Origin of the sequence: Klebsiella sp. WP8-S18-ESBL-06, assembly GCF_014169755.1 — a bacterium.
Lineage (GTDB): Bacteria > Pseudomonadota > Gammaproteobacteria > Enterobacterales > Enterobacteriaceae > Kluyvera > Kluyvera ascorbata_B.
This window is the reverse complement of sequence record NZ_AP022256.1, coordinates 2,073,314-2,130,984: the sequence shown is the minus strand read 5'-3', so window position 1 is coordinate 2,130,984 and position 57,671 is coordinate 2,073,314. Positions and strand designations below refer to the sequence as shown.

At 55.5% G+C, this 57,671-nt stretch carries 50 protein-coding genes and 1 pseudogene; 20 read left to right on the top strand and 31 right to left on the bottom strand.

Features of this window, described 5'->3' with window-relative positions:
• The first annotated feature begins 89 nt into the window (after window positions 1–89).
• The 8 genes from pth to tnpC all read left to right on the top strand — a co-directional run bounded on the left by pth (window position 90) and on the right by tnpC (window position 8,312).
• On the top strand, window positions 90–674 hold the full coding sequence (pth, locus tag H7R76_RS10025; RefSeq protein WP_106926653.1) for an aminoacyl-tRNA hydrolase: 585 nt from the start codon (window positions 90–92) through the stop codon (window positions 672–674).
• Between the two features lie 115 nt (window positions 675–789).
• Window positions 790–1,884: a redox-regulated ATPase YchF gene (gene ychF / locus H7R76_RS10020; protein WP_106926651.1), complete on the top strand. Its 1,095-nt coding sequence runs from the start codon at window positions 790–792 to the stop codon at window positions 1,882–1,884.
• A gap of 270 nt (window positions 1,885–2,154) precedes the next feature.
• Window positions 2,155–3,177, top strand: coding sequence for an IS110 family RNA-guided transposase (locus H7R76_RS10015; protein WP_001567660.1), 1,023 nt, complete (start codon window positions 2,155–2,157; stop codon window positions 3,175–3,177).
• 662 nt (window positions 3,178–3,839) lie between these two features.
• Window positions 3,840–4,097, top strand: a complete 258-nt coding sequence (locus H7R76_RS10010; protein ID WP_106926649.1) for a YjhX family toxin — start codon at window positions 3,840–3,842, stop codon at window positions 4,095–4,097.
• Between the two features lie 7 nt (window positions 4,098–4,104).
• Window positions 4,105–5,745 (top strand): class I SAM-dependent methyltransferase, encoded by a 1,641-nt coding sequence (locus tag H7R76_RS10005; RefSeq protein ID WP_227673973.1) that lies wholly within the window; start codon window positions 4,105–4,107, stop codon window positions 5,743–5,745.
• A 193-nt stretch (window positions 5,746–5,938) separates the two neighbouring features.
• Window positions 5,939–6,346 (top strand): IS66-like element accessory protein TnpA, encoded by a 408-nt coding sequence (tnpA, locus tag H7R76_RS10000; RefSeq protein WP_015632445.1) that lies wholly within the window; start codon window positions 5,939–5,941, stop codon window positions 6,344–6,346.
• The gene (gene tnpB / locus H7R76_RS09995; protein WP_032414478.1) at window positions 6,343–6,693 is read left to right on the top strand and encodes an IS66 family insertion sequence element accessory protein TnpB; all 351 of its coding nucleotides are present in this window, start codon (window positions 6,343–6,345) and stop codon (window positions 6,691–6,693) included. The genes tnpA and tnpB overlap by 4 nt, the downstream gene beginning before the upstream one ends.
• Before the next feature lie 29 nt (window positions 6,694–6,722).
• On the top strand, window positions 6,723–8,312 hold the full coding sequence (gene tnpC / locus H7R76_RS09990; RefSeq protein WP_064146682.1) for an IS66 family transposase: 1,590 nt from the start codon (window positions 6,723–6,725) through the stop codon (window positions 8,310–8,312).
• A gap of 6 nt (window positions 8,313–8,318) precedes the next feature.
• On the opposite strand, the gene H7R76_RS09985 is transcribed toward tnpC, so the two are convergent.
• Window positions 8,319–9,713: a recombinase family protein gene (locus H7R76_RS09985; RefSeq protein ID WP_182967659.1), complete on the bottom strand. Its 1,395-nt coding sequence runs from the start codon at window positions 9,711–9,713 to the stop codon at window positions 8,319–8,321.
• A gap of 51 nt (window positions 9,714–9,764) precedes the next feature.
• Between H7R76_RS09985 and H7R76_RS09980 the strand changes: the two are divergent.
• The 4 genes and pseudogenes from H7R76_RS09980 to cmoB all read left to right on the top strand — a co-directional run.
• Window positions 9,765–10,112: pseudogene (locus H7R76_RS09980) on the top strand (DUF72 domain-containing protein); the annotation flags it as partial.
• A gap of 51 nt (window positions 10,113–10,163) precedes the next feature.
• Window positions 10,164–10,559, top strand: coding sequence for an MAPEG family protein (locus H7R76_RS09975; RefSeq protein WP_182930417.1), 396 nt, complete (start codon window positions 10,164–10,166; stop codon window positions 10,557–10,559).
• A 39-nt stretch (window positions 10,560–10,598) separates the two neighbouring features.
• Window positions 10,599–11,342 (top strand): carboxy-S-adenosyl-L-methionine synthase CmoA, encoded by a 744-nt coding sequence (cmoA, locus tag H7R76_RS09970; RefSeq protein ID WP_106927793.1) that lies wholly within the window; start codon window positions 10,599–10,601, stop codon window positions 11,340–11,342.
• The gene (gene cmoB, locus H7R76_RS09965; RefSeq protein ID WP_182967657.1) at window positions 11,339–12,307 is read left to right on the top strand and encodes a tRNA 5-methoxyuridine(34)/uridine 5-oxyacetic acid(34) synthase CmoB; all 969 of its coding nucleotides are present in this window, start codon (window positions 11,339–11,341) and stop codon (window positions 12,305–12,307) included. Before cmoA ends, cmoB begins: the two co-directional genes overlap by 4 nt.
• Before the next feature lie 181 nt (window positions 12,308–12,488).
• Here cmoB and cutC read toward each other — a convergent pair whose 3' ends face one another.
• Together cutC and H7R76_RS09955 are read right to left on the bottom strand one after the other, a co-directional pair.
• Entirely contained in the window at window positions 12,489–13,229 is a 741-nt protein-coding gene (gene cutC, locus H7R76_RS09960; protein WP_182967655.1) for a copper homeostasis protein CutC, read from the bottom strand.
• Window positions 13,230–13,303: 74 nt separating this feature from the next.
• Window positions 13,304–13,870, bottom strand: a complete 567-nt coding sequence (locus H7R76_RS09955; RefSeq protein WP_106927799.1) for a VOC family protein — start codon at window positions 13,868–13,870, stop codon at window positions 13,304–13,306.
• A gap of 211 nt (window positions 13,871–14,081) precedes the next feature.
• Here H7R76_RS09955 and argS point away from each other — a divergent pair, with 211 nt between their 5' ends.
• A complete protein-coding gene (gene argS / locus H7R76_RS09950; protein ID WP_106927801.1) occupies window positions 14,082–15,815 on the top strand; it encodes an arginine--tRNA ligase in 1,734 nt (577 codons plus the stop codon).
• Between the two features lie 177 nt (window positions 15,816–15,992).
• Window positions 15,993–17,864 (top strand): peptidoglycan DD-transpeptidase MrdA2, encoded by a 1,872-nt coding sequence (gene mrdA2, locus H7R76_RS09945; RefSeq protein ID WP_106927803.1) that lies wholly within the window; start codon window positions 15,993–15,995, stop codon window positions 17,862–17,864.
• Window positions 17,865–17,885: 21 nt separating this feature from the next.
• Here mrdA2 and H7R76_RS09940 read toward each other — a convergent pair whose 3' ends face one another.
• The 15 genes from H7R76_RS09940 to tar all read right to left on the bottom strand — a co-directional run bounded on the left by H7R76_RS09940 (window position 17,886) and on the right by tar (window position 37,999).
• Window positions 17,886–19,454, bottom strand: a complete 1,569-nt coding sequence (locus tag H7R76_RS09940) for an MFS transporter (RefSeq protein WP_106927805.1) — start codon at window positions 19,452–19,454, stop codon at window positions 17,886–17,888.
• Between the two features lie 233 nt (window positions 19,455–19,687).
• Complete coding sequence (gene bglB / locus H7R76_RS09935; RefSeq protein ID WP_106927807.1) at window positions 19,688–20,827, bottom strand: beta-galactosidase BglB; 1,140 nt, start codon at window positions 20,825–20,827, stop codon at window positions 19,688–19,690.
• Between the two features lie 4 nt (window positions 20,828–20,831).
• Window positions 20,832–22,418, bottom strand: coding sequence for an MFS transporter (locus H7R76_RS09930; protein ID WP_106927809.1), 1,587 nt, complete (start codon window positions 22,416–22,418; stop codon window positions 20,832–20,834).
• Window positions 22,419–22,686: 268 nt separating this feature from the next.
• Window positions 22,687–23,082, bottom strand: a complete 396-nt coding sequence (gene flhE, locus H7R76_RS09925) for a flagellar protein FlhE (protein ID WP_182967653.1) — start codon at window positions 23,080–23,082, stop codon at window positions 22,687–22,689.
• Complete coding sequence (gene flhA / locus H7R76_RS09920) at window positions 23,082–25,163, bottom strand: flagellar biosynthesis protein FlhA (protein WP_106927813.1); 2,082 nt, start codon at window positions 25,161–25,163, stop codon at window positions 23,082–23,084. The genes flhE and flhA overlap by 1 nt, the downstream gene beginning before the upstream one ends.
• Entirely contained in the window at window positions 25,156–26,310 is a 1,155-nt protein-coding gene (gene flhB, locus H7R76_RS09915) for a flagellar biosynthesis protein FlhB (RefSeq protein WP_106927815.1), read from the bottom strand. The genes flhA and flhB overlap by 8 nt, the downstream gene beginning before the upstream one ends.
• A gap of 215 nt (window positions 26,311–26,525) precedes the next feature.
• Window positions 26,526–29,177 carry a family 78 glycoside hydrolase catalytic domain gene (locus H7R76_RS09910; protein WP_182967651.1) on the bottom strand — a complete coding sequence of 884 codons (2,652 nt, stop codon included), beginning with the start codon at window positions 29,175–29,177 and terminating at the stop codon, window positions 26,526–26,528.
• A gap of 25 nt (window positions 29,178–29,202) precedes the next feature.
• Complete coding sequence (locus H7R76_RS09905) at window positions 29,203–30,504, bottom strand: MFS transporter (protein WP_182967650.1); 1,302 nt, start codon at window positions 30,502–30,504, stop codon at window positions 29,203–29,205.
• A gap of 102 nt (window positions 30,505–30,606) precedes the next feature.
• A complete protein-coding gene (locus H7R76_RS09900; protein WP_227673959.1) occupies window positions 30,607–31,380 on the bottom strand; it encodes a helix-turn-helix domain-containing protein in 774 nt (257 codons plus the stop codon).
• A 325-nt stretch (window positions 31,381–31,705) separates the two neighbouring features.
• On the bottom strand, window positions 31,706–32,350 hold the full coding sequence (gene cheZ, locus H7R76_RS09895) for a protein phosphatase CheZ (protein WP_182967646.1): 645 nt from the start codon (window positions 32,348–32,350) through the stop codon (window positions 31,706–31,708).
• A gap of 10 nt (window positions 32,351–32,360) precedes the next feature.
• Window positions 32,361–32,750 carry a chemotaxis response regulator CheY gene (gene cheY, locus H7R76_RS09890; protein ID WP_064544650.1) on the bottom strand — a complete coding sequence of 130 codons (390 nt, stop codon included), beginning with the start codon at window positions 32,748–32,750 and terminating at the stop codon, window positions 32,361–32,363.
• Window positions 32,751–32,767: 17 nt separating this feature from the next.
• Complete coding sequence (locus tag H7R76_RS09885) at window positions 32,768–33,817, bottom strand: protein-glutamate methylesterase/protein-glutamine glutaminase (protein WP_106927819.1); 1,050 nt, start codon at window positions 33,815–33,817, stop codon at window positions 32,768–32,770.
• Window positions 33,814–34,680, bottom strand: coding sequence for a protein-glutamate O-methyltransferase CheR (gene cheR / locus H7R76_RS09880; RefSeq protein ID WP_182930409.1), 867 nt, complete (start codon window positions 34,678–34,680; stop codon window positions 33,814–33,816). Before cheR ends, H7R76_RS09885 begins: the two co-directional genes overlap by 4 nt.
• 23 nt (window positions 34,681–34,703) lie before the next feature.
• The gene (locus H7R76_RS09875; RefSeq protein WP_182967644.1) at window positions 34,704–36,308 is read right to left on the bottom strand and encodes a methyl-accepting chemotaxis protein; all 1,605 of its coding nucleotides are present in this window, start codon (window positions 36,306–36,308) and stop codon (window positions 34,704–34,706) included.
• A 38-nt stretch (window positions 36,309–36,346) separates the two neighbouring features.
• Window positions 36,347–37,999, bottom strand: coding sequence for a methyl-accepting chemotaxis protein II (tar, locus tag H7R76_RS09870; protein ID WP_182930407.1), 1,653 nt, complete (start codon window positions 37,997–37,999; stop codon window positions 36,347–36,349).
• A 273-nt stretch (window positions 38,000–38,272) separates the two neighbouring features.
• Here tar and H7R76_RS09865 point away from each other — a divergent pair, with 273 nt between their 5' ends.
• Window positions 38,273–39,535: a dicarboxylate/amino acid:cation symporter gene (locus tag H7R76_RS09865; protein WP_182967642.1), complete on the top strand. Its 1,263-nt coding sequence runs from the start codon at window positions 38,273–38,275 to the stop codon at window positions 39,533–39,535.
• A gap of 88 nt (window positions 39,536–39,623) precedes the next feature.
• Here H7R76_RS09865 and cheW read toward each other — a convergent pair whose 3' ends face one another.
• The 6 genes from cheW to flhD all read right to left on the bottom strand — a co-directional run bounded on the left by cheW (window position 39,624) and on the right by flhD (window position 45,053).
• Window positions 39,624–40,127 (bottom strand): chemotaxis protein CheW, encoded by a 504-nt coding sequence (gene cheW / locus H7R76_RS09860; protein ID WP_182967640.1) that lies wholly within the window; start codon window positions 40,125–40,127, stop codon window positions 39,624–39,626.
• 23 nt (window positions 40,128–40,150) lie between these two features.
• On the bottom strand, window positions 40,151–42,178 hold the full coding sequence (gene cheA / locus H7R76_RS09855; protein WP_106927831.1) for a chemotaxis protein CheA: 2,028 nt from the start codon (window positions 42,176–42,178) through the stop codon (window positions 40,151–40,153).
• A gap of 4 nt (window positions 42,179–42,182) precedes the next feature.
• Window positions 42,183–43,109 (bottom strand): flagellar motor protein MotB, encoded by a 927-nt coding sequence (gene motB, locus H7R76_RS09850; RefSeq protein WP_106927833.1) that lies wholly within the window; start codon window positions 43,107–43,109, stop codon window positions 42,183–42,185.
• A complete protein-coding gene (gene motA, locus H7R76_RS09845; protein ID WP_064544632.1) occupies window positions 43,106–43,999 on the bottom strand; it encodes a flagellar motor stator protein MotA in 894 nt (297 codons plus the stop codon). The genes motB and motA overlap by 4 nt, the downstream gene beginning before the upstream one ends.
• Window positions 44,000–44,121: 122 nt before the next feature.
• Window positions 44,122–44,706 (bottom strand): flagellar transcriptional regulator FlhC, encoded by a 585-nt coding sequence (gene flhC / locus H7R76_RS09840; RefSeq protein ID WP_182967944.1) that lies wholly within the window; start codon window positions 44,704–44,706, stop codon window positions 44,122–44,124.
• A complete protein-coding gene (gene flhD / locus H7R76_RS09835) occupies window positions 44,703–45,053 on the bottom strand; it encodes a flagellar transcriptional regulator FlhD (protein ID WP_197974856.1) in 351 nt (116 codons plus the stop codon). Before flhD ends, flhC begins: the two co-directional genes overlap by 4 nt.
• A gap of 790 nt (window positions 45,054–45,843) precedes the next feature.
• Between flhD and uspC the strand changes: the two genes are divergently transcribed.
• Window positions 45,844–46,263, top strand: a complete 420-nt coding sequence (uspC, locus tag H7R76_RS09830) for a universal stress protein UspC (protein WP_182967638.1) — start codon at window positions 45,844–45,846, stop codon at window positions 46,261–46,263.
• A 94-nt stretch (window positions 46,264–46,357) separates the two neighbouring features.
• Here the strand turns inward: uspC and araH are convergent, their stop codons facing one another.
• The 4 genes from araH to H7R76_RS09810 all read right to left on the bottom strand — a co-directional run bounded on the left by araH (window position 46,358) and on the right by H7R76_RS09810 (window position 50,772).
• Complete coding sequence (gene araH / locus H7R76_RS09825) at window positions 46,358–47,338, bottom strand: L-arabinose ABC transporter permease AraH (RefSeq protein WP_182930406.1); 981 nt, start codon at window positions 47,336–47,338, stop codon at window positions 46,358–46,360.
• Window positions 47,339–47,352: 14 nt separating this feature from the next.
• Window positions 47,353–48,867, bottom strand: a complete 1,515-nt coding sequence (gene araG, locus H7R76_RS09820; RefSeq protein WP_182967636.1) for an L-arabinose ABC transporter ATP-binding protein AraG — start codon at window positions 48,865–48,867, stop codon at window positions 47,353–47,355.
• A 63-nt stretch (window positions 48,868–48,930) separates the two neighbouring features.
• Window positions 48,931–49,911, bottom strand: a complete 981-nt coding sequence (locus H7R76_RS09815) for an arabinose ABC transporter substrate-binding protein (protein WP_106927845.1) — start codon at window positions 49,909–49,911, stop codon at window positions 48,931–48,933.
• A 303-nt stretch (window positions 49,912–50,214) separates the two neighbouring features.
• Window positions 50,215–50,772, bottom strand: a complete 558-nt coding sequence (locus H7R76_RS09810; protein ID WP_106927847.1) for a DJ-1/PfpI family protein — start codon at window positions 50,770–50,772, stop codon at window positions 50,215–50,217.
• Between the two features lie 632 nt (window positions 50,773–51,404).
• Between H7R76_RS09810 and H7R76_RS09805 the strand changes: the two genes are divergently transcribed.
• Entirely contained in the window at window positions 51,405–51,911 is a 507-nt protein-coding gene (locus tag H7R76_RS09805) for a non-heme ferritin-like protein (protein WP_106927849.1), read from the top strand.
• A gap of 74 nt (window positions 51,912–51,985) precedes the next feature.
• On the opposite strand, the gene H7R76_RS09800 is transcribed toward H7R76_RS09805, so the two are convergent.
• Both H7R76_RS09800 and azuC read right to left on the bottom strand, forming a co-directional pair.
• Window positions 51,986–52,237 carry a DUF2766 family protein gene (locus H7R76_RS09800; protein WP_064544613.1) on the bottom strand — a complete coding sequence of 84 codons (252 nt, stop codon included), beginning with the start codon at window positions 52,235–52,237 and terminating at the stop codon, window positions 51,986–51,988.
• 80 nt (window positions 52,238–52,317) lie between these two features.
• Window positions 52,318–52,407, bottom strand: coding sequence for a stress response protein AzuC (gene azuC, locus H7R76_RS09795; RefSeq protein ID WP_015963980.1), 90 nt, complete (start codon window positions 52,405–52,407; stop codon window positions 52,318–52,320).
• A 210-nt stretch (window positions 52,408–52,617) separates the two neighbouring features.
• On the opposite strand from azuC, the gene H7R76_RS09790 reads away from it, so the two are divergent.
• Entirely contained in the window at window positions 52,618–54,045 is a 1,428-nt protein-coding gene (locus H7R76_RS09790; RefSeq protein WP_106927851.1) for an MFS transporter, read from the top strand.
• A 54-nt stretch (window positions 54,046–54,099) separates the two neighbouring features.
• Here H7R76_RS09790 and H7R76_RS09785 read toward each other — a convergent pair whose 3' ends face one another.
• Window positions 54,100–54,738, bottom strand: coding sequence for an RpiB/LacA/LacB family sugar-phosphate isomerase (locus tag H7R76_RS09785; protein ID WP_106927853.1), 639 nt, complete (start codon window positions 54,736–54,738; stop codon window positions 54,100–54,102).
• Between the two features lie 289 nt (window positions 54,739–55,027).
• On the opposite strand from H7R76_RS09785, the gene H7R76_RS09780 reads away from it, so the two are divergent.
• Both H7R76_RS09780 and yecR read left to right on the top strand, forming a co-directional pair.
• Window positions 55,028–57,217 carry an HD domain-containing phosphohydrolase gene (locus H7R76_RS09780; protein ID WP_182967634.1) on the top strand — a complete coding sequence of 730 codons (2,190 nt, stop codon included), beginning with the start codon at window positions 55,028–55,030 and terminating at the stop codon, window positions 57,215–57,217.
• Window positions 57,218–57,302: 85 nt separating this feature from the next.
• Window positions 57,303–57,638: a YecR family lipoprotein gene (gene yecR, locus H7R76_RS09775; RefSeq protein ID WP_106927915.1), complete on the top strand. Its 336-nt coding sequence runs from the start codon at window positions 57,303–57,305 to the stop codon at window positions 57,636–57,638.
• The last annotated feature ends 33 nt before the right edge of the window (window positions 57,639–57,671 follow it).

Here is a 57,671-nt window from a genome sequence, read left to right as displayed (position 1 = left end):
TTTTTACGCTTTCAGCGCTTATTTTTGTCAAGCAGCCCGTCACGACGTAAACTAGCCGCCGGAAAGATTGCCCACTCAGGAACAATAACGTGACGATTAAACTGATTGTCGGCCTCGCAAACCCCGGCGCAGAGTACGCGGGGACGCGCCATAACGCTGGCGCCTGGTACGTCGATTTACTGGCTGAACGCTTTCGTGCCCCGCTGCGCGAAGAGAGTAAATTTTTTGGCTACACCTCGCGCATTAACCTGGCGGGGGAAGATGTCCGCCTGCTGGTGCCCACCACTTTTATGAACCTTAGCGGCAAAGCCGTGGCGGCGCTGGCAACCTTCTATCGCATTAATCCAGATGAAATTCTGGTGGCCCACGACGAACTGGATCTCCCGCCTGGCGTCGCGAAGTTTAAGCTGGGCGGCGGCCACGGCGGTCATAATGGGTTAAAAGATATCATCAGCAAATTAGGCAATAACCCTAATTTTCATCGCTTACGTATCGGGATCGGCCATCCGGGCGATAAAAGTAAAGTTGTCGGTTTTGTCCTCGGCAAACCGCAGGCAGCAGAACAGAAGCTGATCGACGATGCGGTAGACGAAGCGGCGCGCTGCACCGAAATCTGGCTGAAAGACGGGCTGACTAAAGCCACGAACCGATTACACGCTTTTAAGGCGCAATAGACCGACGACTGCGGTATTTTTTCCGTATGACGTGTATAATGCGCAAAGTTATTTACTTTTCTACAATCTGTTCAAGCTAACAGGTTGAATATCAAAAGATTAAGGTGATTTAAACATGGGATTCAAATGCGGTATCGTCGGTTTGCCAAACGTAGGCAAATCCACCCTGTTCAACGCGCTCACGAAAGCCGGTATTGAAGCGGCGAACTTCCCGTTCTGTACTATCGAGCCGAACACAGGCGTCGTACCGATGCCCGATCCGCGTCTGGACCAGCTGGCGGAAATCGTTAAACCGCAGCGTATCCTGCCGACCACCATGGAATTCGTTGATATCGCGGGCCTGGTAAAAGGCGCGTCCAAAGGTGAAGGCCTGGGTAACCAGTTCCTGACCAACATCCGCGAAACCGAAGCGATCGGCCACGTTGTACGCTGCTTCGAAAACGACAACATCATCCACGTTAATAACAAAGTGGACCCGGCTGACGATATCGACGTTATCAACACCGAGCTGGCGCTGTCTGACCTTGATACCTGCGAGCGCGCCCTGCACCGCGTTCAGAAGAAAGCCAAAGGCGGCGATAAAGACGCAAAAGCCGAACAGGCCGCGCTGGAAAAATGCCTGCCGCAGCTGGAAAACGCCGGTATGCTGCGCGCGCTGAAAACCCTGACGGACGAAGATAAAGCGGCCATCAAATACCTGAGCTTCCTGACCCTGAAGCCAACCATGTATATCGCTAACGTCAACGAAGATGGTTTCGAGAACAACCCGTACCTCGACAAAGTGCGTGAAATCGCCGCTGCCGAAGGTTCCGTTGTGGTTGCCGTATGCGCCGCCGTTGAAGCCGACATCGCAGAACTCGACGATGCTGACCGTGAAGAATTCATGGCCGAAATGGGCCTGGAAGAGCCGGGCCTGAACCGCGTGATCCGCGCCGGTTACGAACTGCTTAACCTGCAAACCTACTTCACCGCAGGCGTAAAAGAAGTGCGCGCATGGACCATCCCGGTCGGCGCTACCGCGCCGCAGGCAGCCGGTAAAATCCACACCGACTTCGAAAAAGGCTTTATCCGCGCACAGACCATCGCGTTTGAAGACTTTATCACCTACAAAGGTGAACAAGGCGCGAAAGAAGCCGGCAAGATGCGTGCTGAAGGGAAAGATTACATCGTCAAAGATGGCGACGTGATGAACTTCCTGTTCAACGTCTAAATAAAATGTGTTGTCTTATGAGGTTTCGCTGAATCTCATAGAATCGCAAATAACCACAAAATCCACGCAGTTGCGTGGATTTTTTTATTTCATAGCGTCTCAACTCATCCCGTACCAACGCGGTCAAAAATGCGTACATGGATGGGGACAACATTCTTCCATCTTCATTTTAACTGAGTACAATAACGAATGGAAGGGACTTCCCCTGATTATGCGCCTGATTAACTCTTGTGCAATCATGGGGTAAACACAACCCCGGAGGGATTCGTTATGACCATTACTACTGTCGGTATCGATCTTGCTAAAAATGTGTTCGCTGTTCATTGCGTTGACCAGAATGGCAAAACCGTTCTGGTTAAATCCAGAGTAACCCGCGCAGCTCTTCCCGGGCTGATTGCTGGTTTGCCGCCCTGTGTTATCGGGATGGAGGCGTGCTCCGGGGCTCATTACTGGGCAAGACTGTTTCGGCAGTATGGTCATGAGCCGCGTCTGATGGCCGCTAAATTTGTATCGCCTTACCGCATGGCTGGTAAATCAGGGAAAAATGATGCAGCTGATGCTCAGGCTATCTGCGAGGCGGTTCGTCGCCCACATATGCGGTTTGTGCCGGTTAAGGATGAGAGCCAGCAGGCAATGCAGTGTCTGCATCGTACCCGACAGGGTTTTATCGAAGAGAAAACAGCAACATATAATCGTCTCCGGGGGTTGATATCTGAATTCGGCGTTATCGCCCCACAAAGTACAGATGCCCTGCGCCACATAGTTTTTGAGCAGAAGAATTCTTTACCACTTCAGGTTCAGCAATGTGTTGATGATTTGCTGGAGCACGTTGCTCGCATTGAAGATAACATCGCTGAATATGACCGAATTTTGTCCCGCATGGCCAAAACAGATCATCGCAGTCAGCGGCTGATGGAATTGAAGGGCGTTGGCCCCACAACGGCCTGTGCGCTGGTCGCCAGTATCGGTAATGCACATGATTTTAAGAATGGGCGCCAGCTGGCAGCCTGGCTGGGACTGACACCATCGCAGTACAGCAGCGGCGGAAAGTCGAAGCTTGGCAGGATAACGAAAGCTGGCGATTCGTATCTGAGAACACTTCTGGTTCAGGGTGCCCGCTCGGTACTGATCGGGGCGGAGAAAAGGACTGATTTATTCAGTCGTTGGGTCTGCTCACTGGTCGAACGCAGAGGATACTGGCGCGCTGTTGTTGCCATCGCTGCCAAAAATGCAAGACTGTGCTGGGCATCATTGCATTACGGTGATGATTTCAGGTTGTACTCAGCCAGCTAAAGTACAAAGCTGTATGACCATCTGTTCTGCAACTCGTTGATGATAAAGGGTTAGACCCCGTGAGGTATATCTGCTTATTGTACAGGGCAAGTGTACCCGACTAACGAACTAGAGCCTCACGAGCGTCTTTCATCAGGGTCCGAATCGATGACGATTCATCATGACCGTTTATAGTACCGCAGTCTCTCCCCTTTATTTTTTTACTATAGTGCAGACAGAAACCGTAAACACCGGCGTTGACATGCCGGGGAAGCCCTTATAGGTATAATAAATATACAAGATCCCATTATGCTCGCTGATACGCAATGCCGAGCTGCCAAGCCGAAAGAAAAACGCTAAAGCGGTGACCATTTTAGTTGACCACTACACAGACCCTTTACAGCGAAGAATCTCCGTCGATTTAATAAGGGAGCCCTCACTGGCCCCTGTCAGGATCACACTTTTCAGCTCAGGATATTCACTTATAAAAACCAGGTGTTATTATCCATCCTGTAAATATCTTTCAACTCAACCCGAGGCTTTGATGCTGGAGAATGTAATCATCCGATAATCAGTTACTCGACCTTTTCAGGCCGAACTGATTATCAATGCGCCGAAATCGAATGCGGGCACCGCTGTGTGTTTGCACGTTTTGCACATGATGATTAAACAGGTTTTCCAGTATGAATTTATCCCGTCAGGAACAACGTACCTTACACGTTCTCGCCAAAGGTGGTCGCATTGCGCACGTCCGCGATGCATCTGGCCGCGTCACCGCCGTTGAATGCTACACCCGCGAAGGGCTGTTGCTGACCGACTGCACCCTTGCCACCTTCAAAAAACTCAAAACCAAAAAACTGATCAAGTCCGTCAACGGTCAGCCCTACCGCATCAACACCAGCGGGCTGAATAACGTTCGCGCACAGCTTGATAACCGCTAAGGAGAGCATGATGGATATCAGCACCCTTATTTCCTCATCCCGACACATCCAGCTGTCAGCGGAGGAAAGTAAAATCCCCTGGGACGAACCGGCCTTCAGCCAGCGCATGCTGGCGAACCATTTGTCGCAGGACCACGACTGGGCCAGCCGCAGGCAGGAGGTCATTAAGCAGCAGGTCGAGTGGATCGCCAGCCAGTTACCCCCTGGCGCACATATCCTCGATCTCGGCTGCGGTCCCGGCTTTTATACCCACCGCTTAGCGGAGCGCGGATTTCACTGCACCGGCGTGGATTTCTCGCCGGCATCCGTGAGCTGGGCCCGTCAGCAGGCGCAGAACGCCGGATTGCATATCGACTATGTTCAGCAGGATGTCCGCGCATACTGGCCGGATAAATCGTTCGATTTCATCATGATGACATTCGGGGAACTGAATGTGTTTAGCACGGCGGATGCGCGCTCACTCGTCAGCCGCTGCGCGCTGTGGCTGGAGACGGGTGGCAGGCTGCTCACTGAAGTCCATACTTTCGACGAAGTTAAGCGTCAGGGAATGGCTGAAGCGAACTGGCAACGCTGTCAGGACGGGCTGTTTCTGGGCGTCCCTCATCTGCTTCTGACGGAACATGGCTGGGATGAAGCCGCGCAGACCAGCTCAACGCTGTTCTGGGCCATAGAGGAAAACGGTCGAACCACCCGTTTCGGCAGCCAGATGACGGCCTGGCGCGATGACGAATACATCAGCCTGCTCGACAATGCCGGGTTTACCCTGCTTCCTCCTCCTGAAAGCTACGACTGGCCAGTCAGCGAGACATTTGAAGGGAAGCTGTTTGTTGTGCTGGCTGAAAAAGCAAATATCTCAGAGAAACACTCTCTTAATGCTCAACGCAATAAAAGGAATTCCAGATTGGATATCCCACGTATTTTTACCATCAGTGAAAGCGAACACCGCATCCACAACCCGTTCACCGAAGAGAAGTACGCCACGCTGGGCCGTGTGCTGCGCATGAAACCGGAGACCCGCATTCTTGACCTCGGCAGCGGCTCGGGCGAGATGCTCTGTACCTGGGCCCGGGACCACGCCATTACCGGTGTCGGTATCGATATGAGCCAGTTGTTCAGCGAGCAAGCCAGACGCCGCGCCGAAGAGCTCGGCGTCAGCGACCGGGTTCAGTTCATCCATAACGACGCCGCCGGATACGTTACAGAAGAGAAATGCGATGTGGCGGCCTGTGTCGGTGCGACATGGATAGCCGGTGGATTTGCCGGGACCGTCGGGCTGCTAGCTCAAAGCCTGAAACCGGGTGGGCTCATGCTTATCGGTGAACCCTACTGGCGTCAGCAACCTGCGACGGAAGAGATTGCCCAGGCCTGTGGCGTCAGCTCGAAGACCGATTTCCTGACGCTACCAGGGCTTGTCAGCGCGTTCGACGACCTCGGCTATGACGTGGTGGAAATGGTACTGGCAGATCAGGAAGGCTGGGACCGCTATGAGGCCGCGAAATGGCTGACCATGCGCCGCTGGCTGGAGGCCAATCCTGATGACGACTTCGCAGCGGAAGTCAGGGCCGAGCTAACACTCTCGCCGAAACGCCACGTAACGTACGCGCGGGAATACTTTGGCTGGGGCGTGTTCGCGCTCATTGCCAGGTAACAACAAGCCCCGGTATTTCTGACTGGAGATGCCGGGGCTTAGCCTTTGTTTTGATCTGATGCATCACCTGCACAATACATATTCTGTATTTTTATTAATCAGGATGTGTAAGCGTCATCTCAGTACCGTCTGTTGAAATTTCCGGTGATTGACGATGATAGAGTCCTCTTATAAACGTTAATGGACTCTATCAATGTCAGATTCTCTTCGTCCCCGCAGGGTTCGTGCGTCTTACTCCATGGACTTTAAACTGGAACTTGTCGAAAAATCTTATCAGCCTGGAGCCTGCGTGGCCCAACTGGCCAGAGAACACGGGATTAATGACAATCTGTTGTTTACATGGCGCCAGCGCTACAGCCACCTTTTGCCCGATGAAATACAACGTTCAGTCAGTAAACCTGATGCTGTCATCCCTGTTGTGGTATCTGACATGTCCCTGTCACATCATGCAGAACCACACTATGAACCATCCGGTTCCGCTTACGGTGAGGTGATGACCTGCGAAGTGGCTGTCGGGAGCGCCAGTCTGCGCCTGACAGGGAACTTATCTCCCGCTATCCTGAAAACACTGCTTCGCGAACTGACCGGGAGGGGACGATGATCTCCCTCCCGTCTGGCACCCGTATCTGGCTGGTCGCCGGCGCCACCGACATGCGTAAATCCTTCAACGGTCTGGGCGAGCAGATACAGCACGTACTGGATGAGAACCCCTTCTCCGGCCACCTGTTCATCTTCCGTGGCCGCCGGGGTGATACCGTCAAAATTCTCTGGGCAGATGCGGATGGACTGTGCCTCTTCACCAAACGCCTTGAGGAAGGGCAGTTCATCTGGCCCGCCGTGCGCGACGGCAAGGTGGCCATTAGTCGCTCGCAACTGGCCATGCTCCTCGATAAGCTGGACTGGCGTCAGCCCAAAACACCCCGTCTTAACTCACTGACAATGTTGTAAAAAAAGCATGGCCGCATTATAAATGGGTCATGAGTCAGGACTATCTCGCCCGTATCACCGCGCTGGAAGAAGAACTTCGCCGGAAAGACAGCCAGCTCAGTCTCGTTGCCGAGACTGAGGCCTTCCTGCGCTCTGCGCTGACCCGCGCTGAAGAAAAGATCGAGGAAGACGAACGGGAGATAGAACACCTGAGGTCTCAGATAGAAAAACTGCGCCGTATGATGTTCGGCACCCGTTCTGAAAAACTGCGCCGCGAGGTGGCACAGGCCGAAGCGCTGCTGAAACAGCGCGAACAGGCGAGCGATCGTTACAGTGGGCGGGAAGACGACCCGCAGGTTCCCCGCCAGCTCCGTCAGTCCCGGCACCGTCGTCCGCTTCCGGAACATCTTCCCCGTGAGATACTCCGGCTGGAGCCGGAAGAAACCTGCTGCCCGGCATGTGGCGGTGAAATGGCGTACCTCAGCGAAGTCAGCGCGGAGCAGCTGGAGCTGGTTGCCAGCGCCCTGAAAGTGATCCGCACAGTGCGGGTAAAAAAAGCCTGCACAAAATGTGACGGTATCGTGGAAGCTCCCGCGCCGTCACGTCCTGTCGAGCGGGGTATCGCCGGACCGGGTCTGCTGGCCCGTGTGTTAACAGCCAAATACTGTGAACATCTGCCGCTGTACCGCCAGACGGAAATCCTTGCCCGCCAGGGGGTGGAGCTGAGCCGCGCACTGCTCTCCAACTGGGTGGATACGTGCTGCCGTTTAATGGCGCCGCTGGACGAAGCCCTTTATCACTACGTGATGAACTGCCGCAAACTGCATACAGATGATACTCCAGTGCCGGTGCTGGCGCCGGGCAGGAAAAAGACGAAAACCGGGCGTATCTGGACGTATGTCCGGGATGACCGGAATGCCGGTTCGTCAGATCCTCCGGCAGCGTGGTTCGCGTACTCACCGGACCGGCAGGGAAAACACCCGGAGCTGCACCTTCGCTCCTTCCGTGGCGTCCTGCAGGCAGATGCCTTCGCGGGGTATGACCGGCTGTTCAGTACATCGCGAGAAGGCGGCGTGCTGACAGAGGCGGCATGCTGGGCGCATGCCCGCCGAAAAATCCACGACGTGTACATCAGCAGCCAGAGCGCCACGGCGGAGGAAGCGCTGAAACGCATCGGCGAACTGTACGCCATCGAAGCGGAAATACGCGGCATGCCGGAGACAGAGCGTCTGGCGGCCAGACAGTCGCGGAGTGCGCCGCTGCTGGCGTCACTGCATGAGTGGATGGTGGAGAAAAGTGCGACACTGTCGAAAAAATCCCGGCTGGGAGAGGCGTTCACGTATGCCCTGAACCAGTGGGATGCCCTGTGTTACTACTGCCGTGACGGTCTGGCGGAACCCGACAATAACGCCGCGGAGCGGGCGCTTCGCGCCGTCTGCCTGGGAAAGAAAAACTACATCTTCTTCGGGAGCGATCATGGTGGCGAACGTGGTGCACTGCTGTACGGACTGATCGGAACGTGCCGTCTGAACGGTATCGATCCAGAAGCGTATCTGCGCCACATCCTGAGCGTTCTGCCTGAGTGGCCTTCCAACAGGGTTGGTGAACTTCTGCCGTGGAACGTGGCTATACCTGCCTGACCAGTGTCAATACGGCGTCCGGTTAACGCTTACGATTTGAGCTTCTGTACGGTCTTTCTTCGTTGTCAGGTCAAGGTGATTAATCGTCGCTAACTGGCTGGATGCTTCCCGCTGGTGGACATCAGATATAGAGCGCTCTGCTTCTTTGATTTGTTCGTTCAGTTCTCGTAAACGCTTGGCTGAGGACTCAATATCACCAGAAAGTTCTGCCAGCCTCAGAAGGTTGTCTCTGCGTGTGGTTAGCTCATCCAGTTCAGCCTGTAACGCACCTACAGCCGAATCTTTGCCAGTGGTTAGAGAAAGCCTGTTCGTGTTGTACAGAAGCCCCTGCACCAGTGCCCGGTCAGTCTGTAGACGACTAAACCCTTTTGCATCACATCGACCTTCGGCTTTCATCGAGCATCTGTAGTTACCGCTACGTTTATCCGTGACACCAGAAACTATCATGATAAAACCGCATTTCGAGCAGCGCATAACGCCTTTGAAGAGGTTTGTAAGCAGAGGCTTATCAGATGATGGCTTACGTCCTGAACCCTGCTTGAGTTGTTGTACAGCGTAGAATTGCTCATCTGTGATTATGGCGGGATAGTAGTTCGGTATCTCTGCGACACCTTTCACAACCATAGATTTTGACGGTACTTTGTAGCCAATCACAGCCCGGTTGCTCAGTAGTTCAGTGATTGATGTTTGAGACCAACCACCCTGTACGGGTTTGTACTGGTTGAGCGTGAAGAATCCCTCTTCGTTCATCTTTGCTGCAATCTTGGCGTGTGCCATACCTTCAAGACGTAGCTGGAAGACACGCTGTACAGCTTTAACATTCTCTGGGATATGTTCAAAATGTGACAGGTCATCAGACGCTCTCAGCCACGCTACACAGCGTTTTGACATGATTTGACCAGTCTGTACGGCATGGTCACGTTTAGCAGCCCACACAGAGCGTAGACGCGTTGATTTCATGGCTGATTCTTCATGAGCACGTTGCATCACCAGAATTGCCTTTATCATACTCAGTGGGTCTTTCAGGCTCTCTTTCGTATACCAAGAGCTATCTACGAGGGTCACCACATCTACGCCAGCCCTGAGTATCTTCCTTAGTTGCTCCCCTGCTGCGTCAATATCTTGACGGCTTACCCTGTCCAGTGATTCCACTAGCAGAACAGAACCCGGTTCGATATAGCCCTTTTCTACAGCAGCAAGAAATTCAGCAAAGTCTCCCGACTTAGCATTTGCCCCAGAGAACCCACTGATACCTAAATCTTGGAATTTTAGTGAATCGTCCAGATAGTAATCGGGGTTACGGCTCAACCAATCGTTGATATACTTGGTTTGCCGCTTGGTTGAGTCGCCAACGGATTGATTCTTAGTAGAAAATCTTATGTACGAGATAGCTTTCTTCATCTGGCTAAGTCTGCATCATCAGGAATATTGGAAGTGTATCATAAGACAGGTGTAATTCTCGATAGCCGCCCGGTGCATGCCGCAGTGGCACATAACGCAGCCGTGATAGAAGCTCAGCGCAAAAAGCCCAAAGTGCCGGTACACGCCGTCGTCACCGCCAGCCAGCCGATGGTGCGCTTTATCGGCAGCGATAACATGGCGCAAAATCTGGCGATGTTTACGCCATGGCTGGAAAAGTTGCCGCAGTGGCAGCAGACCACCACGCCCTACCTGTTCCTGCACACGCCGGATATTGCTCAGGCGCCGGAGCTGGTCGATACCCTGTGGAATACGCTTCGCGCCGCCCTCCCCGACCTCGGCGATGCGCCGGCAATTCCACAACAATCTTCTCTTTTCTGACGTTCCTACCTATGATAATGGGTGCCATCTGCCAACAGAAAGGGAGTTTGTATGGTTAGCGCGCTGTATGCCGTCCTGGCGGCATTGTTGCTGATAAAGTTTTCCTTTGATGTCGTTCGTCTGCGTATGCTTTACCGCGTTGCCTACGGCGACGGAGGGTTTAGCGAGCTTCAGAGCGCAATCCGCATTCACGGCAATGCGGTGGAATATATTCCGATTGGCGTTGTTCTGCTGCTGTTTATGGAAATGAACGGTGCCGAAACCTGGATGGTACATATTTGCGGCCTGCTGCTGCTCGCCGGGCGCCTGATGCACTACTACGGTTTCCATCATCGGCTGTTCCGCTGGCGCCGTTCGGGAATGAGTGCAACCTACATTTCACTGTTGCTAATGGTGCTGGCGAACCTTTGGTATATGCCGTGGGAGTTGGTTTTCTCCCTTCGTTAGCGCACAATACGCCGTTTTTATTTTTCCGGATGTCACCTTATGTCTGACCGCGACACGCTATTTTCTGCCCCGATCGCCCACCTTGGCGACTGGACTTTCGACGAACGGGTAGCCGAAGTCTTCCCGGATATGATCCAACGTTCCGTACCGGGCTACTCAAATATTATCTCCATGATTGGCATGCTGGCCGAGCGCTTCGTACAGCCGGGTTCGCAGGTCTATGACCTGGGATGCTCGCTGGGCGCGGCCACGCTTTCTATTCGTCGCAACATCGCCCACGGCGACTGCCGCATCGTTGCCGTTGATAACTCCCCGGCGATGATCGAACGCTGCCGCCGCCATATCGATGCCTACAAAGCGCCGACGCCGGTCGACGTCATCGAAGGCGATATTCGCGATATCGACATTCAGAATGCCTCCATGGTGGTGCTGAACTTCACCGTTCAGTTCCTCGAGCCCGCAGAACGTCAGACGTTGCTCAATAAAATTTATCAGGGGCTGAATCCGGGCGGCGCGCTGGTGCTGTCGGAAAAATTCAGCTTCGAAGACGCCACCGTCGGCGAACTGCTGTTCAACATGCATCATGACTTTAAACGGGCTAACGGCTACAGCGAGCTGGAAATCAGCCAGAAGCGCAGCATGCTGGAAAACGTCATGTTAACTGACTCCGTTGAAGTGCATAAAGCGCGTCTGCGCCAGGCCGGTTTCGAACACAGCGAGCTGTGGTTCCAGTGCTTTAATTTCGGCTCTCTCGTAGCGCTTAAGGCGGGTAGCCCGGCATGATCGAGTTCGGTAATTTCTATCAGCAAATCGCCAAAAGCCCCCTTTCTCACTGGCTGGAAACGCTGCCCGCACAGATTGGCGCCTGGCAGCGCGATCAGCACGGGCTGTTTAAACAGTGGTCCAACGCGGTCGAGTTCCTGCCGGAAATCCAACCGTGGAAGCTGGATCTGCTGCACAGCGTCACCGCCGAGAGCGAAACGCCGCTCAGCGAAGGTCAGATCAAACGGATTGACACCTTGATGCGCAACCTGATGCCGTGGCGCAAAGGGCCGTTTTCGCTGTACGGCGTCAATATCGATACCGAATGGCGCTCCGACTGGAAATGGGATCGCGTCCTGCCGCACCTGTCTGATCTGAGCGGTCGAACCATTCTTGACGTGGGCTGTGGCAGCGGTTACCACATGTGGCGGATGATCGGCGCGGGTGCCCATCTGGCGGTTGGCATCGATCCCACCCAGCTGTTCCTGTGCCAGTTTGAAGCCGTGCGTAAACTGCTCGGCAACGATCAGCGTGCGCATCTGCTGCCGCTCGGCATTGAGCAGCTTCCGGCGCTGAAAGCGTTTGATACCGTCTTCTCCATGGGCGTGCTCTACCATCGCCGCTCGCCGCTGGAGCATATCTGGCAGCTTAAAGATCAGCTGGTGAACGACGGTGAACTGGTGCTGGAAACGCTGGTGGTTGACGGTGATGAAAACACGGTGCTGGTGCCGGGCGACCGCTACGCGCAGATGCGTAACGTTTACTTTATTCCCTCTGCCCCTGCGCTGAAAAACTGGCTGGAAAAATGTGGGTTTGTCGATGTGCGTATCGTCGATATGAACGTCACCTCAACCGAAGAACAGCGTCGTACCGAATGGATGGTCACCGAATCGCTGGCCGATTTCCTCGACCCGAACGATCCGACCAAAACCATCGAAGGCTATCCTGCGCCGCTGCGCGCGGTGTTGATTGCGCGTAAACCGTAATCGTTTTGCCTGACTACAAATCGTAGGCCGGATAAGGCAAAGCCGCCATCCGGTAATCAGCGCGACGCTGACCCTGCCAATAAAATACGATGGCGAAAAAAAGGCCCCTGTTTAATGGGCAGGGGCCTGGTACAAGCAAGCATCATATTGGGCGATATGACGCGCGGTAAAAAACGGTTAACTACTCATGACGCGCGACGATCGCACTCATTGCGGCTACGGCCGCACCGTCGACGGCATAACGTGAATACTCATCAGCGTCAGGATCCGTTGACATTGACAGTCCGGGATTGCGATAACGCATTTCGGAGGGCAACCATTGCCCGGCTGAACTGTGCACTTCTTTGACGCCTGCTTCCAGGAAGAGCGAAAGGTTGCTCGCCCTCACACCTGCACCCGCCATAATGGTTGGAGTACCCTCTCGCGCAATAAGTTCCCGAATTAATGAAATACCTTTTTCGGCCGACGGCTGCTGACCAGAAGTCAACACCCGGGAAACGCCTAAATCTGCCAATACATCAGCGGCTTGCAAAGGATTGGCACACATATCAAACGCGCGGTGGAACGTCACCGCCAGCGGCCCTGCCGCTACCATAATTTGCCGCATACGCGGCACGTCAACCTGCCCTTCGGGGTTGAGCACGCCAATCACAAAACCGGGGTAGCCCAGCGAGCGAATCTGACGAACGTCTTCCAGCATGGCGGCAAACTCACCGTCGGTGTAGCAAAAATCGCCGCCGCGCGGGCGGATAATGGGATGCACGGGAATCGTCACCCGCTGGCGCGTCGCTCTCAGGACACCGTACGACGGCGTCAGCCCGCCCTCCAGCGGCGCGGCGCACAGTTCAATGCGATCGGCCCCGTTCTGCTGCGCGATCACCGCGCATTCCGTGCTGTAACAGCAGATCTCCAGCAATGCCATGTTTCTCTCCGTTTTTCTCCAGCGTCCGATGATGCCATCGTTACGCGCGCCAGACCCCGCGTTAGCTCACATTGTTACACTGCTTGTTCGCTGGCAACGATTTCTTCGAGGGTCCATGGATGAAATTTCACCGTTACATGGCCATCGGTGATCGCCATAGTGGGGTTTGGCAGGCGTTCGCGTTCGCCTTTCGGCGAGCTGGTTTTGACCGATATTCCCGGCTGACTCAAACCCTCGTCGGACAGCAGCGCCAGCGCCCGCGCGTTGAGCTGCTCAGGCTCGCCCGGCAGAACAATCTCAATATGCTCCCAGCCTTCGTGCGGGTAGCGCTTTTCACCCGGCCACGGCAGCTCAACCACCGTAAAGCGCCAGTGCGCAACGCAAACCGGCTCATCGAGTTTAAACAAGCAGATAGGACGCCCGTTGATGAGGTTTTCCGACAGTAACGTACCGCACTGCTCGAAACCGGCACGCCAGCGCTCGGCGGTGGCGTTTTGATGACAACGCAGGGAAATGTGGTCGGCATTGAGCGGCGCGATATCGAGCCCCAACCGTTGCGAAAGCGCAGTGAACGCCTCGGTAAAGCGCGGAAGGTCCGCGGAAATATCCTGTAGCTGCGCGATAGTCTGCCAGTTTGCCATTTCAGCCCTACTCTTATCTGATGAAAAGGCTAATCTACCCTGTTGTGGGCGCTGAACCAACCGACGAGGCGGACAAGCGGTCAATCCCTGCTCAGGCGGCGTTGGGCCAATGCTGACGGCATCGGGCAAATGCAGTATACTCCCGCCTTAATTTATCCACACCCGGCGCTGCACCCCGCGGGCAGCAGCGTCTAAAACGTAAGGTATTCCGGTGAATATTCAGGCTCTTCTCTCAGAAAAAGTCAGTCAGGCCATGATTGCGGCAGGCGCGCCTGCCGATTGCGAACCGCAGGTTCGTCAGTCAGCAAAAGTACAGTTCGGCGACTATCAGGCCAACGGCGTGATGGCGGTTGCGAAGAAACTGGGCATGGCGCCGCGACAACTGGCAGAGCAGGTACTGTCTCATCTCCAGCTTGATGGCATCGCCAATAAAGTGGAAATCGCCGGGCCGGGCTTTATCAACATTTTCCTCGATCCGGCGTTCCTCGCCGAGCACGTTACGCAGGCGCTGAAAAGCGAACGTCTGGGTATCGCGCAGCCGGAGCCGCAGACGATTGTCGTTGACTACTCCGCGCCAAACGTGGCGAAAGAAATGCACGTGGGCCATCTGCGTTCAACCATTATCGGCGACGCGTCGGTCCGTACCCTGGAGCTGATGGGTCACAAGGTTATCCGCGCCAACCACGTCGGCGACTGGGGCACCCAGTTCGGGATGCTGATTGCCTACCTGGAAAAACAGCAGCAGGAAAACGCCGGTGAAATGGCGCTGGCTGACCTCGAAGGTTTCTATCGTGAAGCCAAAAAGCACTACGATGAAGACGAAGCCTTTGCCGAGCGCGCTCGCAGCTACGTGGTTAAACTGCAGGGCGGCGATGAATACTTCCGTAAAATGTGGCGCCAACTGGTCGACATTACCATGTCCCAGAACCAGCTGACCTACAACCGTCTGAACGTGACCCTGACCCGCGATGACGTCATGGGTGAAAGCCTGTATAACCCCATGCTGCCGGGTATCGTTGCCGATCTGAAGGCCAAAGGGATGGCGGTCGAGAGCGAAGGCGCAACCGTGGTGTTCCTCGACGAATTTAAGAACAAAGAAGGCGAGCCTATGGGCGTCATCATCCAGAAAAAGGATGGCGGCTACCTGTACACCACCACCGATATTGCCTGTGCGAAATACCGTTATGAAACGCTGCACGCCGATCGCGTGCTGTACTACATCGACTCCCGTCAGCACCAGCACCTGATGCAGGCATGGACCATCGTGCGTAAAGCAGGCTACGTGCCAGACAGCGTTCCGCTGGAACACCACATGTTCGGCATGATGCTGGGTAAAGATGGCAAGCCGTTCAAAACCCGCGCCGGCGGTACCGTGAAGCTGGCGGATCTGCTGGACGAAGCGCTGGAGCGCGCGCGTCGTCTGGTGGCGGAGAAGAACCCGGATATGCCGGCAGACGAGCTGGAAAAACTGGCCAATGCCGTCGGCATCGGTGCGGTAAAATACGCCGATCTGTCCAAAAACCGCACCACCGACTACGTGTTCGACTGGGACAACATGCTGGCCTTTGAAGGCAACACCGCGCCGTATATGCAGTATGCCTATACCCGCGTACTGTCTGTGTTCCGTAAGGCCGAGCTGGAAGAAAGCGCCATCGTTAACGCCGCCGTGAACATTACCGAAGAACGTGAAGCGCAGCTGGCCGCGCGCCTGCTGCAGTTCGAAGAAACGCTGAATGTGGTTGCTCGCGACGGTACGCCGCACGTCATGTGCGCATACCTGTACGATCTGGCGGGTCTGTTCTCTGGCTTCTACGAACATTGCCCGATCCTCTCCGCAGAGAGCGAGGCAGTGCGCAACAGCCGCCTGAAGTTAGCGCTGCTGACGGCGAAAACCCTGAAGCTGGGCCTCGATACCCTGGGGATCGAAACCGTCGAACGTATGTAATTTCCGTTCCCCCAAAAAGCCCGCGCCGTGTCGCGGGCTTTTTTATTTTCCCCTCCCCGCCGCGTTTGTTACAAAACACAAGAAATGACACATTTTCCCGGAGGGATGGAACACTTTTTGTCTGTCATGACGCAGGCCGCTCCGTATGATTAGGCGGCTTAAACACCGGGTACTGTCATGACATTTAGAGACTATGAAGCGGAGCGAAAGCTCTTCCTGCGTCGCGCGCTGGTGGCCTTTGGCCTGGTGATCGTCTGCTTTTGCATTCTTATCTTCAACCTTTATCATTTGCAGGTTGATGAGCACGATTACTACACCACGCGATCCGACGCCAACGATATAAAAATGCTGCCTGTCGCCCCCACGCGCGGCATCATCTACGATCGCAACGGTATTCCGCTGGTCAAAAACGTGACCTGGTACGATATTTCCGTCACGCCTTATAAAATCAGCGATATGGACGCGCTGTTGCGCCAGCTAACGCCCATCGTCGACCTTACTGCCGACGATATCGACCAGTTCCGTAAAGCCCTCAAATCAAGCAGCCGCTACCGCCCGGTGGTGCTGAAAAATGCGCTGACCGATATCGAAATCGCACGCTTCTCCGTTAACCAGTTTCGCTTCAGCGGCGTCACCGTCAACAGCTATGAGGACCGACAATATCCCTACGGTGCCGCGCTGGCCCACGTGCTTGGCTACGTATCAAAAATTAACGACAGCGATCTCAAAGCGCTCGATAAACAGGGTATCGCAGAAAACTATGCCGCCGACCACAACATCGGTAAACAGGGGATTGAACGCTACTACGAAAGCGAACTGCACGGTAAGACCGGCTATCAGGAAGTGGAAGTTGATAACCACGGGCGTATCGTTCGTCTGCTAAAAGACGTGCCGCCAGTGGCCGGAAAAGATATTCATCTGACACTGGATCTGCACCTGCAGGAGTACATTGAGAGCCTGCTGGTCGGCCAGCGCGCGGCGGTATTGGTGGAAGATCCGCACGACGGCTCGGTGCTGGCGATGGTGTCCAACCCGAGCTACGACCCGAATCCCTTCGTCAAAGGTATTAGCTACCAGGATTACAATGCGCTGTTACAGGATAAAAACCTGCCGCTGATTAACCGCGTCACTCAGGGGCTGTATCCGCCAGCCTCCACCGTGAAACCCTATATGGCGATGTCGGCGCTGCTCGATGGCGTCATTACGCCGCAAACCCACTTCTTCGGCGCGCCGACATGGACGCTGCCCGGCACGCAGCGCCACTACCGCGACTGGAAAAAAACCGGTCACGGCATGCTCGACGTCACCAAAGCCATCGAAGAGTCCGCCGACACCTTCTTCTACCAGGTCGCCTATATGATGGGCATTGACCGGATTCATAGCATGCTGAGCCAGTTCGGCTACGGTAAACCAACCGGCATTGACCTTGATGAAGAGTACACCGGTCTGCTGCCCAGCCGCGACTGGAAAGAGCGGGTGCACAAAAAAACCTGGTATCAGGGTGATACCATCTCAGTGGGTATCGGCCAGGGTTACTGGATTGCGACACCGATTCAGATGGTGAAGGCGATGGTGGCGCTGCTGAACAACGGCCGCGTGATCCCTCCGCACCTGTTAAAGGATGAGGCGTCTGGCAAAACGCTGATTCCCTACCAGCAGCCGAAAAATGAAACGCAGATTGCCAGCGCCGCCTCTCCGTACTGGAGCCTGGTGCGCCAGGCTATGTTCGGCATGGCCAATGCGCCCAACGGTACCGGCTACAAGTTCTTCCATACCGCACCGTACGGCATTGCGGCAAAAAGCGGCACCTCGCAGGTGTTCAGCCTCAAAGAAAATCAGACCTACAATGCGAAGATGATCCCGACCCGCCTGCGCGATCATATTTTTTATACCGCCTTTGCGCCGTATAAAAATCCGCAGGTTGCCGTTGCGCTGGTGCTGGAGAATGGGGGGAGCGATGGCGTGGTCGCGGCACCGGTCATGCGTCAGATACTCGACCATCTGTTTGCCCCCCAGGACAGTCAGCCGCAGCCGCCGTCCCAGGGGTAAGAGGGAAAATCGTCGGGTGTCTTAGCGCCCGGCGGAGACCGCTTCAACCACAACCGGCGCGTCGTCTTTTTTGAACAGTGGACTGTTGCCCCAGCACTCTTCATAGCGGTGACCAACCAGATCTTCCACCACCGCTCGCACGTCCGGCGCAATGTCTTCCAGCTTGCCGCCGGCCTTGATTCGCGCCACTTCCTGCAGCACGATGAGATGGGTTTTGCGATCCAGCTTCATCTGCTTACTGAAGACCACCGCCGCCAGCGCCAGCAGCGCAACGCCACCGCAGAAGACCACCGCAATGGCGTTCACTGCGCTTTCCGGCTGTACATGCGCTTTCGACTGGAAGCCGTAGTAGCTAAGAACAGCGCCCATCACAAAGACAATAACGGAGCGTAAGATTTTACCGGAGAAGGTCATCGCCCCCGCATAGATCCCTTCACGGCGACGACCGGTGTAGATTTCATCAACGTCCGCGAGGAAGGTATAAACCGTCCACGGAATGTAATACACGCCGCCGGTCCCCAGCCCAAAGATGATTGTGATGCCGAACATCAGAATCGTCGCTAGGTGCGCAGGCAGATGGAAGAACCACAGGGAGGTGTACAGCAGCACCGCGAAAATAACGATACTCAGCGCCATAATGTACGGCTTACTGAAGCCTTTTTTCACGCACAGGCCGATAAACAGCGCCGTGGAAATCAGCTGCAGGATGGAGTTCAGGCTATTCAGCCCCGCGACCATTGCCGGATCGTGCTGGAGAACAAAAATGACGAAGTAGGTAAAGATAGAGGCGAACAGCCACTCGGCGCCAAAGCCACACAGGTACATCCCCAGGTGCTTACGGAATACGCGCAGATAGAACGTCGAACGCATATCTTTGGCCAGCGACAGCAGCGTGTTGAGCAACCCGGTTTTCACCTGTTCCTGCGGCTCTTCTTCACGCGGGCGCTCCCAGCTGTTGTACCACAGGCAGGCTACAGCGGCGATCAGAATAGCACCGTAGGTCAGGCCGGTCAGGAAGAATGGCGTCGCCGACTCTTTGCCGTACAACAGGATAAACTGCCCAGGAATAAACGCCGCCAGGAAGTTTGCCAGTTTACCAAAAATCGCTTTGTAGCCGGTGAGCCTGGAACGCAGCGCGAAATCGTCGGTCATTTCGGTCGCCAATGTTTCGTAAGGCACCATGACTGAGGTATAAATGATCTCGAACATCACGTAGGTACCCAGGTAGTACCAGAAGCCCAGCCCTTCCACCCACAACAGCGGGTAGAACATCATCAGTGGAATGCCGATCAGCAGGAAGAAGCGGCGGCGGCCGAAGCGTTTGCCAAGGCGGGTTTTACCGAAGTTATCGGTGAGGTAACCCATCAAAGGGTTACTGATCGCGTCAATGACGCTGGCAACGGAAAAAATAAACGCAGCCTCGATTAACGTCAGGCCGCAGAAGGTGGTGTAGAAGTAAAGAAGCCACGCACCGCTGATTGCCAGCGCGCCGCTGCCCAAGAGGTTTCCGCCTCCGTATGCCAGTTGATGGCGCAGATTGACAGGTCTTCCCTGCAGCCCGTGGGGGGCTGAAGCCGCATTTCTTGCCATAAAAATAAACCTCATGTTTTATAATTTTGAAACACTGTTTTTATATTATTATCATGAGGTTTGAAATGTGAGCAAAATCACTATTGTCATTACGGCTAATACGCATCATGCAGGAATGCGATCCACTTAAAATTTTTTTATAACCAAAACTGAAAATTTCAAAAAAAATTGATGGTTCAGATAATAAAAAACCCGACAGCGGTTGCTGCCGGGTTGGCGGGAAGTGTGAGAACTTAGAAGAACTTACGCAGATATTCCGTCAGGCACAGTATCGCCATCGCCTGCCCGTACGGCATGGAGGTCAACGGAATTTCACGGTAGAAATCGAGGTTTGACCCCATGCCGGTACCAAAGGAAGTTTGCAGCAGCTCACCTTCCGGGGAAACGTGCTTCACGATGCCTTTCATCGCTTTTTCCGCGACTTCGGCATACTCCTGGCCCACGTAGCGCTTACGCACCGCCTTCAGAATGCCGTAGGCAAAGCCTGCGGTGGCCGACGCTTCCAGGTAGGAATGAGGATCGTCGAGCAGCGTGTGCCACAGACCGCTTTCGTGCTGGCATTTCGCCAGCGCGGCAATCTGCGCGTTCAGCACCTGCACCAGATAACGCCGCGTCGCATTGTTCTCCGGCAGATCCACCAGCTCCAGGAAGTCAGGGATCACGATGGTCAGCCAGCTGTTGCCGCGGGCCCAGCGGGCGTGAGCAAAATTATGGTGGCCGTCATAGTTCCAGCCGTGGAACCACAGACCGGTCTCGCGATCCATCAGATTCTGCACGTGCAGCAGGAACTGATACACCGCTTCTTCGACGTACTCAGGGCGATTCAGCAGCTTGCCGATTTTCGCCAACGGCAGCACGGTCATCATCAACGTATCGTCCCACATCTGCTGATGGTTTTCTTCCGCCAGCGTGATGTGCTGCATGCCGCCGTAGTCGGTGCGCGGCATCTCGTGCATTGCCCACTCAGCCCAGCTGTCCAGCCAGGGTAAATAGGCCGGGTTACCGGTCTCTTCGTAGCGATAGGCCAGCGTCAGGAACGGCGCCATGGTATTCACGTTCTTGGTGGTCGCGCCTTCCGCAAAGCGATCGGCGAACCAGCTATCGATGATATCGCGCATCGCGACATCACCGGTCTGCTGGTAGTACTGATAGATACCGTACAGCCCTACGCCGTGCGTCCATTCCCAGCCTGCCCATCCTTTGGTATCGATCACGCGACCATCGTCAAGACGCAGCAGAAATTGACCAGTCTCATCCTTGATATTCACCAGATTGTTCGTCACCGTCTGAATCAAGGCTTTCAGCTCTTCCCGGGAGATAAAATGCTCCGGTTGACGTAATAATGGGCTATGTTTGACGGGCCAAACTTTCATATTCTTAACCTCTGTTGTAAGTCGAATTCAATGTTGCAGCCTGCTTCAGCGAAGGTGCCGCAGGTTTATTACGATTCAGGTAACCAATGTTGTTGTTGCCCCACAGGGATTCGTACGGCATTCCCGCCAGCATTTCGACGGTGGCGCGCGCCTGTGGCGTGACGGTTTCCGGTACCACGTGGCCGGACTGGCGCATTTTTGCGGTTTCTTCACGCAGCACGCTGTGGGTTTTCAGGTTCAGCTTAAAGCGCAGTGAGACCAGGAAGCCCAATGCCAGTACCACGATGGTGCCCATACTGAGGATCATCAGGATGGTATGGCTCACTTCCGGCGGCTGGGTTTTCTGCCCGGAGACGAAGCCGGACATCTGCATGATGATGCCCACCAGCATGACCGCCCCCGCCTGAGAGGCTTTACGCGTCAGGGTCATGATGCCGGCGAAGATACCCTCGCGGCGCTGGCCGGTGATCACTTCATCAACGTCAGAGATATAGGTGTAGGTGTTCCACGGCACATAGTTGATGCCGCCGCGTCCCAGACCGGCAATCGCGGAAATCAGCAACAGTAATGCATAGATATCACTCATACCCGCATAGTACAGCGCAGCATACGAGAATGACCCCAGGCCAAACAGCACCACCACCATGCGATAGGACGGTGCCGGCCCGAAGCGGATGCACAGCGGAATCATGGCGATGACGGCAATGAACTGGAAGATAGCCATGGTGCCGAGCAGGTTGGAGGCGACGGACGCTTCCTGCATCAGTACGAACACCACGTAGTAGGTAAAGACGGCGTTAAACACATCCTGCGCGATATAGCCGCCGAGGTACATTCCCAGGTGCTGGCGGAAAATCTTGATGCGCAGCGTTGAGCTCAGTTCGACAAACAGGCGATTCATGCTCTGCGCAAACGTCAGGTGTTTTTTCTCCTCTTCCGCCTTCAGCGCCGCCACAGTCCACTCTTCACGCGGGCGCTCCCAGGTAAAGAACCAGACAAAAGTCAGCATGATGGCGCACAGCACCGAGAACACCAGGCTGGCATAAAAGAAGGAAATGGCGTTGTCTTTACCGAAGTGGGTCAGCAGAATGCCCGGCAGGAAGGAAGCCAGAATCGCCGACATCTGCGCCATACCGATACGCGCGCCGGAGAATTTGGTTTTCTGTTTGAAGTCGTCGGTCATTTCCGGGACCAGCGTTTCATACGGCACCAGAATCATGGTGTAGACCACGTCAAAGATCAGATAGGTGACGAGGTAATACCAGAAGCTCATCTCCCCTATCCACATGAAGGAATAGCTGAACACGCAGGGAATGCCGAGCAGAATAAAGAATTTGCGCCGACCAAAGCGTTTACCAAACCAGGTGGAGCCGAAGTTATCGGTCAGGAAGCCCATCAGCGGGCTGACCACCGCATCCAGTACGCGAGCGGTGGCGAAGATAAAAGTGGCTTCAATGGGGGTTAAGCCGCAAAACGTGGTGTAGAAATACAGCAGCCAGGCGGCGGTCAGCGCGGTGGTACCGGCGCCGAGAAAATCTCCCGATCCGTAGGCAAAATAGTTAACGAGTCCTATTTTTCGTGTTCTGTTCATTGACGTTATCCTGTGCCTTTTATTATGGAACTCCTTCAGCCTGCCAGAGCTGATAACAAAGGAGTACTGACACGGCTACAGTAAAAGTATGCGTTAAGGGATACCTTCCTATTTCTGCCAGCGCGAACGCCTGATTGGCAAAAATGCAAAGAGTCGTGGCATATGCATCACTGATTTATAAAACAACGTTTCTTTACAATCAAAAGTGAGGGTCAGAAATGCGAGGTCGCCACCAGAATCCGGTGGCGAAAAGAGGAATGTAGGGCTTTCAGCGGTAGTTAACGATAATTTGTATGCTTTGTACCCGTAACGCCGGAATTAATCTCCCACCGCCCGGCACTTCCCAGATAAACCGAAACGGCTCTGCCGCCGAAACCTGGCTAAAAGCCAGCGTGCTGCCGCTCTGCCCATCCAGCTCCGTACAGCGCGAAAGCGAGCACAGCCGGACCCGCAGCCCGGCCGGTACGGGGCCGTTCAGCGCATAGCGCCAGACCACCCGCGTGGTCATGCCCTGCACCGACTGCGAGGCGGTCAGCGGCCGCGACGATACGGCAACTCCGCGGTGATTCAGGGTGATGCCAATATTGCTGTCCTGCCAGGCCCCCTCGCCCGCCGCCTGCGCCAGGCCAGGCAGAACGAACAGCAACGCAAACCACCGACGCATTATTTACCTCCAATGGTCGCCGTCATGCGAATGTTGCGGTTATCGGACAGCTCCATGTTTGACAACACCACCAGCTGTGGCAGGCTGCGACGCAGGAAGCGCGACAGCAGAGGACGCAGCGCGTGGTTCACCAGCAGCACCGGCGGCGCGCCGAGCATTTCCTGACGCGCCAGGGCCTCCTGCGCCTGCGCCAGCAGACGGTCAGCCAGGCCCGGTTCCAGGCCTCCGCCGCCCTGTAGGGCTTGCAGCAGCAGTCGCTCCAGCGGCGTATCCAGCCCGATAACCTGCACCTCGTCGTTACCCGGGAACCAGCGTTGGGTGATCGCCCGGCCGAGGGCCACGCGCACCACCGACGTCAGCTCGCCCGCATCGGTCTGGATCGGCGCATGTTCAGCCAGCGTTTCCAGAATGGTACGCATATCGCGAATCGGTACTTTTTCATCCAGCAGATTTTGCAGCACTTTATGCAAGGTGGTCAGCGTCACCACCCCCGGCACCAGATCTTCAGTCAGCTTCGGCATCTCCTGGGTTACGCGCTCCAGCAGTTGCTGCGCTTCCTGACGACCAAACAGTTCCGAAGCGTGCAGGCTAATCAGATGATTCAGGTGCGTCGCCACCACGGTACTGGCTTCCACCACCGTGAACCCCTGAATCTGCGCCTGCTCTTTCAGCGCGCTTTCAATCCAGATAGCCGCCAGGCCAAACGCCGGATCGGTGGTGACTTCACCGGGCAGTGAACCCGCTGCGGTACCGGGATTGATCGCCAGCCAACGGCCAGGGTAGGCCTCGCCGCTGCCAATCTCGACCCCTTTGAGTAAAATACGGTACAGCGCCGGCGACAGGTCCATATTGTCGCGAATATGCACCACTGGCGGCAGGAAGCCCATTTCTTGCGCAAATTTCTTCCGAATACTGCGGATGCGCCCGAGCAGTTCACCATCCTGCTGGAAATCAACCATCGGAATCAGCCGGTAGCCCACTTCCATGCCCAGCGTATCTTCCAGCTGCACATCGCTCCAGGTGGCCTCTACCGCCTGCGACGTATTTTCCGGCGCTTTCACCGGCTGCGGCTGATCCGGAGCCTTTATCTCACGCCCACGGATCCACCACGCCAGCCCCAGCAGCGCGGCGGTAAACAGCAGGAACACCAGGTTCGGCATACCCGGGACCAGGCCCAGCAGGCCGAGCACCCCGGCGCTCAACAGCATGACGCGCGGGTTGCTAAACAGCTGGCCGACCATCTGTTCGCCAACGTCCTGCTCGGTACTTACGCGGGTCACAATGACGCCCGCCGCGGTCGAGATCACCAGCGCCGGAATCTGCGCCACCAGGCCGTCACCAATGGTCAGCAGGGTGTAAGATTCCGCCGCTTTGCCCAGATCCAGACCGTGCTGTAACACCCCTACCAGCAGTCCGCCGATGACGTTGATCACCATAATCAGAATCCCGGCGATGGCATCGCCGCGCACAAACTTACTGGCACCGTCCATCGAACCGTAGAAGTCCGCTTCCTGGGTCACCTCTGAACGGCGCTTTTTCGCTTCCTCTTCGCCGATGATCCCGGCGTTGAGATCGGCGTCGATCGCCATCTGCTTACCCGGCATCCCGTCCAGCACAAAGCGCGCACCCACTTCGGCAATACGCCCGGCACCTTTGGTGATAACCATAAAGTTGATGATAACGAGGATGATAAACACCACGATGCCGATAGCGAAGTTACCGCCGACGAGGAAGTGGCCAAACGCTTCAACCACCTTCCCCGCCGCCGCCGCGCCGGTGTGTCCGTCCATCAAAATAATACGCGTCGAGGCCACGTTCAGCGCCAGACGCAGCAGCGTGGTAAACAGCAGAATGGTCGGGAAGGCGGCAAACTCCAGCGTGCGCTGGGTGAACATGGCCACCAGCAGCACCATAATGGACAGCGCAATGTTAAAGGTAAACAGCAGGTCGAGGACGAACGCCGGCAGCGGCAGTACCATCATCGACAAAATCAGCAGGATCAGCACCGGCCCGGCAAGCACCTGCCACTGGGTGGATTTCAGGTTGCTGGGGAGGCGCAGCATTGCGACAAGATTAGCCATCAGAGTCCTTCTCGTTCAAAAAATCCAGTGCCTCAGGCACCGCTATGTTATCCGGTTTTTTCGGCGCGGCGCCGCCCGCCAGTCGCCAGCGCTTAAGCTGCCAGACCCACGCCAGCACCTCTGCCACCGCGGCGTACAGCTGGCCGGGGATCTGCTGACCGATATCGGCATGGCGATACAGCGCGCGCGCCAGCGGCGGCGCTTCCAGCATCGGAATGCGGTTCTCCTCGCCAATTTCACGAATGCGCAGCGCCACCAGCCCCGCGCCTTTCGCCACGACTTTCGGCGCGCTCATTTTGTTTTCGTCGTACTGCAGGGCGACGGAATAGTGTGTCGGGTTATTGACGATCACGTCAGCCTTCGGTACGTCGGCCATCATCCGACGGCGTGCCGCCGCACGCTGCATCTGGCGAATACGCCCTTTAACGTGCGGGTCGCCTTCACTCTGCTTAAATTCATCGCGAATATCCTGCCGCGACATACGCAGCTTTTTCAGATGGCTGTGGATCTGCCAGAAAACGTCGAAGCCGACCATCGGGATGATGCCCATCGCCACCAGTAGCGCGCACAGGCCTACCATATTCAGGGCGTTACCTATTGCCGACAGCGGTGATTCGCTGACCAGACGCATCATCTGCGGCCAGTGCATCCACAGGAAAAAGCCCGCCACGGTCCCCATCAGCACCGCTTTCATAATCGCCTTACTCAGCTCCGCCGCCGTCTGCGCCGAAAACATGCGCTTAATGCCGGGCAGCGGGTTGAGCTTATCGAGCTTGAAGGCCAGCGATTTGGTGCTGAACACCAGGCCGCCGAGCATCATTGGCGCAACCAGCGCCACCGTCACCACTCCGACGATCAGCGGAAGCAGCGCCAGCATGGCTTCTTTGAGCAGCAGGATAATCTGGCCGAGGATCAGGTTGGGGTCATTGACGATGCTGTGATCAAAGCGCAGCCCGCCCGAAAGCAGGTTCGCCAGCCGTCGAGCCAGCGACTCGCCGCCCAGCCAGAGCACACAAACGCCCACCAGCAGCATCAGCAGCGACGTCAGCTCGCGGGAACGCGGGATCTGCCCCTCCTCACGCGCCTTTTCAAGCCGTTGGGGTGTGGGGTCTTCTGTTTTGTCGTCGTCGTCGCTTTCTTCTGCCACGGCATCACTCTCGAAAATACGGTCGCGAGTATTATCTCGATGCGGCGCGTTGCCAATAGGACGAATAGCGGAATGAAAGTGAAGGAATTCGGGCGTTTATTGATGGGTATCCGCGTATATTGCCGGATAGCGGCGTAAACGCCTTATCCGGCCTACAGATATGTGTGTTTTGTGGCGTCTGCCGTTCACAGGCCGCGCACATGACCAGAACTTGATTAGCGCTGGAAAACGACCCGATAATGACCGGAACCCACCTCCGCCGCGTAGCCGCCGTCCATCGGCGTAAAGTCGATGTCGTCGGTTTCCAGCAGCGTCCTTGCGCGATCGAGAATCAGCGTCGAGCGGGTATTGGGCGGGATGTCCACCTCAAGCGCGATCGTCTGCCCGGACTGCTGCCAGCGCACGCCAATCTCACCGTATACCGATGCATAGCGCGCTTTCAGCCACGCCAGACCGCCGCCGGGGATAGGCCGCAGAACCGAGTGCTTAAAGCCCGGCGCGTGCTCTTCGGTATTTATTCCCGCCGCCGCCCGGTACAGCCACTCACCGATGGCTCCGTAGGCGTAGTGGTTAAACGAGTTCATATCCGGACTCCACATCGTGCCGTCCGGCTTCACGCCGTCCCAGTGTTCCCAAATCGTGGTCGCGCCGGCCTTCACCTGATACAACCAGGACGGGAAATCCTCCTTCAGCAGCAGCTGCCATGCGGCATCAGCCTGACCGTTCTCACTCAGCGCGTGACAAAAATACGGCGTGCCGACAAACCCCGTCACCAGGTGGCCATCCTGCTCGGCCAGCAGCTCCAGCAGCGTCTGCACCGTCCGCTCGCGATGCGCCTGCGGCACCAGCTGGAAATAGAGCGCCAGAATATGCGCAGTTTGCGTGCGCGCGGCGAGTCTGCCGTTGGCCGTGAAGAACTCGCGATGGAAGCAGTCAACAATCGCCGCATGAAGCGCGAGGTACTCGACGGCATCATCCTCAAAGCCCAGTACCTTCGCCGATTTCGACAGCAGCTGCGTAGACAGCGCATAGTAGGCCATGCAGGTCAGCTCATTCGGCGTGGCGCCAAAGTAGCTGCCCTCTTTGGCATCCAGGGCCACCCAGTCGCCAAACTGCAGCTTCCACGACCAGATATTGTCAACCGCGTTGGCGCGCATAAACTCTACCCACGCTTTCATACTGCCGTACTGGCGCGCCAGGGTCTGCGTATCGCCGTACATCAGGTACAGCGTCCACGGATTGATGACCGCCGCATCGGCCCATGCCGCCGCCGAATGGGTACGGCCGTGCGACAGGAAACGGTCGTTATCGCACTTGCCGGTCAGAATATCCGGGATCACGTGCGGCACGCCACCTTCCGGGGTTTGATCGTGCTGCAAATCGGTTAGCCATTTGGCGAAGAAGGTATCCGTTTGCATCAGGTAGCTGGCGGTACGACAAAAGATCTGCGCATCACCGGTCCAGCCCAGGCGTTCGTCGCGCTGCGGGCAGTCGGTCGGGATATCCACAAAGTTTCCCTTCAGCCCCCAGAGAATATTGTGGTGCAGCTGGTTAAGATCGGCATTTGAGGTTTCCATGCTGCCGGTTGGCGTCATCGCTGAATGCAGCACTACGGCGGAAAAATCTGCCAGCGTCGGCGTGCCAGGCCAGCATTCAATCTGCACATAGCGGAAGCCCTGGAAGGTAAAGTGCGGATGGTAGCGCTCTTCTTCATCGCCGCGCAGCGTATAGTCGATGCGCTGTTTTGCGGTGCGCAGATTCGCCAGGTAGACATTGCCCTCCGCGTCCAGCACTTCAAAGTGGCGCAGCTTAACGCTGTCCCCTGCTGCGCCGCGAACGCGAAACGCTACCCAGCCGCTGAGGTTCTGGCCAAAATCAATGACCGTCTCTCCCTTTGGCGTGGTGAATAACGCGCGCGGCGCCAGTCGTGCAATTTCCTGCACCGGACAGGCGGTTTGCGGCTGAAGAACGTCTTTTGACACGCTCAGTAACGTTACCGCTCGCCAGCCCGACGCGGCAAAACCCGGCTCGCTCCAGCCCTGCTGCGCCAGGCGGGCGTCGTACGTTTCACCATCGTAGATTTCAGAGAACAAAATCGCCGAGTCGCTTGCCTGCCAGCATGCGTTGCTGACAATCACCCGCTGGCTGCCGTCGCGCAGCGTGACCACCAGTTGGCAAATAAACCCGGTTTGTTCGCCGTAGTAGTTGCGGTAGCGGTTAAAGCTCATGTCGCCTTTGTACCAGCCTGCGCCGACCATCGCGCCAATAACGTTCTCACCACCGCACAGCCGGTCGCTGACGTCCCAGGTCTGATACAGCAGGTGATGGTGATAGCTCGTCCAGCCGGGGGCCAGCTCGTCGCACCCCACTTTTTCGCCGTTAATCCACAGCTGATAAAGCCCCAGCGCGCTGGCGTGAACCACCGCCGATACAATCTCCTCACTCGGCGGCAACGCGAAAACATGGCGCAGCAGCGTCCCCCTGGAATTGTCTTTGTCCTGCGGCGTTTCGGCAGAGATAAATTCGCCCTGCCAGCGTGCAGCCGGCAGCCCGCTCACCCACGATGCCAGCGGGCTCCAGCCGCTTTCTTCACCGTGGTTATCGCTGATGCGCACGCGGGCAAAATAGCGGGTTGAGTCGGCCCATTCGCGCGCCGGCAGCGTAATATTGTTTGAACGCGCGTCCCGCGTCACCCCGCTGTCATACAGCAGCGCGCTAAAATCCTCGTCCTCCGCCAGCTGGAGCTGCCAGCTATGCTGCGCCACATCACGACGATCGCTGGCAATAACCCAGCCGAAAACCGGCGACGTTTCACAGCCTGACAGCGTCTTTTCGTAGTTAAGCGTGATTTTTTCTACTGCTAACATAATGATTCCCTCAATAGCTGAATGATCAGGCCTTGGCCCGTTGCGTATCGTTGACGTCGTGGCGCGCATCCGGCGTCGCCACCATTGCCGTTTCGGCGTTAAATTCATTGCGCTGCTTGCCGTGGAAGCAGAGCCAGCCAATGACCATCCCCACCACCACAATGGCCGTCAACAGGCAATAAAGGACGGTTGGCCCGGCGCTGAGCAGTACCGGCGTGACGAAAGCCAGCAGCCCACAGGTCAATCGGGCGACGCCGACGATCACCCCCTGAGCGGTAGCGCGCAGCATGGTCGGGAACGACTCCTGGGCCCACACTTTCATAATGCCTTCGAAGGCAAAACCGGCGCCGATATTGGTAAACAGCAGGCAGCAGAACCACGACAGGGGTGAGAAATTGAGCAATACCGGCACAAAATAGCCGCCGGACATCATTACCGCGCCGAAGATAAAGAACGGAATGCGTTTGTCGGTATCGACGATACGCATAAACAGCAGACCGGAAGCGACGCTGACCGGCAGGATCAGCAGCCCCCACAGCGAATTCGTGCTGACCGAAATACCCACCACATTCACCGCAACAAAGGTGCCAAACTGCCCGCCGGTGTTGGCGGCCAGGTTGGTAAAGGTGTAAAACGCGCACAGCGAGATGAACGGCCACAGGTACTTTGCCTCCAGCAGGTCCCGCCAGCCGTTTTTCTGCGCCCGTACGGTCGCCACTCCCCGTCGCAGCTCATCGCGCGCCGCCAGCCACAGCGGCGATTCCGGAATAGACCAGCGCAGCACCAGCAGCACCAGTGCCACCAGGCCCACGTGGAGATACATGATCTGTGCGCCGACACGGCCCCAATCGCCGACGATGGCAGAGATCCCCATCGTGGCGCCGATGCCCACCAGCCATAGCAGATTCGACAGGCCAATAATTTTGCCGCGGTTCTCGTCGCTGGCCGCCTCGGAGATGGTGGCCAGCGAGACGGGCAAATCGGCGCCGGTCGCCAGCCCCACCAGCAGCGTGCCGACGGCCAGAACGGCAAAGCTAGCGCCGAAGGCCAGCGCCAGCGTGCCCAACAAAATCATCGCCATTGTGATGATAAAGACGTTGCGCCGCCCGATACGATCGCCCAGGCGGCCGCCGCCGAAAGCGCCGGCGGCAATGCTGAGGGTTAACAGGCCGGAGAGCATTCCAATTTCCAGCGCGGTAATCCCCAGCGTCTTTTGATAAATAACCAGCGCGGTACCGTTCGAGACAATTGCCGCCGAATCAATATATGATGCCATCCCTGACACCACCCCAATATACCAGGGGTTGGGCATTTTATTTTTTGACATAACGTTTCCTTTAATTCATCGATAATGAAGGGAGAAATAAACCCTCGCAGCGCGTGCTGCGATAAAATCCCTGTGGTTCATTTTCGTTATTAGCCAGAAAAATCAGATCGTCGTCAGCACCCGTGAGTGCAGCTCTCGCTCGTGCGTTGGCGAGTAATTAAAATAATGTTTGTAGGCTTCGGTTAATCTTATGGTATTCATGAAACCGCAGCGTGCGGCTATTTCGCTAATGGTTTTATCGGTGGTGCGCAGCAGCTCCTGCGCTTTTAGCACCCGGTACAGCGTCTGGAATTTTACCGGGGTGTAGCCGGTAATTCGTTTAATAAAACGGAACATCGTCCGCCGCGCCACGCCGTTATCGTCGCTCAATGCATACCAGTCAAGCTGACGCAGACCGCTGGTTTTGAGCGCTTTAATCAGGTTAGCGCGGCCTCGCTCTTCGGCGCTTTGCGCCTCTTGCTGCTGATGGCACTGGCATAACGTATTAATGATGTTGAGAAACGCGGCCTCGCATAGCGCAAAATAGAGGGGGTCGTAGTCGCTTTCATTGCGCGCGACAATCTCCTGACTCCAGCGCTCAACGTCCCCCAGGGCCGCAGGGGATAGCGCCATCTCGCGCGGCTGCTGTAGCTGCGTTTTGATCCTCGCGAGCAGCGTATCGATATGCTGTAGATAATGAAAATGGCCGTCACGGCGAATCAGGATATTAATAACAGCAAGATGGTTAGTGGAAACATAACTGTGGGTGTCGTTAGTGGTAACAAGAAAAAAGTCGCCCTGACAAATAAATTTCACTTCGTCATTAATAATATGAAAACCGCTGCCATTACGGACAATAACCAGTTCGTCAAAATCATGCCCATGCACACCTTCCATAAGCTGGTTATTCATCGTAAAAAGACAAAAGGCATGGTGCTCAGAATGAAAAAATTCGCTATCTCGTAATATTCTCACATGGCCTCCGGTTTATTAAGACAATAGCGCCCGGCCTTAATAATGAGGCAAGTAAATAAATATTGTCTTAGGCTGTATTGCAAACTATTTAAGCGCAATAATTATGACAAGTCTATATATCAGGGTGGCACTCAGGCGTAAGCCGCCGTGATGGCGGTTTCATTTTCAGAAATGTGCGGGGATATAACAGGAGCGGCGTCTGCCGGGCCTACGGCGATATGCTTATCGGTAGGCCCGGACAGCGCGATTAGAAGCCCAGGCTATCGAGCAGATCGTCCACCTGATCCTGGCTGGCAACGACGCCGGCTTTTGAGGTGTCAACCTGCGGCCCGTTGAGCAGACTGTCGTTTTCGCGTTTTGGCCGCGCGCCCTGCTCCGGAATGTTCTCCAGCAGCACCATCAACAGCTGGCGCTCAATTTCCTGGATAACGTCCATCATGCGCTTGATAACCTGACCGGTCAGGTCCTGGAAATCCTGCGCCATCATGATTTCGAGCAGTTGGGCGTTCGTAAAGCTGGTATGCTCCGGCACCTCGCCAAGATAACGGCGGGTATCGCTCACCAGTTCACGCGCGTCGGACAATTCAATCGGATTTTCAAACCACGCGTCCCAGCGCTTGGTCAAGGCTTTGGCGCCTTTTTCCATTTCATCCTGATGCGGCTGCGAGGCTTCGACGCTGTTCAGCGCGCGCTCCGCAGCCTGCGCGGTCATCTGCACAACATAGTCCAGACGGTCACGCGCGTCGGGTATCGCTTCGGCCGCTTCCGCAATCGCCTGATCCAACCCCAGCTCGCGCAGGCTATCGCGCAGCATGCGGGTCAGATTGCCGATGCGGCTGATAATATCCGCGGCGGAGTGGTCATCGCCGGGCTTGATGGAAGAATGCATCATGTTCGTCACCTCACATGCCCAGTTTCTCGAAGATCTTGTTCAGCTTCTCTTCCAGCGTCGCCGCAGTGAACGGCTTCACCACGTATCCGCTGGCCCCGGCCTGCGCGGCGGCAATGATGTTCTCTTTCTTCGCTTCTGCCGTGACCATCAGCACCGGCATTGCCGCCATCCCACCGTCGGCGCGGATCGTTTTCAGCAGCTCCAGGCCATCCATGTTCGGCATGTTCCAGTCAGAGATGACAAAACCAAAGCCGCCCGCCTGCAGTTTATTCAGCGCATCCACGCCGTCTTCTGCCTCTTCAACGTTGTTAAATCCCAGTTCCTTTAACAGGTTGCGCACGATACGACGCATGGTGGAAAAGTCATCCACAACCAAAAACTTAAGCTCTTTATCCGCCATAAAATAATACTCCTGATTCAAATACGTATTGCCTGTCCGGCACTGATTTTCGCCAGCATCTGCTGGCTTACCTGGCTAAGATCGACCACTTCGCTGACGCCACCGGTATTGATGGCCTCGCGCGGCATGCCGAACACCACACAACTGGCTTCATTCTGCGCGATGGTCCAGGCTCCGGCCTGGTACATCGCATGCATCCCGGCCGCACCGTCGTTGCCCATGCCGGTGAGGATCACCCCTACGGCGTTGCGCCCCGCGTGCTTCGCGACCGAATGAAACAGCACATCAACCGACGGGCGATGGCGATTAACCGGCGGCCCGTCGTGAATTTTGATTTGATAGTTCGCCCCGCTGCGCGCCAGCTCCATATGCTTATCGCCCGGCGCAATATAGGCATGACCCGGCAGGACGCGCTCGCCGTCTTCCGCCTCTTTAACCGTGATTTGGCACAGCTTATTGAGGCGCTCGGCAAATGAACGGGTAAAGCCCGGCGGCATATGCTGCGTGATCAGCAGCGCCGGGCTGGAGAGCGGCAGCGGCTGGAGTACATGACGAATAGCTTCAGTACCGCCGGTTGACGCACCGATCGCAATCAGCTTTTCGGAGCTCAGCAGCGGGCCAGACTTGATCGCCACCGGCGCGGCCAGCGGTTTGTGGGCGCTAATGCGCGCACGCGAGGCGGCGCGCACCTTCTCAGCAATGGTTTCGCTGTAGGCCAGCATCCCCTCACGAATGCCCAACTGCGGTTTGGTGACAAAGTCCACCGCCCCCAGCTCAAGCGCGCGCAGCGTTACCTCCGAGCCTTTACCGGTCAACGAAGACACCATGACCACCGGCATCGGCCGCAGGCGCATCAGCTTCTCGAGAAAGTCCAGGCCGTCCATGCGCGGCATTTCGACGTCCAGCGTCAGCACATCCGGATTGAATTTTTTAATCAGATCGCGCGCCACCAGCGGATCCGGCGCGGTAGCGACCATTTCCATATCGTCGTGGCTGTTAATGATTTCCGTCATGATCTGGCGCATCAGCGCCGAGTCATCAACGGATAACACCCTGATTTTACTCATGCTCTTCCCTTACTTAGCGCATAGACCGTCTGTCCACGCAGGCTGAACTCACGGGAGAGATGGCTAAAGTTCTCTGAATGACCGGCAAACAATAATCCGTCCGGTTTCAGCAGGGACACAAAACGCTTGAGGATCTCCTGCTGCGTAGTTTTATCAAAATAGATCATCACATTACGGCAGAAGATCGCATCGAACGGACCGGGAACGTTATAGTGGGTATTGAGCAAGTTCAGCGTGCTGAAATCCACGTAGTTCGCCAGCTCGTTACGCACCCGGACCAGTCCGGAGTGCGGCCCGGTCCCGCGCATGAAATAACGCTGCAGCTGCTGCTGAGAGAGCGTTTTCAGCTCGTCCATGCGATAAATGCCGCTCTGCGCTTTTTCCAGCACTTCGGTATCGATATCGCTGGCATACACTTTCCAGCGGCCCGGCGCGGTACCCAAGGTATCGGCCAGGGTAATGGCGATGGAGTACGGCTCTTCCCCGGTCGACGCCGCAGCGCTCCACACCCGGTACTCCCCCTGCCGACGAGCGGCATGTTCGGCGAGCGTCGGAAAGTGGTGCGCCTCGCGGAAGAACGCCGTCAGGTTGGTGGTCAGCGAGTTAATAAACGCCTGCCATTCCGCGCTGTCGCCGTTGGCCTCCAGTTGCCCCAGGTAATGACCAAAATCATCCAGGTTCAGCGTCCGCAGACGCCGCACCAGACGGTTGTAAACCATGTCACGCTTGTGATCGGCCAGCACGATCCCGGCGCGCTGGTAGATCAGTTGACATATCCGACGAAACTGCGCGTCGGTGAGCGTCAGGCGCTGCGTCAGCTGGCTCAGTAATTGCGATTGCCCATTTGGCAGAGATACAGTCATAGCGCCTTCTTACATCACATCATTCAGGAAACAGCGGGTATCGCGGCCAGCGTAACGTTTTCACGCTCCACCGCCGCCTTCACTTCTTCAAGTTCAAATACGGAAACCACGGTCGTTAAGCGATCGGCCTGCCCGGCCAGCTGTTCGGTGGCCGCGGCCCCCTCTTCCACCAGCGCGGCGTTTTGCTGCGTCACCTGATCCATCTGGCTGACCGCCTGCGCCACCTGTTCAATGCCGCGGCGTTGTTCATCCGAGGCGGAAGCAATTTCGCCCATGATGTCGTTCACTCGGGTCACCGACTGCACGATCTCACTCATCGTACTGGCCGAGGTTTCCACCAGCGTGGAACCTTCCTGTACGCGGGCAACCGACTCTTCGATCAGCACTTTAATTTCTTTCGCCGCCTGGGCGCTGCGGCTGGCGAGGTTGCGCACCTCCCCGGCCACCACGGCAAAACCGCGACCCTGCTCACCGGCACGCGCAGCCTCCACGGCGGCGTTCAGCGCCAGAATATTGGTCTGGAAGGCAATACCGTCAATAACGCTAATAATGTCGCTGATTTTCTTCGAGCTGGTGGCAATGTTATGCATCGTCTGCGCCACATGATTTGCCTGTTCTCCGCCGCGCTTGGCGGTATCTGCCGCGCCGTGCGCGAGGTGAGACGCCTGGCGGGCGTTGTCGGCGTTCTGGCTTACCGTTGCGGTCAGCTGTTCCATGCTGGCCGCCGTTTCCGCCAGCGAGGCCGCCTGCTGTTCAGTCCGCGCAGACAGATCGTTGTTGCCTGCGGCAATTTCCGAGATCCCGGTGTGCATGGCGTAGCTGCCCTGGCGCACTTCCCTGACGGTGTCACGCAGCGAGTGCTGCATGGCCTTCAGCCCGGCAAAGATGGCGCTGATTTCGTTCTTGCCGTAGACCGCAATCGGACGCGCCAGGTTGCCTTTCGCAATGCTTTCAAAGTGGTGGCTGATAATCGCCAGCGGTCGCACCACCATATGGCGAACCCACCACAGCGCACCCACGGTAATGAGTACGGAAATGACGACCATCGCCATAAACATCATCGTCGAGCGCGTGTAATCGCTCTGACTTTCACGTTCGGCGGCAGCAACGTAGCCGTCAATGTTCTTACGCCAGTTCTGGTACTCACCGTCAAACTGATCCTGGGTTTTTTGTACCGGTGCGGCGACAAACTCCGCCAGCTGGTTGTTCTCAAGCCAGGCGACCTGATGCGCCAGCATCTCGTGCCAGTTGGTAAACGCCGTTGCGGTTGCCGCCTGTAGCGTTTTGTCGTGCTCACTCATCAACGGCAGCGCCATAAACCCCTTAAACAGCGCATCGCCCTGCGAGAGATTCTGTTTGACGTCGTCGATCATGCTGCGCACTTCACCAGGCGGATAGCTCAGCGCCGTCAGGGTGCCCGCTTTGTTCAGCATGGTGCTGGCCTGCAGCATCGCAGCGCGCGATTCCGTCAGTGTGTTCAGCTGCTGGCTGCTTTGTTCAACCTGATAAATGTTGTTTTGTCCGTCGCGAAAGGCCCAGAAAGAGAGTCCGTTACTGCCAATCTGCAAAATGCCGCAGATAATTAAAATCAGAAACAACGTGGTAGAGATTCGAATACGATAAAGCATCACCACACTCCTAAAGGCGGCCTGGACCGCGGATAAAATTAAAAGGTTTCCCAGTTGCTTTCGGCGACCGACGCCTGGCGTTTGTTAGCGACCAACGCGCGCGCCGCCGGTGCCGACGCTGGCGCGCTGCTGTGCGCGGCAGCGTTTAAACGAAAGGCGGCGACGGCCTGATTCAGGCGCTCAGCCTGCTCTTCCAGCGCCGCGGCGGCCGAGGCGGACTCTTCCACCAACGAGGCGTTTTGCTGCGTGACGCTGTCCATCTCGGCAACCGCGATCGCCACCTGGTCGATACCGCGGCTCTGCTCGTCAGAGGCCGAGGCGATTTCGCCCATGATGTCGGTCACGCGCGTCACCGCATTAACGATATCGGTCATCGTTTCCCCAGCGGTTTCCACCTGCGCGGAGCCGGTTTCGACGCGGGAGACCGAGTCTTCAATCAGCGCTTTGATCTCTTTTGCCGCCTGTGCGCTGCGGCTGGCGAGGTTACGTACCTCACCGGCCACCACCGCAAAACCGCGTCCCTGTTCGCCCGCACGCGCCGCTTCGACGGCAGCGTTCAGCGCCAGAATGTTGGTCTGGAAAGCAATGCCGTCAATGACGCCGGTAATGTCGGAAATTTTTTGCGAGCTGGCGGCAATCTCGTGCATGGTGTTGACCACGCCGTTGACGACGCTGCCGCCGTGCAGAGCGGTCTCGGAAGCGCTCTGTGCCAGATGGGATGCCTGACGGGCATTTTCGGCGTTCTGTTTCACCGTAGCCGTCAGCTGTTCCATGCTGGCCGCCGTTTCTTCCAGCGCAGCCGACTGTTGCTCGGTGCGAGAAGACAGGTCGTTATTGCCCGCCGCAATTTCGCTGGTGCCGTGATAGATAGCCACCGCCCCTTCACGCACATGGGTCACCGTATCAATCAGCGAGCTCTGCATATGCGTCACGGTGTCAGCCAGTTCGGTAATTTCGTTGCGCCCGCGCAGGCTCAGACGCGGCGTCAGATCCCCGGCGGCAATCTGCCGGATGTGCCCCATTACCGCAGCCAGCGGCTTAAGTAAAATGGCGCGAATACCAAACCAGGCGCCGACCACCACAATCACCAGCACCACGGCCAGAATCGCCAGCTGCCAGCGAGCTATCTGGTAGTCGCTGCTGCTGGTGGTAAAGGCGCGCTGGTAGAGCGCTTCGCTTTGCGAAGCGTACTGGTTCATGGCTTCGCCCATCGCGTTCTGCATCCCCTGCGTCGGCTGGGCAAAATAGGCGTCCATATTGCCGGCCTCCAGGAAGCCCACCAGCTCCTGTAACGCAGCAAAATAACGTTGATATGCGGCGCTCACCTGGGCGCTGGCATCGTGCATTTCAGCCTGCGCCGGCAGCGCGCTGAAGCGAGCAAAATGGCTGTCCGCCTGCGCAAGCGTGGTGCGCGCATTCTTCAGCAGTTCAGTTTTGGCGCTGCTCTGCTGATTAGTGGCGTCCATCATCATCCGCGCCGAGGACCGGCTCAGGTTGATGCGGGTTTGCAGCAGCAGATCCCACGCTTTGGTGAGTTCAGCCTGTTGCGTACGAAGAGTGTTAGATTGCGCAAAGCTTTGTTGGTTTTGCTGGAGCGAGGAGAACAGAAATCCTCCGGAGACCAACTGCAAAAGTGCGAAGACGACCAGCACCAACATCAGCAGCGTGACAACGCGGATACGGTTTAACATACAACACCTTCTCTATGACTTGTTATTCGGTGTTATCGGCATCCCAAATAGAAACTTTATGCGCGCGCGGGGTAAAAATCGTCCGCCCTCACGGGCACGAAAGCGCAGCGCCGGCGAGTCACTGAATCACAACGCTTTTTATAAAATATAAAAAAAAGTTGTAAATCCCCCCGCTTTCATACAATTTATGTAGTGAATGAATTGATGACATTACATAACTAAAAAATCATTTTTCATCGCAGGGCATATTCGTAATCTGACGGGGTATTTTTTGTGGCAAACGCAAACAAACTCACGGTTTTTATCGTGATTTTTATGCTGGCGGGGATTCTCACCGGCGCAATGATCCATTCTTATGCATCAACTCAGACTATCGAAGTCTGGTCCAGCAACATCACTCTCCTGACTGACATTTTCCTCCGACTCATTAAAATGGTGATTGCACCGCTGGTGTTCAGCACCCTGACGGTCGGCATCATGAAGCTTGGCGAAACGTCTACCATTGGCCGCGTCGGTGGTAAGGCCATGGTCTGGTTTATCAGCTCATCGGTGCTGTCGATTCTGGTGGGGCTGTTTATCGTCACCCTACAGCATCCGGGCGCGGGCCTGAATCTGGCGATACCGAAAGATACGGTCGACACCGGTCTGGCCGTCAGCGGTATGAGCCTGAAAGGCTTCTTGTCGCATACCATCCCGACCAGCATCGTCGGCGCGATGGCCGATAACGAGATTTTGCAGATCGTGGTGTTCTCGATGTTCTTCGGCATCGGCGGCGCGTCGCTCGGTCAGAAGTTCAACGCACCGTTGGTTGCCGCGCTGGACGTGGTCTCCCACATTATGCTGAAGGTGACCGGTTACGTGATGTACGTTGCGCCGCTGGCCATTTTTGCCGCCATCTCGTCGGTCATTGCAACCGAAGGGCTGGGCATTTTGCTTAACTATGCCTCGTTTATCGGCGGCTACTATGTGGCTATCGTGCTGACCTGCTGCGTACTGGTGGCTATCGGCTATATGGTGTTGAAAAAAGAAGTCTTCCGCCTGCTCAGCATGCTCAAAGATCCGGTACTGGTGGCCTTTACCACCAGCAGCTCAGAAGCCGCCTACCCGAAAACGCTCGAACAGCTGACCAAATTTGGCTGCTCACGCAATATCGTGTCCTTCGTGCTGCCGATCGGCTATTCCTTTAACCTGGTGGGCTCGATGGTCTACTGTTCCTTCGCCTCAATGTTTATTGCTCAGGCGTATAACATCCACCTCAGCTTCTCTGAGATTGCGGTACTGATGTTGACGCTGATGCTGGCATCGAAAGGAATTGCCGGGGTACCGCGCTCGGCGCTGGTCGTGCTGACAGCCACCATCCCAAGCTTCAATATTCCGGTCGCGGGCATCCTGCTGCTGATGGGGATTGACCATTTCCTCGATATGGGACGTTCGGCGATTAACGTGCTTGGCAACGGCGTCGCGACGGCCATGCTGTCGCAGAATGAAGGCCTGCTGGCGCAGGAAGAGCCGCAAGTGGTACAGCAGAACGGGTAAATAAAAGCCAGACCTCTGGGTCTGGCTGGACAATCGCCGTGTAGCAAGCAACGGGCCTGTCGTCACAATACGACGGGCCCGTCTCTCATCAGGCGGCGTGAATCGTTGCGCTGTCCAGCAGCGCCATCTCTTCACTGTTGAGCAGTTTCTCAATATTGACCAGAATCAGCATGCGATCGCCCAGCGCGCCCAGCCCGGTGAGATATTCGGTAGAGAGGGTCACGGCAAACTCCGGCGCCGGGCGAATCTGCTCCGCCGCCAGCGACAGTACGTCAGAAACGCCGTCGACCACAATACCCACCACGCGCTGGCCGAGATTCAGCACGATCACGACCGTGTTATCGTTATATTCCACGTCTTCCTGGCTGAACTTCACCCGCAGGTCAACAATCGGCACAATCACGCCGCGCAGGTTGGTGACCCCTTTTATAAACGCGGGCGTGTTAGCAATGCGCGTGACCTGATCGTAACCGCGAATCTCCTGCACCTTCAGAATATCGACGCCGTACTCTTCGTTACCCAGCGTAAATACCAGGAATTCCTGCCCTGTCGGTTCACCCGCCAGCTTTGTTACATTCGTCATACCGGTCATGTTTTCTACCTTTTCTCTGCGTTTCAGGCGGCTGTGTTCGCCAGACGTTTATCACGATTCAGTCCCTGCAGTGCCGAGACGTCAACAATCAGCGCGACGCTACCGTCGCCAAGAATGGTCGCCGCCGAGATGCCCGGCACTTTGCGATAGTTGCTTTCCAGGTTTTTCACCACCACCTGGTGCTGACCAATCAGCTGATCGACCAGCAGCGCATAGCGGCGGCCCGCGCTTTGCAGGATGACCACAATCCCCTGCGTGGCTTCGGTTTTCGCCCCCTGCACATCGAAGGCTTTCCACAGTTCAACCAGCGGCAGGTATTCACCGCGCACTTCCAGCACGCGCTCACCGCCCGCTAGCGGGTGCAGATCCTCTTCGCGCGGCTGCAGCGACTCCATCACCGCATTGAGCGGCAGGATAAACACCTCTTCGTTGACCTTCACCGACATGCCATCGAGGATCGCCAGCGTCAGCGGCAGCAAAATGCGGATGGTGGTGCCTGCGCCCTGTTTAGACTTAATTTCAACGTGGCCGCCCATCTCCTGGATATTTCGCTTCACCACGTCCATGCCAACGCCGCGCCCGGAGACGTCGGTTACCTGCTCAGCGGTTGAGAAGCCCGGCGCGAAAATCAGCATGCCGACTTCTTCATCGGTCATGCTCTCGCTGACCGCCATCCCCTGCGACAGCGCCTTGGCCAGAATACGTTCGCGGTTCAGCCCCGCGCCGTCGTCGGTGACTTCGATGCAAATATTACCGCCCTGATGTTCGGCGGAAAGAATCAGGTTGCCCACGGCGGATTTTCCCGCCGCCAGCCGCGTTTCCGGCAGTTCAATACCGTGGTCGAGGCTGTTACGAACCAGGTGGGTTAACGGATCGATAATGCGTTCAATCAGACTCTTATCGAGTTCGGTAGAGCTGCCCATCAGCGTCAGCTCTACCTGCTTGCCGAGTTTGCCGGCCAGATCGCGCACCAGGCGCGGGAAGCGGCTGAACACATACTCCATCGGCATCATGCGGATAGACATCACCGACTCTTGCAGATCGCGCGCATTGCGTTGAAGCTGCCCCATGCTGGTGATCAGATCACCGTGTGAAACCGGATCGAGCGCGTTGGAACGCTGGGCCAGCATCGACTGGGTAATGACCAGCTCACCCACCAGGTTAATCAGCTGATCGACCTTTTCAACCGCCACGCGAATGCTGGTTGACTCGCTGCTGCGCGCAGCCGGTTTTTCACGCTCAACGCGCGGTGCGGCGGCGGAAACCAGCGCCACGGGCGCAGCGGCCACTCGCGCAGGCGCCACCGCGTCTACCGCCGGCGGCGTCGCGGGCACGACCGCTTCGGGCGTCGAGACGGTGCTGAAGGCTATTTGATCGGCTTCAATGACGAAGCACAGCACCGCGACGATATCGTCCGGATCTACGCTGCTGTCGAGCACCGCGGTCAGAGAGTCGGCCGTTTTTTGCACCTGGCTTAGGGTCGCCAGGTTCCCCAACTCCTCTTCCAGCATATCCGGCTCACCGGCCTTCAGACGGGAAAGCGTAATCTGCGTTTTCCCCGCGGCATCGGCGGCCTCAATCACGGCCTCTTCTTCCTGCACGTGATTGTCGACCACGCTCAAATGGGCGCTGCCGGCCACCGGCGGAACGCTTTCGCCTTTTGCCTCAAGCGCCAGCTGACGCAGCGCATTGCAGATGTATTCGAAGCTGGCTGCATCCGGATCGGTGGAGCTTTTATAGGCGTCGAGCTGTTCCTGCATAATATCTTTGGTTTCCAAAAACAGGTTGATAATATCGGTGCTGAGCTTCATTTCCCCGCGACGGGCGTCATCCAGCAGGTTCTCCATCAGGTGAGTGGTTTCCTGAAGAACGGAAAAGCCAAAGGTCCCCGCGCCACCCTTGATGGAGTGCGCTGCGCGGAAAATGGCATTCAGCTGTTCAGCGTCAGGGTCATCCACCACCAGATCCAGCAGATGCTGTTCCATGTCGGCCAACAGCTCGTCGGCCTCATCAAAAAATGTTTGATAAAAATCGCTGATATCCATGCTCACGCTATCACCTCGAGTCGGGTTGTGGCGTCGTCGTACCGGCCGCCGGTGACGAGTTTGTCGGCGGCTGTAAAACGCTTAAGGGTTCATTCTGGCTCTCGGCATTCTCATGGAGAATGGCCTGCTCAGCCTGGTTATTGAGCACCAGCAGGCTGATGCGACGGTTAATCGCATCGTTGCCGCCGTGCTCTGATAGGCGCATCGAGTTAGACATCCCGATGACGCGTAAGACTTTGCCGTCATCCAGCCCGCCGGCAACCAGCTCGCGACGCGACGCGTTGGCGCGATCCGCCGACAGCTCCCAGTTGCTGTAGCCCCGTTCGCCGGTGGCATACGGATAATCATCCGTATGCCCGGAGAGGCTGACTTTATTGGGAATTTCATTCAGTACTGGCGCAATCGCCCGCAGGATATCGCGCATATACGGTTCTACCTCTGCGCTGCCGGTTTTAAACATCGGCCGGTTCTGGCTGTCGATAATCTGAATTCGCAGCCCCTCCTGCACGAGATCGATCTTCAGATGCGGGCGCAGCGCGCGCAGCTTCGGATCGGCTTCAATAAGCTGGTCCAGCTCGCCACGTATGCGCTTCAGCCGGTTGGTTTCCATGCGTTTTTTCAGATCATCAATCGTTGGCTGCTTGTGCACCTCGCCCTGCTGCTGGGTGACATCATCACCGCCGCCGGGAATCGGGCTGTCGCTGCTGGCCATCCGCTGACCGCCGGTGATGGCGGTTGCCAGCGGCGTACGGAAGTATTCGGCTATCTGAATCAGCTCTTTCGGGCTGGAGATGGAAATCAGCCACATCACCAGAAAAAACGCCATCATCGCCGTCATAAAATCGGCATAGGCAATTTTCCACGAGCCGTGGGCGCTGCCGTGAGATTTATGTTTGCGCCGTTTGACGACGACAATCGGATGCGATTGGTTCTTCATGCGTCCTCGGTGGTCGTTTGCTGTTGCCCCGCCGGGTTGCGCACCGCGCGGACGTGTTCTTCAAGCTCAATAAACGACGGACGTTCGCTGGTGTAGAGCGTTTTACGACCGAACTCAACGGCGATCGGCGGTGCATAGCCGTTCAGATTCGACAGCAGCGTAATTTTCACGCACTGCATCATTTTGGTGGTTTCCGCGCTCTTCTGGCGCAGCACGCTGGCCAGCGGCGAGACAAAACCGTAGGCCAACAGGATCCCGAGGAAGGTACCGACCATCGCGTGGGCAATCAGCGCCCCCAGCTCCGCCGCCGGACGGTCGGCAGAACCTAATGCGTGCACTACCCCCATTACCGCCGCCACGATACCGAATGCCGGCAGTGAGTCGCCCACCAGCGCCAGGCTGTTGGCCGGCACTTCGCTTTCGCTTTCGTGGGTTTCAATCTCTTCATCCATCAGCGCTTCAATTTCGAAGGTGTTCATGTTGCCGCTGATGATCAGGCGCAGATAATCGACGATAAATTCCAGCATCACCGTGTCGGCGAGAATGCGCGGATAGCTGGCAAAAATTTCGCTCTCTTTCGGGTTTTCAATATCACGCTCGAGCGAGAACATCCCCTGCTGACGCGACTTCGCCATCAGGCGATACAGCAGCGCCAGCAAATCCATATACATCGTTTTGGTGTATTTCGAGCGACGGAACAGCAAAGGCAGCGCTTTCAACGTGCCTTTGATAGCCTTGCCGTTGTTGCCCACGATAAAAGCGCCAACCCCCGCCCCGCCGATAATAACCAGCTCGGCCGGTTGATACAGTGCTCCAAGGTGTCCGCCGGTCATCATGTAGCCGCCGAAAACTGTCCCCAAAACAACCAGGTAACCTATTAAGATAAGCACGCTATCATCCTTCCACTGTTGACTAAGAGAGGAGACAGATGAGCAATGTCACCAACGCACGGGTAAAAAAAAGCAGCGGCCCTAAGGCCGCTGCTGGAGTGTTTTGTCCACACCGTGTGAGGTTAAACAGCTTGCCCTATCTGTTCATCCAGCAGTTGTGGATTACTATCGGCAAGATCCTCGGAAAGTTTACGTCTTTTTACGGCACGAGATGGCGGCTGGCACAAGCTGCATACAAAGCTGCCAACGGGCTGATGAGCGTGGGTAATGAAGTTACCGCCGCAGGAATGGCAGCTGGAGAGTTCGAGCATGCCGCTTTCCACGAAGCGAACTAACGTCCACGCGCGCGTCAGGGCCAGCAGCGGCCCGGCATCCTGTTGCGGGCACTGCTCAAGATACAGACGGTAGGCTTTGATCACGGCGTCAACGCCAGAACATTGCCCACTTTTGAGTAAGAACTGCCAGGCATTGCAGAACATGGAAGAGTGGATATTTTGCTCCCATGTCATAAACCAGTCCGTGGAAAACGGTAGCATTCCCTTCGGCGGCGGGCTGCCGCGAAGTTCTTTATAGAGCTTAATCAGCCGACCACGGCTGAGCTGAGTTTCGCTTTCCAGCATCTGCAAACGAGCGCCCAGAGTAATCAGCTCCAACGCAAGCTGAATATCGCGGGCTTCCTGAACAATGCTTTTTTCGCTCATCGTCAGGCCCTTTTCTTACGGGCAGGTTCGCCTGAGTTACTGGCCTGATTCAGCAGTCGGGTGGACAGCAGAATACCGGTATGGATTTGCTGTAAATCGTCAACGCGTGATTCTTGCGTCAGGCGGGTGATGGTCTGGGAATCATCAAAACGGAACTGGCAGACCAATTGATTTGTTTCGGCCAGCTTCACCATCTGGGGGAGCGTCAGTTCCCCGAGGACTTTCGCCATATCCTCGTTAATACCGAGGCGGAACATGGCTGAAGCCTTATCCTGACCGATCAAACGCTGTGCAAGGAGCAAATAAGACAAGTTGATGTCATAGATGTGCTTTAGCAACTCGGATGTATGCATTTTCCCCATCCCGAATAACCAATTAGTACTTTATGCGGACAATCCGCATACCCCGTGATGTCGTCGGGCAAGGCCCGATAAAAAAAAATCGGTCGAAATGCATAGCCGATTAGGTGAATCTTCTGTCTCGTTGCCGGGTAACGTTCTGACCGCATGGCCCGACACATCTAAACATTTCTTACAATTTACTAAGATTTTTCCTAATTCGACGCAACTTTACTCGCCAGATGTGACACATACAATGTTACTTCGCTGTTAATGTGAAATTTATGTGATCTGTATCACAAAATCAAAGCCTATTTTTATTCTCTATCCATCAGTCATTGTTGTATTTTGAACAATAATTAACCAATCAAAACGCTGTTTTATTCCTGATTGATGGATATTCATTCACCCCAACTATTAAACAACCGCAGGGGACGGGCAACTTTACGCGAGCCAATGACGAAAGAATTATCACAGATCATAGTTTCATTCGATATACAAAATTCATCGTAAATTCAATAAATTGAAACAATGAATCATTTGCAGCATATTCATTTGCATGTAATTTACCTTTAGTTAACATTGTTTCAGCAAAAATAAAATATTAAATAACCATATTGATTACATAAAACATCACGTGACGCGGATAGAAACTGCGTAGCTTTTAATCAATAATTAGCATAAAGAATGCTAATGTATTTGGTTAATATATCGTCATAAGTATTCGCTATATCACTTGCGAGGGTCAGGCAAAAAGAGTAAGAGATTAAGAAGAGAGTGCGTATTATTCGAGCAAGGAGGTCTGATGTCTTACTCACATCTTTTGGTTGCCGTGGCGCCAACCCCGGAAAGCCACGCCCTGCTTCGCAAAGCGGTGGATATCGCCCGGCCGACCCAGGCCCGCGTGAGTCTGATAACCCTGGCCACCGACCCGGAAATGTATAATCAGCTAGCTGCGCCGATGCTGGAAAGCCTGCGCGAGCTGATGCAGGAAGAGACCCAGCATTTTTTGCGCAGTCTTGCCGAGGCCGTTGATTACCCTATCTGGAAAGCGCAAATTGCATCGGGTGAGCTTGGTGAGCACATTAGCGCATTCAGCAAAAAGCACCAGGTTGACCTGGTTATCTGCGGGAACCATAACCAAAGTTTCTTTTCACGCGCCACCTGCGCGGCAAAAAGCATCGTGGGTAACAGCGGCGTAGATGTCTTATTGGTGACACTGTAACAAATCAAACTTCTCGCCGCCGACGGGGTACAACAGCGCCGCATGCAGGGACATCACCAGCATCTGTCATACCCCATCGTGACGGGAGTGAACGCTATACGGTCCGCTTAGCCTTCTGCTTGTAACGGTCGAAAATCACCGCTGCCAGCAGAATCAGACCACGCACCACGTACTGTGAGAACGGCGAAATGTTCAGCAGGTTCATCGCATTCTCCACGGTGCCCAGAATTAAAATCCCGGCCACCACGTAAGAGATTTTACCAATCCCCCCTTTCAGCGATACGCCGCCCAGCACGCAGGCGGAAATGACGATCAGTTCATAGCCTATTGAGGTCATCGGCTGGCCGCTGGTCATGCGTGAGGCCAGAATAATCCCCGCCGCCGCCGACACCAGCCCGGAGAGCACAAAGATAATAATCTTGGTGCGTACCACCGGAACCCCGGCCAGCCGCGCCGCTTCTTCGTTACCGCCGATGGCCAGCGTGTTGCGACCAAAGGTGGTTTTATTAAGCAGCAGACCAAAAATCACCAGACAGCCCACCGTCAGCCAGATAGGTGCCGGTAGCCCGAGCCAGTTGGCGTAGCCGAGCGTGAAGAAACGTTCGTCTTCAATCCCCACCGCTTTGCCGTCGGAAATAATATAGGCCAGCCCACGCACAATTTGCATCGTCGCGAGCGTGGTGATCAGCGCGTTAATTTTCAGCTTCGCAATCACGAAACCGTTCACCAATCCACTCACGGCCCCCAGCAGCAGCCCGGCAAAGACGCCGATCCACAGGCTTTCGGTCATGTTAATGACCACCGCTGTCGTCACCCCGGCGCAGGCAATCACCGACGCGACCGACAGATCAAAATCCCCCGAAGCAAGGCAGAACAGCATGCCGCAGGCCACCATCCCGGACATGGAAATCGCCAGCCCCAGGCCCTTCATGTTGATAAAGGTGGCAAAATTCGGCACAAAAATCGCACAGCAGACGAAAAGTGCCGCAAAGACCACCAGCATGCCGTACTGATCCCAGATGCGGCTAAAGCTTAGCGACGCGCGTTGGGCGCCCGGCGTTGTAACAGATGACATCATAATCTCCTTACTCAGGCGACCGCCTGACTGACTTTAGGCATAGCCAGGCTTAACGCCTGTTGTTCATTGGCGCTCTCATGCAACAGTTCGCCGGCGATCTCCCCTTCGCGCATCACCACGATCCGATCGGCAACGCCCAGCACTTCCGGCAGATCGCTGGAAGCAAACAGCACCGCCACGCCAGAAGCCGCCAGCGCGTAAATCACGTTGTAGATTTCGTGTTTCGCACCAACATCAATGCCGCGCGTCGGCTCGTCGAGCAGGATCACTTTCATCTCCTCCGACAGCCAGCGCCCGAGGATAGCCTTCTGCTGATTGCCCCCGGAAAGGTTCATAATCAGCTGCTCGGCCCCAGGCGTTTTGATATTGAGCGACTGGATGTGGTGGTCGGCGTTGGTGGCCTCCCAGTCATTGTTGATAAGGCACCCAGCGTGGATGTGCTTGCGGCGGGCGCTGATGTTGATATTGTCGCGCACCGAATGCACCGGCATGATCCCTTCCGCTTTGCGGTCTTCCGGGCACAGCATCATACCCGCACGAATCGCCTGCGCCGGTTTATCAATGGTTATCCGCTGGCCGTCGATGTAAATCTCGCCGCCGGTGATCCTGGAACCGCCGAATATCCCCTTCATCAACTCGCTGCGCCCGGCCCCCACCAGCCCAAACAGGCCAACGATCTCGCCGCTGCGGACCGTAAGCGAAATCGGCGTACGCACGCCCGGCGCTTTCACCTGTTCAAGACGCAGCCGCTCTGCCCCGTGCGGGCGAGGCTGCCAACCGTAGATGTCGCCAATATTGCGCCCGACCATCGCTTGTACCAGCCGGTCATGGCTGACCGCCATCATGTCGTCAAACGTGCAGACATAGCGGCCGTCCTTAAACACCGTAATAGCGTCGCTCAGCGCAAAGATCTCTTCCATGCGGTGCGAGACATAGATGATGACTCGCCCCTCTTTACGCAGTTCGCGGATCACCCGAAACAGGTTGTCTATTTCGCGGGCGGAAAGCGAACTGGTCGGTTCGTCAAAGGCAATCACCTTGGCGTTACGCGCCAGCGCCTTAGCAATTTCCACCATCTGCCACTGGCCGATAGACAGATACTTAAGCGGGGTGTCCGGGTCAATATCCAGCCCCAGATGTTCGAGCTGGAGACGCGCTTCATAGTTCAGCAGCTTGCGGTTAACCATCCCGCCGCGGCTCGGCAGCTGACCCAGATAAATATTTTCCGCCACGGTCATTTCCGGGACGAGATGCAGTTCCTGGTAAATAATCGCGATACCCGCGTTCAACGCCGCGGTAGTATCGACAAATGAAATCTCTTCGCCGCGCAGCGCCAGCGTGCCCGCCGTCGGGGCATAGTTACCGCTGAGTATTTTCAACAGCGTCGACTTTCCGGCGCCGTTCTCCCCCATCAGCGCGTGCACCTGCCCGCTATAGCAGTCGAAACTGATATCGGACAGGGCCTTAACGCCGGGGAACGTTTTGCTGATACCGCGAAAGGAGAGATAAGGGGTAGACTGTTGCATCGCAACCTCCACATTGACACGATCCCTCTCCCCCCGCGCACGCGGGAGGAGAACCATCAGGACTTAGAGGCCTTTTTTCGCCAGCTCTTCTTTGAAGTTATCGCGAGTAATCAGCACCACGTCGGTCACCGCCGTGAATTTCGGCGGCTCAGCACCTTTCTGTACCCAGTTATACAGCAGCTCACTGGTTTTATAGCCGTGGATATCCGGGCTTGGCAGCAGGGAGCCGAAGAAACCGGTAGCCTGCGCTTTCGACAGTTCGTTGACGGCATCTACGCCGTTAATCCCGATACCGATAACGTTAGCCGCTTTAAAGCCCTGACCTTCCGTGGCGCGAACGCCGCCCAGCACGGTGTTATCGTTCATGCCGATAACCAGCCACTGTTTCACTTCCGGGTGCTGTACCAGCAGCGAGTTACCGGCGTCGAACGCACCGGGGATATCGTTAGATTTGGTCGGGACCTGATAGATCTGTTTTTCCGGGAAACCGGCGGCCTTCAGCGCATCCATTGAGCCCGTCGTGCGGCGACGTGCGGTATCCAGTTCGTTGGCCGTAATGGCCATCACGCCGGTGGTTTTGATATCCCAACCGCGCTTTTGCATCTCTTTATACAGCTCCTGGCCCTGACGAGCACCGATTTCACTCGCCGCCATCATGACCAGCGGGACCTCTTCCATCGGCTTGCCTTTGGCGTTGACGAACTGATCGTCGACGGTGATCACTTTCATATCATAGCCGCGCGCTTTGGCAACAATAGCGGGCCCCAGCTTCGGGTCTGGTGTACAAATAACAAAGCCTTTCGCGCCGCTGGCCGCCAGGCTGTCAATCGCATTAAGGGTTTTCTCGCCGTCAGGTACGGCAATTTTAATGACGTCAAAGCCGAGGTCTTTGCCCGCTTTATCGGCAAATTTCCATTCCGTCTGGAACCACGGTTCTTCCGGCTGTTTGACGAGAAAGCCGAGCTTAAGATTCTCGGCCATAGCTGATTGTGACATAACGGCTGCCAGCCCGATGGCCGCCAGCGCGTGGGTAAATTTGTGCATGGTTAACTCCAGCCTTAATGTTCTTTTATGTAGGGAAAAATCAGACCAACGATTTAAATCGGACATAAAACAAAGTATTAGCTGTGTCATTAACAGCATTAACGTTGTTGAAACATTAATAGCCAGGAATTAATCTTCCATAAGAGAGCGCCATCACACCGCTGAATTACAGTGATGTGATGCATAGATTCAGCAGATAAATACATATCTGCTGCGCGAATTGTCTGACAATTCGCGCAGGGAAATAGCTATTTTATCTATATTGATAGCGTGAAAATCCCTTCCGCCACAGGGCAGGATGAATTACCAGCGATAATAGATGTGATCGGCGTGATCGCGTACCGGCGCTTCATCGCCCAGCAGGCGCGCCGCTACGGTAAAGGCGAAATCAAACACATGGCCAAAGCCTTTACCGCTGATTAGGTTGCCATCTTCAACAACCGGTGCATCAACGTATTCACCGTTTTTGACGTCCTGCCACAGGTCGCCAGAGCACACGTAGCGGCGGCCTTTCAGCAAATCGTTTCCGGCGAGTACGCGCGCGGCGGCTGAGCAGATCGGGCAAATGAATTTGCCTGCGGCATCGTGGTTCGCCACAAACCGGACAACGTCTTTGCTTGCTGCCAGATTCACGCTTCCCTGCGGCCCCCCCGGTAGCACAACCGCGTCGTACAGCGTATCAAGACGCTCTGCCAGCGTGGCGTCAGCCACCATCGGAATATCGTGATAGCTCACCACAGCCCGCGACTCTGCGCACGACACCAGCTCAACGCCAATATGTAAGCGACGCAGAATATCGATAGTGACAATCGCTTCCCCTTCCTCAAACCCTGGGGCCAGCAGTACGGCAACCTGTTTCATTATAACTCCTGTGAATTTAAATTAACGCATCCCCCCGAACGAGAAATAAAGAGGGATTATGCACATATGTCATGCCGGCGAACATAATCCCCTCGTCGGTCATTATCAAAAATGATCTAAAACAAATTTACCCACATTCTAATATCTGAGGTCCAGGTACATATCATGATATATAAATGGGGAATATTACTTGCCATACACCATTCATAACAAATATTGCGTATCGCGCCTATGTGTACGTTCGGCACGGGCGGATAAATGAGATATTCATCACACTTTTATTCATTATCAATGCAACAAACATCTTCGCGTTCAACCCCGTCTTAACGACTCAAGAGAGAAGCCTTATACTTAATATTATTCATGGTGTTACGACGGAATTTCTTGATAATTATCCTCCACTTTAATATAGGTTGTAACGAAACGTAAAAAGCGAGTCATAAGAGTTTTCTTATACGCAAACTCAGAGTATTATTTTTGTGAACTAAAGAAGGTTTATATCTTGCGTTCATGATTGAAGACGACAGGTAATATGTCGTCACATTCAAACGCGTAAATAGCGCATGGTTAGCGGCTATTTAGAACTATGCGATGTCACGCGTATCGTTCCTACCAGTAATAAGGATATTTATATGGCAGCTCCAGGAATGGTTAAAAAGCTTAATGCTCAGATGAATCTCGAATTCCATGCATCTAATCATTATTTGCGTTTGAGCGAGTGGTGTTCAGAACATCGACTAAATGGCACTGCGACGTTCTTACGTTCGCGCGCGCAGTCCAGCGTCACGCAAATGATGCGCGTGTTTGATTTTATCAAGAAAGCCGGCGCTTACCCGGTGGTGAAAGCCTTCGAAATTCGCCAGGCTAAATGTGCAACCCTCGAAGATCTTTTCCTGACAACAATTGAAGACCACGATCAGCGTAGCTCAACGCTGTCGGAACTTACTGAACAGGCAAAAGTGCTTCAAGACGATAACACCCTGAGCTTCCTCAATACGCTGGAAGAAGAACAGCAACAGGATGGTATCTTGCTGAAGACCATTCTGGATGAGGTGCGCAGCGCGCGTGAAGCGGGCCTGTGCATCCAGCAAACCGACCGCCACCTGCTGAACATCGTGAATAAACGGCAGCCATCATAATGCAACAAGGGCGGCTATGGCCGCCCTTGTTGTTTCTGTTTTCAGGACGCGTGCCTGAACCCATCAGACAGGCATTAATGCGTCGCATCCTGCGGCGTAAACTTCAGCTCAATCAGCGCGATCGCTTTTTGAATCGCCCGTAGCGTCACGGGGTCAGCCCCTGCCGGATGCGTCGTGAAATCAATGGCCTTCAGCTGAGTCGCCATTTTCTCGCGCACTTCTACCGGGGCAATCACATCAATCACGTCGAGGATCTGTTTGATGACCAGCTGGCAGGCGACGACGTCGGAAACCAGCTCATCGTTAGGGGTCAGGTTCTGAGACATTTTTTGCTCCTTTTTTGCGGAGCGTAATAGTACCCTACTTTTGCGAAAGATAAAAAAACCTGCCGCAGCAGGTTTTTTTATCAGAACATAGCGCCTGGCGGTACGTCTTTGAAAGTCTTGCAATAGTTTTCAAACATGCTTTTGAGGATTTTACGCATACGCTGTTTCATGTGAATGCTCCGGTTTTTGTTATGCAGATGTTATTGTCTTTACGTACATAATATGACCGCCGTCACAAAAATCAACCATTTTGCGATTTATATCACATAAAATTGGTGCATCGCGTTAAATTTATATAAATTTTGTTATTAAAATCTGTTACTTACAACTTCTACAAAATTTGTAAATTTTACGCATTTTTTTGATAGGGTAACACAACAATGAATGAGCCTCTCCAGGCCCAGGCAACACGCGGGGTATCCCCTGCCGCGCTGCTGGTGGCCGGTGCGTTCTTTATGGAGTTTCTTGATGGGACGGTGATTGCCACTGCCCTGCCGGATATGGCGAAAACCTTTGGCGTTGAAGCCGTCGATTTGAATATCGGTATCAGCGCCTATCTGATCACCCTTGCGGTACTGATTCCCGCCAGCGGCTGGATAGCCGACCGCTTCGGGGCCCGTACTATCTTCAGCCTGGCGCTGGCTATTTTCACCGTCTCCTCGGTATTTTGCGGCCTCGCCACCAGCGCCCACAGTTTCGTGGCAATGCGTATTCTACAAGGCGTTGGCGGCGCGTTAATGGTCCCCGTTGGCCGACTGGCGGTACTGCGCACCACGCCAAAGCATCTGCTGATCTCGGCGATTGCCACGCTCACCTGGCCCGCGCTGATTGCGCCCATTATCGGGCCGCCGCTGGGCGGATTTATTACCCAGGTCGCCGACTGGCGCTGGATCTTCTTTATTAACGTTCCGCTCGGCATTATTGCGATTATTCTGGCGCTGCGCATTATTCCCAACGTTCGCGACGATGAGCGTCGTCCATTCGATCTGCCGGGCTTCCTGGCCACCTCGGTATCGATGGTGAGCCTGGTGTATGCGATGGAGATGCTTGGCGCCGAAAAAATGCAGGGCTGGACGGTCATCGCGCTGCTTATCGTCGGTGGGGCCACCTTCTGCTATGCGCTGCGCCATTTTCGCCGTAGCCCGGCGCCGATGATCCGCATGGATGCGCTGCAGGTCCCCACCTTTCGCGTCACGATGTACGGCGGTTCGCTGTTCCGCGCATCCATTAGCGCCGTACCGTTTCTGCTGCCGCTACTCTTCCAGGTTGGGTTCGGTATGGACCCGTTCCACTCCGGCCTTCTGGTGCTGGCGGTGTTTGTAGGCAACCTGACGATCAAACCCGCCACTACGCCGCTGATACGCTGGCTGGGCTTTCGCCGCCTGCTGCTGCTCAACGGTTCGCTGAATGTGCTGGCGCTGCTTGCCTGTGCTTTCCTGACGCCGCAGACGCCGGTCTGGGTCATTATGCTGGTGCTCTATCTCGGCGGCGTGTTCCGCTCGATCCAGTTTACCGGCGTCAGCACGCTGGCATTTGCCGACGTCCCGTCCTCCCAGATGAGCTACGCCAATACGTTGTTCAGCACCGCCAGTCAGTTAGCCATTGGCCTTGGTATTACGCTCGGGGCGATTGGCATCCGCATCGGCGAGAAGTTAAGCGCGACGCTGGCGCTGAGCGAGGTGCCGGGCATCAGCTTCCGCCTCGCCTTTGTCTTTATTGCGCTGATTTGCCTGGTTGGCATGTTCGATACATTGCACCTGACGCGGGACGCCGGCAGCGCGGTATCGCAGAAAAGGAAGCCCTCTTAAGCGAAAAAACCCACGCCTTGGCGTGGGTTTTTGGTCAAACAGAAAGATTCAGGCTTACGCCAGGATCTCACGAACAAAGGCTTCGATTTCTTTGTTCTGGCAGTTTTCGAAGAAGCATTCCTGGAAACGCTGACCGGAAACGGCGGTTTTCACCAGCGCCGGGTCGATAGCGCGCAGGGTGTCGAGGTAGTTTTCTTTAACGACCGCTGCTTTCACCTGGTTCAGGATGCCTGCGTTACGAACCTGCGGCTCTTTACGCTCCGGCGGGTAGCCTTCGCCGTTACGGCCGGTGAACGCTTTTTCAAACATGTAGCGTACGTTCAGCTCTGCGCCCCAGCCAAAACCTTTCGCGAAGGCCAGAGACAGCGCGTTACCGTTGTTGATCTGGGCAAACAGGAAGGCATCTGCCGGATCCAGGCAGTAGCCGCAGACAACGCCCGGGTGAATGTTCAGGGACATCAGCGCGCCCTGGCCGGTGCCACAACCGGTTACTACGAAATCTACCGCTTTCGAGTTCAGCAGGATGCTGGCCATGATACCCAGGTGAATGTAGGTCAGGTGGTGATCGTTTTCATCACACATGCCCACGTTGTATACCGGGAAGCCTTTTTCATCGGCAACGGCTTTTAACTCATGATGAATGGTCGCGTTTTTGCTGGCCTGGCTGTTTTCCATCATCAGTGCAATTTTCATTCTTTCCTCTCCTGAAAGCTACGCGGGAGCGCCCGCAGTCGTTCGATTACGTTGGGGTAACCTTACTACTAGACAAACGCACTTTCAAATTTTATGAAAAATGGTTTTATTTTTTATTGAGACGGTCACACTTTTGCGCGTTCAGGCGGATAAAAATCATTACATAACCCCGATTTTATTTACTGTCATCAGGCCATTTGGTCGACTAAACTGGGGGTGGGGTTATGAGAACCCCGGAGCTAGATCAGCTATTAAATGGATAGAATAGTCACTGCAAAGGAACTGACTTGTGACACAGAACTGCCGAATTTTTCGACACGGGCTGGGTCTCCTTGTTCTACTGACCCTGTTACTCGTTTGCACACTGCGGGCGTTTGCCGTCCCGCCGCAGAAGGTCAAACCCGCGGCGCCCGTTCCCGTGTGGGTGCTGGATGCCGACAGCTTTGAATTCTGGCGCGATAGCCACGGGCAGTACCGCGGTTTTTACCCCGAACTGCTGCATGCCATCAATGCGCGCTATGGCTACAATCTCACCCTGCGCCCTGTCGATGGCCAAACGTTCGAAAAGCGTTTTGCACACCATGACTATGGCCTCTATACCAGCGTGCTGCAAACCAAACCGAACGCTGAAAATAAGACGCTCTCCGTGCCGCTGTTTGATACTGAAGTCGTCGCGGTGAGCATCACCCGTCAGGCTAAGAACCCTAACGATCTCAATAACACACGCGTTATCTTCCGCCGCCACGATCGCACCCAGGCGCTGGTGAAAAAAGCCTACCCCACGCTTGAACTACAGCAAATCATTGAGGTTGATACCAGCAAAGAGGCGCTGCAGATCCTGCGCAGCGGCGGCGCCGACTTCTATATCAACGAAGACCGGGAAATGGGCGGCCCGCATTACTACTTCACCCTTTCCCGCCCCTTCCCTGCACTGCGATTGAGCGCCGCTTTCGGCATCAGCCCGGAACAAAGCTACATGCGCGGCAACGTGAATCAGTTGCTCAATGAATGGCGACAAAACGGCAGGCTACAGGCATTAGAAGAGCAGAGCCAACTGATGTTTTTGCGACAGCACCTTACGCTGACGCCTGCCGAGCAAAGCTGGCTTAGAGAGAACCGGCTGACGATTCCGCTGCCGAAAAATGAAAATTTTGCGCCAATTATCTGGAAAGACGAGCGGGGCTATCACGGCAGTGCCATTAACATGGTGAATGATCTACGCGACCTGTTAAACATTGACGTCGACGTGCAGTTTCTCGATAACTATATGGTTCGCATGCAGAATGAAGACTGGCCAATTCACCTTGCCGATATTTTTGATATTCGCAACGGCAGTCAGATGGAGGGGCTGATTGGTCCGTTGGTCAACTGGTACAACGCCTACTACAACAAGGTCGGGATGCCGTTTATCCTCGATGAGGAGCAGGTACGCCATCAGCGGGTTGGTGTTATCCGTGGTTCCTTCGCCGCTTATTACCTGCGCCAGCGTTTTGGTACCGACGTGACGCTTGTCGCCCGCGCTAGCATCGACGAGCTGCTGGATACCATTGATAATCATCAAATCGATTTTATCCTCGGCGACTTGAGTTCGCTGGAGCAGGCGCTACGCGGCAGCGATCTGTTCCGCGGTGCGCTGAAGGTGGCCGGACTCACCCACTCCGGCTATCAGATCGGGACCTGGGTCAACATCGAACATCCGCTGAACGCGCTGCTGTCGCAGGTACACCTGATTTCCAGCTATCGCCATCAGCTGACGCCATCGTCCACGCCCCCGGCCACCCCGGGTGCGCTAAGCAAAAATGCATTACAAATCGTGAGCGCTGGCCTGCTGGTGCTGGTGGTGTTTATTCTCAGCCTGATGCTGATGATGTGGCGTCATATGAACAAACATCGCGCCGTCAACCGCAGCATTGTCGAAGCAATGGAGAAAATTAACCACGTTCATGATGATGAAACCGGCTGCCATATTCGCCGCGTTGCCGCTTACTGCAGCCTGCTGGCTCGTGGGCTTAAGCTTCCGTATAAGCGGGTTCGCGATATCGAAAATTTCGCGTCGCTGCACGATATCGGCAAAATCGCCGTTCCCGAACATATTTTGCATAAGCAGGGTAAACTGACGGAGGACGAGTTCAGAGAAATTCAGCAGCATTCGGTTAAGGGCTGGCGCATCGTTCAGGGCCTGGCGCTGGGCTCGGTGGCGGAAAATCTGATCCGCCACCATCACGAAAAGTGGGACGGCAGCGGTTATCCGGACGGGCTGGCCGGTGAGGCCATTCCGATTGAAGCCCGAATTCTGGCCATTGCTGACGTTTACGATGCGCTGCGGCAAAAGCGGGTTTATAAGCCGAGCTTTTCCCACGAGCGGGCCTACGAAATTATCGTCAGCAGCGCCGGAAGTCATTTTGACCCTTCGCTGGTCAAGCTGTTTTGCCAGCTGCATCTGCAGTTCCAGGCTATTTATGAGTCACAAACGGATTAACACCTGGATCTGGCGACTATTCAAAGGATTGGCTGCCGTCTCGACGGCTACAATCAGGCTACGACAGATTGCGCAGAGCGAAATGATGAAAAGCCTCATTCTTATCCCCGCCCTGCTGACACTTTCCGCGTGCACGGTTCCCCGCGCGGCAAGCGTCAGCGAAGTTGATGCCACCAGCGGTATCGTTCGTCTGACCTACGGGCAGGCAGTACTGCAAAATGCCCGTACCGACGGCTATCTGGCACAGTCCGAGGCGAACAAAGCCTGTCAACAAATGGGCTATGCAACCGCCTTTTCCTACGGCCAGCCGATTACCACCTGTTCAACCATCAGCGGCTCGCTGTGCCTTAACGAGCATATCACCTTGCAGTACCAGTGCCGGGGGATTGCCAATATCCCCGCCGCAACGGCCTATTATTAATTGCCCAGCGCCGGTCCTGCCGGCGTCATTATA

Excerpts from the sequence above, each read along its gene's own strand:
- H7R76_RS09800 (WP_064544613.1), bottom strand. The coding sequence starts at position 52,237 with ATGTCTCAGAACCTGACCCCTAACGATGAGCTGGTTTCCGACGTCGTC.
- H7R76_RS10010 (WP_106926649.1), top strand. The coding sequence starts at position 3,840 with ATGAATTTATCCCGTCAGGAACAACGTACCTTACACGTTCTCGCCAAA.
- H7R76_RS09940 (WP_106927805.1), bottom strand. The coding sequence starts at position 19,454 with ATGGCAAGAAATGCGGCTTCAGCCCCCCACGGGCTGCAGGGAAGACCT.
- cutC (WP_182967655.1), bottom strand. The coding sequence starts at position 13,229 with ATGGCATTGCTGGAGATCTGCTGTTACAGCACGGAATGCGCGGTGATC.
- cheY (WP_064544650.1), bottom strand. The coding sequence starts at position 32,750 with ATGGCGGATAAAGAGCTTAAGTTTTTGGTTGTGGATGACTTTTCCACC.
- H7R76_RS09815 (WP_106927845.1), bottom strand. The coding sequence starts at position 49,911 with ATGCACAAATTTACCCACGCGCTGGCGGCCATCGGGCTGGCAGCCGTT.
- bglB (WP_106927807.1), bottom strand. The coding sequence starts at position 20,827 with ATGAAAGTTTGGCCCGTCAAACATAGCCCATTATTACGTCAACCGGAG.
- cmoA (WP_106927793.1), top strand. The coding sequence starts at position 10,599 with ATGTCTGACCGCGACACGCTATTTTCTGCCCCGATCGCCCACCTTGGC.
- cheR (WP_182930409.1), bottom strand. The coding sequence starts at position 34,680 with ATGACTGTATCTCTGCCAAATGGGCAATCGCAATTACTGAGCCAGCTG.
- flhD (WP_197974856.1), bottom strand. The coding sequence starts at position 45,053 with ATGCATACATCCGAGTTGCTAAAGCACATCTATGACATCAACTTGTCT.
- H7R76_RS09875 (WP_182967644.1), bottom strand. The coding sequence starts at position 36,308 with ATGCTTTATCGTATTCGAATCTCTACCACGTTGTTTCTGATTTTAATT.
- H7R76_RS09930 (WP_106927809.1), bottom strand. The coding sequence starts at position 22,418 with ATGAACAGAACACGAAAAATAGGACTCGTTAACTATTTTGCCTACGGA.
- araG (WP_182967636.1), bottom strand. The coding sequence starts at position 48,867 with ATGCAACAGTCTACCCCTTATCTCTCCTTTCGCGGTATCAGCAAAACG.
- H7R76_RS10015 (WP_001567660.1), top strand. The coding sequence starts at position 2,155 with ATGACCATTACTACTGTCGGTATCGATCTTGCTAAAAATGTGTTCGCT.
- H7R76_RS09910 (WP_182967651.1), bottom strand. The coding sequence starts at position 29,177 with ATGTTAGCAGTAGAAAAAATCACGCTTAACTACGAAAAGACGCTGTCA.
- H7R76_RS09805 (WP_106927849.1), top strand. The coding sequence starts at position 51,405 with ATGGCAGCTCCAGGAATGGTTAAAAAGCTTAATGCTCAGATGAATCTC.
- H7R76_RS09885 (WP_106927819.1), bottom strand. The coding sequence starts at position 33,817 with ATGAGTAAAATCAGGGTGTTATCCGTTGATGACTCGGCGCTGATGCGC.
- azuC (WP_015963980.1), bottom strand. The coding sequence starts at position 52,407 with ATGAAACAGCGTATGCGTAAAATCCTCAAAAGCATGTTTGAAAACTAT.
- tnpC (WP_064146682.1), top strand. The coding sequence starts at position 6,723 with ATGAGTCAGGACTATCTCGCCCGTATCACCGCGCTGGAAGAAGAACTT.
- mrdA2 (WP_106927803.1), top strand. The coding sequence starts at position 15,993 with ATGACATTTAGAGACTATGAAGCGGAGCGAAAGCTCTTCCTGCGTCGC.
- cheZ (WP_182967646.1), bottom strand. The coding sequence starts at position 32,350 with ATGATGCATTCTTCCATCAAGCCCGGCGATGACCACTCCGCCGCGGAT.
- yecR (WP_106927915.1), top strand. The coding sequence starts at position 57,303 with ATGAAAAGCCTCATTCTTATCCCCGCCCTGCTGACACTTTCCGCGTGC.
- H7R76_RS09785 (WP_106927853.1), bottom strand. The coding sequence starts at position 54,738 with ATGAAAATTGCACTGATGATGGAAAACAGCCAGGCCAGCAAAAACGCG.
- H7R76_RS09900 (WP_227673959.1), bottom strand. The coding sequence starts at position 31,380 with ATGGAAGGTGTGCATGGGCATGATTTTGACGAACTGGTTATTGTCCGT.
- motB (WP_106927833.1), bottom strand. The coding sequence starts at position 43,109 with ATGAAGAACCAATCGCATCCGATTGTCGTCGTCAAACGGCGCAAACAT.
- tnpB (WP_032414478.1), top strand. The coding sequence starts at position 6,343 with ATGATCTCCCTCCCGTCTGGCACCCGTATCTGGCTGGTCGCCGGCGCC.
- araH (WP_182930406.1), bottom strand. The coding sequence starts at position 47,338 with ATGTCATCTGTTACAACGCCGGGCGCCCAACGCGCGTCGCTAAGCTTT.
- H7R76_RS09790 (WP_106927851.1), top strand. The coding sequence starts at position 52,618 with ATGAATGAGCCTCTCCAGGCCCAGGCAACACGCGGGGTATCCCCTGCC.
- ychF (WP_106926651.1), top strand. The coding sequence starts at position 790 with ATGGGATTCAAATGCGGTATCGTCGGTTTGCCAAACGTAGGCAAATCC.
- tnpA (WP_015632445.1), top strand. The coding sequence starts at position 5,939 with ATGTCAGATTCTCTTCGTCCCCGCAGGGTTCGTGCGTCTTACTCCATG.
- H7R76_RS09810 (WP_106927847.1), bottom strand. The coding sequence starts at position 50,772 with ATGAAACAGGTTGCCGTACTGCTGGCCCCAGGGTTTGAGGAAGGGGAA.
- H7R76_RS10005 (WP_227673973.1), top strand. The coding sequence starts at position 4,105 with ATGATGGATATCAGCACCCTTATTTCCTCATCCCGACACATCCAGCTG.
- uspC (WP_182967638.1), top strand. The coding sequence starts at position 45,844 with ATGTCTTACTCACATCTTTTGGTTGCCGTGGCGCCAACCCCGGAAAGC.
- cheW (WP_182967640.1), bottom strand. The coding sequence starts at position 40,127 with ATGACCGGTATGACGAATGTAACAAAGCTGGCGGGTGAACCGACAGGG.
- flhA (WP_106927813.1), bottom strand. The coding sequence starts at position 25,163 with ATGGCTAATCTTGTCGCAATGCTGCGCCTCCCCAGCAACCTGAAATCC.
- H7R76_RS09905 (WP_182967650.1), bottom strand. The coding sequence starts at position 30,504 with ATGTCAAAAAATAAAATGCCCAACCCCTGGTATATTGGGGTGGTGTCA.
- H7R76_RS09985 (WP_182967659.1), bottom strand. The coding sequence starts at position 9,713 with ATGAAGAAAGCTATCTCGTACATAAGATTTTCTACTAAGAATCAATCC.
- H7R76_RS09975 (WP_182930417.1), top strand. The coding sequence starts at position 10,164 with ATGGTTAGCGCGCTGTATGCCGTCCTGGCGGCATTGTTGCTGATAAAG.
- flhE (WP_182967653.1), bottom strand. The coding sequence starts at position 23,082 with ATGCGTCGGTGGTTTGCGTTGCTGTTCGTTCTGCCTGGCCTGGCGCAG.
- cmoB (WP_182967657.1), top strand. The coding sequence starts at position 11,339 with ATGATCGAGTTCGGTAATTTCTATCAGCAAATCGCCAAAAGCCCCCTT.
- H7R76_RS09955 (WP_106927799.1), bottom strand. The coding sequence starts at position 13,870 with ATGGCAAACTGGCAGACTATCGCGCAGCTACAGGATATTTCCGCGGAC.
- tar (WP_182930407.1), bottom strand. The coding sequence starts at position 37,999 with ATGTTAAACCGTATCCGCGTTGTCACGCTGCTGATGTTGGTGCTGGTC.